This is a genomic window from Marinilactibacillus kalidii (genome assembly GCF_017599325.1).
In the GTDB taxonomy this organism is placed as follows: Bacteria; Bacillota; Bacilli; order Lactobacillales; family Carnobacteriaceae_A; genus Marinilactibacillus; species Marinilactibacillus kalidii.
On the sequence record NZ_JAGFVM010000041.1, the window covers coordinates 1 to 57,671 of the forward strand.

Sequence of the window (57,671 nt, forward strand, 5' to 3'; positions counted from 1 at the left end):
CAGAATCGAACACTGACAGGAACGAAGTTCCCTTACCTCATGGTAGACGTTCTCTACATAAAAGCACGAGTAGAACAGCGCGTCCTCTCTCAAAGCTGCCATATTGCTATAGGGATTACAGAAGAAGGTGATCGCCAGATCATTGGCTTTATGCTTCAAAATGAAGAAAGTCATGAAACCTGGTCGAATTTTTTCGACTATCTGAAAAACAGAGGACTATCAGGAATCAAGCTCGTGATTTCTGATGCGCATAAAGGACTTGTGTCCGCTATTCAAACTTCCTTCACTCACGCTTCATGGCAGAGATGTCAGGTTCATTTTATGCGAAACATTTTAAGTACAGTTCCTAAGAAAGGTTCTAAACCCTTTCGAGAAGCAGTCAAAGCGATCTTCAAATTCTCAGATATTCATTTAGCCCGTAAGGCTAAAAGTGCGTTGATTGAAGAATACGCTGATCAAGTAAAGTATCAAAAGGCCTGTAGAACACTTGATGAAGGTTTCGAAGATGCCTTCCAGTACACTGTTTTAGGCAAAAGCCACAACCGATTGAAGAGCACGAATTTACTCGAACGATTGAATGAGGAAGTCAGACGGAGAGAAAAAGTTATCCGGATTTTCCCCAATACTGCTTCAGCTAATCGCTTAATTGGAGCCGTCCTGATGGACGTGCATGAAAGCTGGATCAGTTCTCCGAGAAAATATATCCAGTTTGAATCAAACTAATCAGACTAAAACAAAGTATCGTACATTTTACACAGAAGTTTGGACTTGACTAATTAATTTCTATAAAATAAAAACTTTATTCCTGTTATGACTATGAAATGTTACTGTAGAAGTTTTTCAAATTTCTCTTCTCTTGTCCAAATATTGTAAGACAGTCGTAATTAAAGAAAGACAGCGTTTGTAAAAATAATCATAATGTCTTGCGTCCTCAATATCTACTTTTGTAGTTTCATGATGTCGAATTCTAAACTCATTTCCCATAATAGTGAGCTCAGAAAACTCTTTATCAAATAGCTTTTTAAAAGGCTCTCTGTTCCCACTTATTTCATCAATAATTTTACTTACCGATTTTTTCTTATCTAACGTTGGGGAATAGTAAGTTTTTAGTCTCTCAAACGCATCCCAAATTTTTTCAACAGCAATTTTTAAATTCTCTTTTTCATAATATCCACTTGCCTCTTGAAGTAATTCTTTGAGTCCTGCTTCTCCGATTAAAGTTAATGTTGCACTCTTTATATGACTCTCTTTGTTAATTTTAATTTTCCCGTTAGTCAACTTTAAAGGAATATCTTTTAAAGTAAACATAGTATTAACCTCATCTGTGAAGATATTATCGGTATATTTATCAAAAAACTCTATAGCATCTATTACACAATATGGTGAAGTAAACAAAATAAAATCTTCGAGGCTATTAGTTTCCACATATTGTCTTTCATTATTAAAGCATTTAGGAGTATAAAATTTTCTTATCTCTTGAAGAACATCTGTACTTACCAATTCTTCATACTGCCAACCCGTTTCGCTAATTTTTCTTTCTAAGTAATCATATATTTCAAAAAGATGATAAATCTGGACTCTTGCTTCTCTTTTAATAGTGAAATTTATTTGATGTTGTTTTATCTCATTTCTATTCCTCTGAGAAAAAGGGATAAATATTGCATTTTCTGGTTGATATAATTTCCAATCGTATATATTACGGTTAGATATTTTTGCTGCAGGATAAAGTTCGTATCCATCCTGTTGTAACAATTTGTTAACTTCGTGAAGAAAATCTCTCCAATATCCTTTTTCATACCTAACTGTTGGATGGAATATTTCACAAATAAATTTTAAGTAGTTTTCATCATTTCCGTTTTTTAATTTGAAGCGTTCGTCTTCAAATACCCATCCATTTGGATAATCGTCATTACTTATGGTGTGCTGCCATATATCATCTTCAGCATTTGAAAACCTAGGATCATAACTCGGCATGTTTTTCAAATCGTATAATCTTTTAAGGAAATCCAATTCATCCATTCGTCCAAAGTAGGGGTAATTAACTTTTTTCGTTTCAAATACGTCATTTATGTCAATACCGTCTTGAAACAAATTAAGAATATCAAACTTTGTAAGCTCACTAATGCGATTCACAGTTTTTAATCAATCTCCTTTAATAAATTTACAAACCTTGTTGACAGTATAGTACCTCGTGCTCTGTTTTTCCTCTGATTTAATTATTTACTTCTTCATTTTCACAAAGATTTTTTAATACGAATCTATTAGTACTACTTTATCACTTCTCTCTTATCTCATCCTTCAATATTTTGAAGTCATCCTTTTGAATTTGGTTAAACGTACTACCAATTTTATCTTTTAGCATATCCATAAATTTACTTGTTGATGTAATGATAGATACCAGTTTTCTTTTATCGATCGTATATTCAGTAATATACTCGTAAGGAAGATCAGCATTTTTAAGTTTTTCTTCCATTTGTTTATTTTTATTGTTCCAATAAATAATGTAATCTAGACGCTTATCAGTATCATAAACTCCAGCTTCGATATCGTAAATATTATTTTCCTTGTAGTACTGTGCATCATCCTTATCTACTACTATAAACAGTAATTTCTCAATAAAATTATAATCTTTCATTGACTCAGTAATTTCGTACATACAATTCAAGGACATCAAGTATTTCCTAGTCACAATTGATACAATGAAATCATGTTCTCTAATTGTTTTCATAAACTCATCTAAATCATCCCTATATTTAGTGATGTTAATATCTCTAGTTATAATTATGTCTTTCTGTTTATTCAATTTATTTTCTACTAGATCCGCAAGATCTTTATCTGCATGAGTGTAAGAAATGAATATCTTATTCCGTTTCATTTCTACTGCGTTTCCATCATCATCAATACAGTAAGGGGTATTACACATTTCTACTAATTCATCTGATTCATCGATTGACATATATGGAAATATTGCTCCGTTATATTCGACTTCACCAACTATATAGTTGATATCTATATTTAAAAATTCTTTTGTCTTTTCAATTTGAAGTGGAAATTTATTTTTTTTCGTATGCAAGTTTACGCCGTCGTCGTATATCCCTAATATTATTTCACCGCCATTTCCATTAGCAAAGGCAGAAATATATTTAGCTGCAGTTTCAGGCGATAAAACCGGATGTATATACATTATGTTTTTTCTATCTTTTTCTCTTATAGCACATATAATTTCGTCTTTCGTTTTCAATTTTTACACCTCAGTATCTATATATTAGATTTTTTTTAAAGGAATCCTTGTTATTCCTGTCGTTTTAAGAAGTTCACCTAAAGTAATAGCTTTACATCCATTCTCTTCCCCATTATCAGTCCACAACTCATAATTACCACTATCCAATATTTCTAGTTCTTCCTCACCATAAAAAATAATTTGATAGTTATCTGTAGGTCTTATGACAACCGTTAACTCTTTTCCATCTTTCTTAGCAGGAAATATTGTCTCTGAATAACTATTACTTTTCCATTCTTGTAAAGTTTCTGGAACAAAATATTTGTTAGATCTTTTTAAATACTTATATACATTTTCTACACTTCTTCGTAATAAACTCTCGAAGTATTCTCTCATTTCTGGTGTAGAGGTAACCACATGTTTTAAAAGAGCCCGAATTTCTTCTGAACTCATATCAGAGCTTTCTAAAATATCTTTTATTTTTTGATGGTTATTTATATATTCGTCTAAATCAATTCCATTACGCTCAACCTTCTCTGCAATCGCCATTCTTCGTAACGTTTCTTTAGTAGAAGAAACTAGCATTCTCTTAGGGAATACTTTTAGAAAATACTCTTCCGATAGACTCTTTTCTTTTAAGAAAAAGTCATTTATTTTGTTAAATATAGCTTGTACTTCTTTGGTTCGTTCTAAATTTTCAGAAGTTTCGTCTACTAGAATTTTGTTTACCTCCTTATCAATTGATTTAGCTGACAATTCAGTATTTTTTCGTTTTGAAGGATTTTCTTTAAAGTAAGTATCAAAAGATTTGATACTTTGATTTAACAATTGCTCTTTTCGCACAGGCATTAGTTCAAATAAAATCTCCTTGAGATCTTCTCTAATATCATCGTCGTAATAAATATTTTTAAAGTGATTAAACTTCGTATGTTGTGTTGGTACAAATACAGATTCAATCACTTCTTCTATACCTTCATCGTCAATCCATAGCGAATAAAATCTATTCAGCCATTCGTATGCTTCTTCTTCATCAATAAAAGGACTAATAAAATCTAAAATAACCTTGTCTTCAAATAAAACATTTAACGATTTCAATTGGAAATTTCCACCAAAAACTTTTTTCCACCCTAAAAATGATTCTTTTGTAGGGCTATTGAAATATCTACCATCGGAAAAAAGTTCCCAGAAAATCATATTATTGTCTTCTTTTCTTGTTATTGGCATAAAGATTTGATTATCTCCAACATCATTTAAATACGATTTTCGCTCGTCATTAACTTTGGACTTATTAATCCTTATAAGAGGACTTCTAGATATGTATTCAAAAATTTGATCGTAGCAATATTTTTGAAGTCCCGAATATTGACGCTTTGGTAACATGCAAATGTTAAATTCATCTCTAGTAAAAGTATTTGTCGAACAAAAGTCTATTAATCTTCTATATAAAGAAATCGCTTCTTCTAGTAAATCTTTATTATTTTGATTGCCCTCTCTTATAGCATCTCGATCTTCTTTTACTCCAAAAAAAGCTGAATTGACTATAATAGGAAAAGCAAAATCTTCAGTTCCGATTAAGGGAAAATCACAAAACAGCTTTGGAATATTATTGGGCAAAGGTTTAAAAAATATTAATTCAGAATTTTTATTGTATTCTACAGGACAAGCAATTTGCACGTTATTGTTACTAAAAGATAATAAACTCTCAATATTACTATTATTGTTATCTATCGTTTTTAGTTGAATAAATGTTAGATTACTATAGTCCGGGTGTTCTTTACTTATTTCTTTTACATACTTCTTACCATTATAATTTACTGATTGAATATTATCATTACATGCTAAAAGATAAGGTATAGTTGCTAATAAATCTTTTCCTCCTTGTTTTACAGCTTCCTTTGAATCTTGACTACTTCCTTGAATGTTGTAAGTAAATTTAGTTTTGTTACATGTCGCTATTTCATTGCTACTTTTATCTAATTCCTCTAATTCATCTAGCATTTGTATTGTTTGTTCTTTTATTCCGTTATAGTCTCTTTCGGTTCTATTAATAGTAAAATTCATATTGGTCGATGTTCCATTTTTACGAATGAAAGTACCTTCTATTTCGACAATTTTAGATATTAAAAAGGTAGACATAAAACCCGTTCCAAATTTTCCAGTCAATTCTTCTCCGGCTTCTTCTTTTGTAGATACTTGAGTAATTAAATCTTGAAGATTATTATAAGTAAATGGCTTACCATCGTGACTAAAAGCAATTCTATTATCGTTAATTTCTAGATTTAAATTGATTTTTTCACCTTTTGGCGTACAATCAGAAGCATTTTGAATTAACTCCCATATCCATCTACGCCTAGTTTTATTATTATCTTCTTCAGAACCTTCAAAAATACCATTAAGTTCTTTTTTTATTTTTGAAGTACTAGAAGCATAAGCAATATCTACTAACCGTTCATTATATTCTTTTACCATAGAATAGTTACCAGTCCTCTCTTATTTTGTAAGCCTTTATAACTAAATTATAAAATTAGCTTATAGAAAAAAACCTCATTTACTTATGGTACGGTTCCCCCCGCATAATTCTAAAGGCGCGGTAGATTTGTTCTGTTAGGATCAGTCTCATGAGTTGGTGCGGGTAGGTCATTTTTCCAAAAGAGATGGTTTCGTCACTCCGGTTGATGACGTCGTCGCTTAAGCCTAATGAGCCACCGATAACGAACACGATGCTGCTGTTACCATGCAGCATCAACTGTTCGATTTCTTTAGCAAAGATCTCTGATGTTCGTTCTCTTGATTTGATGGCTAAAGAATAGACGTAGGCTTGGTTTGGAATTTTTGCGAGAATTCTTTCGCCTTCTTTATCTTTGACTTGTACCATTTCAGCATCGCTCAAGTCTTCTGGTGCCTTTTCATCTGCTACTTCGATAATTTTGAACTTTGAATACGCTCCTAGTCGTTTCGTATATTCTTTAATTCCTTCGATCAGGTATTTTTCTTTTAACTTTCCTACTGAGATAATCGTGATATCCATTGTATTCCCCTTATTCGCTAAATTGACCCATCATTTTTGATAATATTTTTTTTAATTGAAAAAATTCAGCTTCTTCAAGATTAAGATGTTTAATAAAGTTAATAGGAATAGACTGGGCTTTTGCTTCTGCGTCTTTTCCTTTTTCTGTTAAACTAACTTCAACAACTCGTTCATCTACGACTGAGCGTACTCTAGTGATCAGACCATTCTCTTCCATTCGTTTCAGCATAGGCGTCAATGTTCCTGAATCAAGAAACAACCGCTCTCCAAGCGCTTTTACTGAAATTTTTTCTACTTCCCATAGTACAAGTAACACAAGATACTGAGGGTAGGTGATATCTAGTTCTTTAAGCAAAGGACGGTAAATTTTTGTCATTTGTCTCGTTGTTGCATATAAAGAAAAACATAATTGATTCTCCAGCTTTAATAGCTCATTTGCCATGTTCATCACTCCTATATTCAATTATAGCAATTTATAAAGTAAGTTTATATAGTTTGACTTTTAAAATTTAATTGTGTACAATCAAATTGTAAACAAAATTAGAAAAGGATAGGTGATTCAAATGTCAAACGCATTATACACTGCAACATCTACAGCAACTGGTGGACGTCAAGGACACGTAAAATCTTCAGATGGTGTTTTAGATTTAGAGTTAACAATACCTAAAGGTTTAGGCGGACGTGGCGAAGAAGGTAAAACAAACCCTGAACAATTATTTTCAGCAGGATACTCAGCTTGTTTCGATAGCGCACTTCAATTAGTCGCTGGACAAGCTAAGAAAAAAATTACATCTACAGTTATCGCTGACGTTAGTATTGCAAAAGTAGGCGAAGGCTTTGGATTAGCTGTTGATCTAACAGTAGAAATCGAAAACGTAACTCAAGAAGAAGCTGAAGAATTAGTTGAAAAAGCACACCAAGTTTGCCCTTACTCAAGAGCAATCGAAGGTAATGTTGAAGTAACTAAAAAAGCTATCGCTAAATAAATCAAAACTCCCACTATCTTAGAACTCTGCTCGTGTGCAAACACAGCAGGGTTCTTTTTTTTCACTCTTTTACACAGTTATCCACAAAACTTATACACATATACACAGGCTCATTCCCCTTATTTCGCATTACGTGCCAAATTAAGTGCTTTCTTTTTAGCGATTTTGTCTTTCTTATTTCAAAGTTATACACAGAATAGATTTGTCTATGCATGCTTTTTTAACAGCTTAAAAATCCTTTAAAATAAACGTTTGTGTACAAAGTACACATTCCGCTTATATAGTTACGCACACCCTAATCAAAAATTGTGGATAACTATATATTGCTGAATTTCCCTATTCTCCCAACCCTTCTAAAAAAGTTATGCACAATTTAAAGAAGTTACACACATGGTTATGCACATTGTGCAAAAAAAGAGCTTGCAGGATTAGCTGCAAGCTCTTTTCGTTTACGCTTATAATGATTGATCTGAGGCTCTCATATTGATTGTTGTTTTTTCTAATGATCCATCTCTGTAGTATTCTACTTCGACATCATCACCGACTTTTGTGCTGTAAATTTGTTTTCTCAATTCTACGCCACTTGTTACGTCAACACCATTGAATTTAACAACGATATCGTTTTGAGCAAGTCCAGCTGCTTCCGCCGCACTACCGCTGTTTACTTCAGCGATCACGACACCACCAGTCAAATCTTTTGGAACGTTCAATACAGCATCTTGTTGCTGTTGAGAAATCATTGCAAGATCGACCATTCCAATACCTAATATCGGACGAGTGATTTCTCCTGATTTTTCTAATTGGTTGATAATATCAACGGCATCATTACTTGGAATAGCAAAACCCATTCCTTCTACTGTTGATGTAGAGATTTTCATTGAATTGATCCCAATGACTTGTCCTGCAATGTTAACTAGTGGGCCACCTGAGTTCCCTGGATTGATCGCTGCATCTGTTTGAATAGCGGTCATTTCCCAGTCGTATGTTCCATCACCATCTGTGTCTACTGGCACAGCACGATTAACAGCGGATACGATGCCGGAAGTTACAGAAGAAGCGAAATCTGTTCCTAACGGAGAACCAATGGCAACAGCAGGTTCACCTACTTTAAGGTTATCTGAATCACCGAATTCTGCTACAGCATCAATATCATCTGAACTAATCGATAGAACCGCCAAATCTGTCCATACATCGGCTCCAATTACTTCTGCTTGTACACGTGTGCCATCTTTCAAGAGTACGTCTACTGCATCAGAACCATCGATAACATGGTTATTCGTGAATACATAGGCTTTATTGCCATCTACCTTATAGATAGCTCCACTACCTGTTCCAACGGTTTGAAGATCATCTTCTCCAGGTGCTTCATCCGATTTTGTCCCACCGTACCATCCGTACGGGTTTTCTGCAGCTTGCTGCAAGTTGATGACTGAAACAACTGCATCATCGATCGCACTTACAGCGTCTGTAACACCTGAAGATACGTCTACTCTCTGCTCTGAGACCGTGACGTCGCCTTCTTCATTTACATTACCTGTTTGATCTTCAACCGCTGCGTCATCACTTTGACCTTGGTCCATTGCATCGCACCCGACGAGTAATGTGGAAGTCAATCCAATGACCATTAGTGATTTTATATTTATTTTAGACATATTATTCTTCCTCTCTTCAACGTTTCTTGCTTTCCTAATGATTGTACAATTTACTTTTGAATTTTATTTGAATTAATATCGATTAAATCCCTCTATGACAAGCGTATTTTATCATAACTTGTGAAGAATCTATATTTTTTCGACTTTATTGGTACAAATCAAAACAAAAAGTCAGTCCATTGTCGGCTGAAGAACACCGATAGGCACTGACTTTTCGTTTTAGCTATTCTTTAAAATTTCGACTTAAACAAGTCCTTGCGATAGCATTGTTTGAGCAACCCGATCAAATCCGGCGATGTTCGCACCAGCCATTAGATTGTCTTTTTCAGCGTATTTTTCCGCTGTTTCACTACATGATTTATAGATATTTTCCATAATGGATTTCAATTCATTGTCCACACGTTCAAAGGACCATGCTAATCTAGCAGAGTTTTGAGCCATTTCAAGTGCTGAAACGGCTACACCGCCTGCATTCGCTGCTTTTCCTGGACAGTGCAATACACTGTGTTCGTGATAAACATCGATTGCATCTTTGCTTGAAGGCATATTTGCGCCTTCTGCAACGATTTTCACACCCGCTTCTACCATCTTACTCGCTAGATCTGCATCAATTTCATTTTGGGTCGCACAAGGTAGTGCGATATCGTAAGCCTCAGAAAGTGACCAGACTGATTTTCCTTCGACATATGTCGCATTTGGATGTTTGTCCACATATTCTTTGATTCTCGCACGACGAACTTCTTTGATCTCTTGTACTAGTGCTAAATCAATGCCTTCTGGGTCATAAATATAGCCAGACGAATCCGAACAAGTTAAGACTGTTGCACCTAACGCTTGTGCTTTTTGAATTGCATAGATCGATACATTTCCGCTGCCGGAAACCACGACTTTCTTATCTTGGAATGAATCATTTCTGTCTTCAAGCGCATTCTGTACGAAGTAAACGAGACCATATCCTGTGGCTTCTGTTCTGGCTAAACTTCCCCAAGAACTGACCGGTTTTCCTGTTAACACACCAGCAGCAAATCCATTCAATCGTTTGTATTGACCGAACAAGAAGCCGATTTCTCTTCCGCCTACACCGATATCTCCTGCGGGCACATCAATATCTGGTCCAATATGTTTTTGGAATTCTGTCATGAAGCTTTGTGTAAATCGCATCACTTCTGCATCTGTTTTCCCTTTTGGATCAAAATCACTTCCGCCTTTTCCCCCACCGATTGGTAGACCTGTCAGACTATTTTTGAAAATTTGTTCGAATCCTAAGAATCGAACGATACTTTCATTCGTTGTCGGGTGAAAACGTAGTCCACCTTTATATGGTCCGATAGCCGAGTTGTATTGCACTCTAAATGCACGGTTAACTTGCCATTTCCCCTCGTCATCTTGCCAAGGTACACGAAATTGAATCAGTCTCTCGGGTTCCACAATCAAAGAAAGCAGATTTTTTTCTTCGATCTCTGGATGCTCATTTAAATACGGTTCAAGTGTTGGTAGAAACTCATCTATCGCTTGGATAAATTCTTCTTTTCCAGCATGCTTTGCTTTTGTTTCGCTTAATACTTGATCAATGTAGGCTTTTGCAGTCAAATGATTCACGTCCCTTTTAGGTTTTAAAATGCTTTTCATCATTCTATCATAATTATCCGATTATAAGAAGGTTTTCCTTAATCAAATCCTCATAAAAAAGATATGAACCTTTCCCTACTGGAATGGCTCATATCTTTGATTGGTCTAACTATTTATAGCGTAAATAAAGGAGAAGCTTCTGCCGGATCTGTATCGAACAAAGTATATTTATGATTCACACCAGTTCCTTTTTGCATCAATATCTCTTCTACTGTAGAGTACGCAATTTCTTTTAGATTATTTTCTTTGCTCAAATGACCAAGATAAACACGCTCTGTGTTATCCCCAATAATCTCAGCAAGGGCGAGTGCACCATCTTCATTTGAAAGGTGTCCTTTGTCTCCAAGAATTCTCTGTTTCAGAGACCACGGGTAACGACCCATTCTCAACATGCCCAAATCGTGATTACTTTCGAACAGATAGGCGTTCGCATCTCTGATATTTTCACGCATACGATCATTTACATAGCCCGTATCTGTCAACATCACAAATCGTTTATTGTCTTTTTGGAAGGTATAAAATTGTGGATCTACTGCATCATGAGAAACGCCAAAACTGGAAACATCAATGTTACCAATCGTCATTGTTTTATCTAGATCGAATTGATGTTTCTGTTCTAAGTTGATTTTTCCTAATTTTGATTCCATGGCTGTCCAAGTGTTTTTATTTGCGTAAACGTCTAAACCATATTTACGTGCCATGATCCCTACGCCTTTGATGTGATCACTATGTTCATGTGTAACCAAGATAGCATCTAAATCTTCTGGTCGGCGATCGATTTGTTGTAGTAATTCAGTCGCTTTTTTTCCACTGAATCCACAATCAACTAATAGTTTTACTTTATCTGATTCGATATAAGTGATATTGCCTGTACTCCCACTAGCTAATATACTTATGTTCAGTCCAGATACTTCAGATTCTAACATTAAAAAAATCCTCTCCGGTACTTGATCATTGTCTATCTTACAATAAATAACCTACCTAAACAAGAAGCCGCCTAAACAAAGTTAGACGACTTCTTGAAGTGTGCAAGTAGGTTTAATTGTTCTCTGATTCTGTTGGTTCCGTCGGTTCGGCATCATAATCGAGCTTCTCTTGATCCGTTTCTGGGATGATTGATGCATCTGTAGGTTCTGAGACGAGTGTCTTATCTTTCGCGTTCACTCTAAATACCTTGCTCTGACCACTCTCTGTTACAGGAATCAACCACACAGGGCCATACATACTAAGGTCTTCTAAATCCAGTGTTCGATGGTACGTTAGAATAGGTTTTGATACTTTAGCATTTGAACTTAACTGATTATTTTGGAACAAAAATTCTACGGCCTCACGGGCAGAGATGATCTCAATGGGGTCTCCTTGTCTTTGCATTGGTCCAGCATACGTCTGCTGGTAAGAGATAATACTGCCGTCGCTCTGACCGTAAAGGAAGGAGATCTCTGATGTGCCATCACCCACTGGCGTCTTTTCAACCATCTGACTAAAGATAAATCGATTTTCTGATGAATCATATCTTAAAAATGCATACTGATCACCAAACAAGATGGACGGGCTATTCACAAATGCCTCTAATTTTGCGATTTGTTCAGCTGTAACCTCTTCGTTGGGATCACCTTCTAATGTGATCTCTTCTGACAAAATACTCGTATATAACGTTCCCTCATCATTAATGGAACCTGCTTGATTCTCGAGCGTATTCATATTGTTTTCGATCAATGTATTCGTGTTGGCTTGCATGTAATAAACTTCTTGCTTCTCTTCTGAGAGATCTCCTGGAATTTGAATGTCTCTCTTTCGCATTTCCCTGATAATATTGATCGTCTCTGTAGGAGAATCAGCAGACTGTATACCTGCTCGATTGATATAGCTGATGAGTAAATAGACGTTCAGAAAAACAAAGGCCAATAGAAAAATATTTTCGATTTTTTTAAAGTCCATTAAATTCTTCCCCCTGCAGTTCTATATAACGATCAGCGTCATACCATTGACTATCACCAACGAGCTTAACATACCAAGCTGGTTCATAGTTGATCAAGCGAGGCTCTTCCTCATTCTCTTTCCATGTAAGACCAATCTCTAAATCTTCTATTTTTGAGGCTTCTACCCCTATTGCTTTGAGTCTAGAAACAAGTTCCTGACCACTCTCAAGTTTCTTTTCAGTAAATTCATCTGAAGTAATCGGTGTTTGAATAATTCGTAAAGGAACTTGTAGTTTCTTTACACCCGCTTTGACGTAAGTAACGAGCGTCGTCGTTTCATATTGCTCTGGACTAAATACTGGGAGGCCTTCTAGATATCGCTGAAATGTTGCTTCATGCGTTTCAGGATCGTAGGCTTGATATTGAGATTTTTCTGTCCAATTTTCTACTCTGTTTAGTTCTTCAAAACTGCCTGACAGTCGCTCACTTAATGTTATCTCATCAAGATTTGTTCGCTCACTGAAATAGGTCAATACATGTAACTTGTCATTGATCGTAACTTCTTGCGTGTAATCGTAGTATCGCCATTCTTCACTGTTATTGGCAGGATCGCTGAATGGGGTGTCTACAAAGAACATATTCGTATATAGACTATTCGGCAGACTTTCCACAAGATAATTGCGATATGGAACCGTAACGGCTTCTTTTGGTACATAGACAATTTGACCCAAGTCTAAGGCTTCTGCTGGTGTGTAGGCGATCTCTTCTGAATCTCTAAACGCTTCAATCACATCATTCGTGATCGTTACATCTTGGATTCCGTAAACGATCTCCTCATTCATATTGTAAAACAGCACCCAATTTGGTTCGTTCAAATTGAATAGTACGCGACTAAAGGTTCGATCTTCATAATCTGATGGTAGATCTTCGAAACCATTTTCGAAAAGACCGAACGGAATTTGCGCATTAAACACGAATTCTACCCAATCATCTCCCTGCAAAAGCTGTTGGTAATTTGCTTTGGTAAACGGTTCTGGTGATTCTACCCCTCTAAACGTCATATTAGCGTAGCTCGTGTTAATCAGCGCTTCAGCTTCTGCCATTGAAGCGATTTGAGGATCTGAAAAGGCCTCGTGTAAGACAACTTGGTTGGGCGAGAAAACTTCTGATAAAGTCCGATCAATCAATACGGGTGCTTGCGTATTTCCTGAAGAAGAAGAAGTGTTAGATTGCGTTCCAGTCAATATTAAATTGTAGCTTAAAAATAAGCTCAAGATGATCAGAAAAGTCAATAGTGCATGTTTCATATGTGTCCATGTCATGCCCACTCCTCCTCCTCAAACGGGATATAAGGAAGGGACAAGTAAAATGTCGTACCTTTACCTTCCGTGCTTTCTGCCCAGATGCGACCACCATGTTGTTCGACCACTTCTTTGGAGATGGCAAGTCCTAGCCCACTACCGCCCATTGCGCGCGAGCGTGCCCGATCCACACGGTAAAATCTAGAGAAGATTTTGACCAAATCGTTCTTGGGAATGCCCATGCCTTGGTCAGTAATACTGATGATCACAGATTGATCCGTTTGGCGCATGCTCCCAGTGATCACCCCACCATCTGGTGAGTATTTCAGTGCATTATTCATGATATTATCTAATACTTGAATCATACGGTCTGTATCCATTTCAACGAATACAGGCTCCGCTAACAGATTGCGTTCAATACGATAATGCTTTCCTTCATATTCAGTCGAATGGATCAGCATATCGAAGCGATTCAGCACATGATCTAGTAATTCTGTTAAATCTACCAACTCTACTTCTAATTCACTCTTACCCGAATCGATTCTAGATAAGTGTAGCAAATCTTGGATCATTCGGATCATTCGGTCTGTTTCATTTTGTGTGACTTCTAAAAATCTTGGTGCGAGCTCTGGATCTTCCCAGGCACCATCCGCTAAAGCTTCAATATAACTTCTCATACTTGTTAGTGGTGTTCTTAATTCGTGCGATACATTCGATACAAATTGTTTTCGTTCTTCTTCTATCTTTTCTTGCTCTGTGACGTCATGCAATACGCAGACGATTCCGCTGATAAAGCCTGTTTCTCTTTGAATCAGTGAAAAAGAAGCTCGTAAGATCGTCGGTACGCCGTCACTATAAGCATCGATTAAGATATCTTCTTGTTCTTCTAATAAACGTCTGAGTGTCAGCTCTGTTTCCACACCTAAAATTTTCAATAAATTCTTCCCATTGACTTCTTCGCCAGAAACTTCTAGCATCGTTTCTGCCATGTTATTGACAATCACGATCTTCCCTCTACGGTCTGTCGCAATAACACCATCCGTCATATGCGTAAGTACGCTATCCAATCGACGCCGTTCTGAGTCTATGGACTCTTGTGCCTCTGCAACTTCGTCAGAAAGTTCATTGATTAAAAAGGCCAGCTCTCCCAGTTCATCGTCACCATAAACAGTCAGCATGCCGGAGTAATCTCCCTCTGCGATTGCGCGCGTTTGAATCTGCATCTCTTTGATCGGTTTCGTGATGGCTCTAGCAACAAGATTAGCTAAAATCAGTGATAGAATAATAGCTACCGTTGACGAGCCTAAAAATGTGGTTGTAATATCAGACACTTGTCGATAAACAGTCTCGATATTACTTTCCAATATAATCACGCCAAGAAATTCCTCTGGATTTGTACTGGAATAGACCGGTTCAACAATTTTCCATATCCTCGTTTGAGAAGTTTGATCGAGATCTTGCTTCGCAAGTGTTGATTCAGACAGTTGTGCTTGTTCGATATCTGCATCGTTAGAAATTTGACCAATCATATTCTGTTGCGTACTATCACTGATACCTAAAATGACTTTACTCGGACTAACCACTTGGAGTTCAGTGATATTGTTTCCAGAAAATTCCATCAATAAACGATTGATTTCTTCTCTAGAATCGGTTGTTTCGTCCTGATTTTGATCACTTTCCAAAAGTGGCAAAATGGTACTCTTAAGAAAGGCCATCTGTGTCTGACGGTCATTGGTAAAATTTTCAACTAAACGGCGTTCCATAGCCGTAACAAAATTCGCCCCGATAATCTGCAGGGCGAATACAAGTAAAATAACAATGATAAAGACGATCTTTGTATTGATAGACTGATAAAAACGAATCTTTTTTTTCATAATAATCTTATTTCTCCTGTTGTTCAGGATTCCTCAAATAATAACCTACGCCTCGTCTAGTAACGAGGAAATTCGGATGACTTGGATTGTCTTCGATTTTTTCTCTTAAACGTCTGACCGTTACGTCTACTGTTCTAACGTCTCCGAAGTAATCATAACCCCAAACGGTTTCCAGTAGATGTTCTCGTGTCATAACTTGTCCAATATGTCGCGCTAGGTAGTGAAGTAACTCAAATTCACGATGTGTTAGTTCAATCGTGCTCCCGCGTTTAGATACGATGTAAGCATCTGGATGTACCACTAAATCGCCTACTTCAATATCATTACTTTCTGGTACTTCTGGCTCAGCAGTCTGTACAGAGGATTGACGTCTCAAGTTTGCTTTTACACGTGCAACCAGTTCACGGTTAGAGAATGGTTTCGTTACATAATCATCTGCACCGAGTTCTAGTCCCAGTACTTTATCGATTTCCTGATCTTTCGCTGTTACCATAATAATAGGAATATCATGTATTTTCCTTACTTCTCGGCAGACTTCTAGTCCGTCCATTTTCGGTAACATCAGATCTAGAACGATCAAGTCAGGTGTATGCTCTTCTACTTTTGCTACTGCTTCTTCTCCATCATAGGCAGTAACTACTTCAAATCCTTCTTTTTCAAGGTTAAATTTAACGATATCTGAAATTGGCTTTTCATCATCAACGACTAGTATTTTTTTCAAGTGATGCTCCTCCTCAGAAACATGTTAATAGTATCTTCTTGCGAATGCTGTAATCTAATTCAAGTATACAGTACCTTAGAACGTGGTTCAATTTTTCTCAAAAATCCTGTTTCTTCTTATTGTTTTAAGTCGATCTCGAGAGCAACAGTTTCTCCTGCATGCGCCTCTTTTGTCGGATGTAGTGTTTGTTTCAATTCAAAAGCTTCGTCGTCTAAAACAATGACTGAAATGATCGTATTGAACCCTTTTTCTGTAATCAATTGCTCATCGAAGGCTACCAACGCATCACCTGCTTCAATGTAATCATCTTTTTTTAGCTTAGTAGAAAATCCTTCGCCATTTAGCAGTAAGGTATCAATGCCAACATGGATCAGAATTTTCAATCCTTCTTCTGTTTCGATATAGTAAGCATGCTTTGCTTCTGCAACTTCTATCAGCTTTCCATCTATAGGCGCGACGACAAGTTGAGAAGTCGGTTTTACGGCAAACCCTTCACCAATCATTTTCTGAGCAAAGATTTCATCTGGTACCTCTTCTATCGATAATACTTCTCCATCTGAAACTGCACGTAATAATAGCTTGTGCCCTGAATCCGTCATTTCATCCATTTCAATTTCAGAATCCATCGCTCTCTCTTCTGTCATGCTTTTCTCCTTTTTATGGTTACTGTTAGATACGTAACGCTGTATGTTGCTACTATTCTAACAACTAAAGCCGTTTCAAGCAATATCTTTTAGCCATAGCTTCTGTTTGTTGCTACGAGACTGTTCGTGGTATTCTATCTATAGAGATTAGAAATGATAAAAATAGCACAATAACAAAGGAGGAACGAAGATGGCAATCGGATATATTATTGCACTGATCATCTTAGGTGTAGCGTTGATTGCACTTCTAGCAATCGGATTTATGGCTTTCAAAAAGATGAAACCAACATTTAATAACATTAAAGAAACACAGTCGACTGTTAATGATCATATTGATCACTTTACTGTTGAAGCGGATGCCGTTCAAACTAAAGTCAACCAAATCAAAGTTCGTGTTGAAGATTTACAAAAAGTTGCAACAATCAAAATGCAACGATTTGATGAACTCTCTGATCATGCTACTAGTTTGAATAACTCCCTCACTTATTTAAAAGATCACAGTGCAGAGTATTCCAAAGGTATCAGTAAAAATACAGTTGATGAATTGAAAACAGATGGTCCTAGAATCGCCAAGACCTTTAATTTAGCGTTCAAACGTACGGCCCAAAAACAAAAAGCTCGTTACTCAACAAAATAACCCAATTTGAGAGGAGAACCACATTATGCCAAAAATAAGTTTAGCTAAAGCCGTAATGATGAGTGCTGCTTCTGCATTTGCAGCTCTATTATTCGCGCCAAAAACAGGAGATCAATTTCGTAAAGAATTAAAAACAGAGGCAACAAAATTAAAAGATTCTGGTACAGAGAAAACACAGAAACTCGTTGATGATTTCAGAGAATCTTATGCTGAAGCCGATCTTGAATTACAATCTGAACAAGCTGAGCTTGACGCGCGTCAAGCTCAACTCAACGAGACGATTGAAGAAATCGAAAGAGATTTAGCGCAAAGAAACGCAGATATCCATACTAAACCTGACCGTGTAGTCGACCCTGCTACAGCTTCTCATGCTATGTACGACGATGAACGCTTAGGTGACGTAAAAGGTACACCGCTTGAACCTAAAACCGATCAGGCCATCCCTAAAGATGCTGTCGATGAAGCGTTAAAAGATAATCACTTATCAAATAATGATGATTTCAAATTAAACAAAAGCAATTTAGCAGATGAAGAAGAAGCTTCTTCAAAAATCAATCCAAATCATTAATATAAAAAGAGACAGTGCGCTTCCTGGAGAATTTTATCTCCTTAGCGCACTGTCTTTTTTTATGCTTCTTTTTTATGCTTCTTTAGGGATCCATACAGAAATGGATTCCGCATTCACTGGGAAAATAGCAGAGCCGTCTTCACCAATCACGATTTCTTCTTCTCTATTTTCCATGATATCTCTATATGTTTCACCGGCATGTAAATCGCCAACGTTCATCTCTTTAAAACCTTCATCTCCGCTTGAAAGTACGACCGCGCACCCTTGTGGGTGTTCCTCGTCTCCCGTACGCGTAAATCCAAGACATGTCCCGTGATCCAAGTAATTATACTGTTCTCCATAAGCGTAGGCTGTTCTCACATGCAGTAACTTATCGATCACATCACGACAGCCATCGTAGTCAACATCTCCATTATAGCCATAGTAATCACTGTAAAACACACATGGATAACCGTACGTGCTGAGTAAAATAATACCGTATCCTAAAGGTTTGAACCAAGGTTCTACATAAGATTCCAGCGATTGTCCTGGTTGAGAATCATGATTCTCAACAAACGTTACTGCTTGAGAAGCATTCCTTTTGTAAAGTGTCCCATTGAATAACTTGCGCAAATCAAAATCGGTTTTCAATTTTGATGCTTCATGTAAGGCATAGTGGAAACGAACATCCATCATTGAAGTCGTATAATCCAAATCTTCAAGATATTCCTCTAAATCTTCATACTTCTGGTGCCAATATTCAGAAACAAAAAAGAAATCTTCTCCAAATTCAGCACGGACCTCTTCGATCATCTCTCTGATAAAGCGATTATCAATATGTTTGACGGCATCCAATCGAATTCCATCAATACCCGTTTCGTTGATAAACCATTTAACCCATTTTTTCGTTTCTTCAATAACTTCTGGGTGACTATAATCAATATCAGCGAACATTAAGTAATCAAAATTCCCAAATTCAGTGGATACGGACTCATCCGGTGCCCATCCCTTACCTTCACCTTGGATTCGGTAAATACCTTGTTCACCAGAAATCTCATCATCTGATACACCCGAAAAATGATACCAGTGCCATTCAAAATCAGAATAATTCCCTTCTCTACCTGGAAAATTGAAATACGTCCAAGACTCGACATCTCTGGGCTCATCTATTTCCTCATGGCGATTTTCTTGGTTGACAGCAACAGCTTCGAACGTTTCTGTATCATCTGCGCCTGCTTTATGATTTAATACCACGTCAGCGTATACTTGAATACCATTCTCATGTAGCGTATGAATCGCCTCTAAAAGTTCTTCTTTTGTTCCATACTTTGTACGGACCGTACCCTTTTGATCAAACTCGCCAAGGTCGTAAAGATCATATATCCCATACCCTACATCTTCTTGACTCAGTGCTTTAAAACAAGGTGGAATCCATACTGCTGTAATGCCAATGTCTTTTAAATGAGTAGCTTGTTCTTTTAAATTATTCCAATGTGTACCATCGTTTGGTAAGTCCCATTCAAAATATTGCATCATCGTTCCATTATATTCCATGTTCTTCTCCTCCTACAATCAGTGTCAAAGAGTAAACACTGTAACACTCCAATTTTATCTTTATCTCCTGAAAGAAACAAACGGAACGTCTCGGAACCGCTTGTTGACAGCATATTCGAAGTTGATTGTTCTGACTGAACGAGTACTCGTGACAAAATCCATGTGCTCTATTCACAGTCCTGCTAAATATTACCTGAATCCCTTGTATTTTAACGATTCTAGATATACAATCTAGATATTGATTTTTAGTATTAGAAAGGAAAAATGACTATATGAGACGATTGTTGAATCGCTTTTCTTCTTTACCCATCCCATTTAAAATCGTTTTAAGTTTTGCGTTTGTTATTTTTACGGGATCCATTTTACTGGCTATGCCATTCAGTCAACAAGCCGGCTCTCAAGCAACCTATTTTGACCACTTATTTACTGCTGTGTCAATGGTCTGTGTGACCGGGTTATTCACAGAACCCCTAGCCTACACCTACAATCTATTTGGACAGATTATCGGTCTAGTCCTGATCAAACTCGGCGGTCTTGGCTTGATCACCCTTGTTGCAACGATCGTTATGCGTCTGGGACGTCGAGTCAGTATGAAAGATGAAGTAACGCTTCAACAAGCTTTGAATAGAGGAAGTATGGTCAATTTTAGAAACTTCCTACTTTCTGTTGTTCGATACACCTTCATGATAGAAGGCGTGGGTGCTTTCTTTCTTGCCTTTCATTTTATCCCTTTGTTCGGCTGGGCTCGAGGTACCTTTACCTCGATTTTCTTATCGATATCCGCTTTTAATAATGCTGGATTCGATAACCTCGGTACGACAAGTCTGCAAGGATTCGTTGACGCACCAATCATTAATATTGTGATTCCTTTATTGATCATTGTTGGCGGAATCGGCTTTTCTATCTGGTTTGATCTCGCTCAAAATTTCAAAGCATTTATTGCTGTTAGAAGTTGGATCGACTTCAAAGGTCATTATAGAAGACTAAAACTACATACTCGTCTAGTATTGAATTGGACAGTATTTTTAATTATTGCCGCAATGGTTTTGTTCATGTTTTCAGAATGGTCAAACCCAGATACGATCGGCAGTCTGGACTTCTCAGGTAAGCTTCAAGCTACCTTCTTCCAGGCAGTGACCTTACGTACCGCTGGATTTGGAACCGTTAGTTATACAAGCTTGCATCTATTTACGATTATTTTTATGACCGTATTCATGTTTATCGGTGGATCTCCCGGCGGTACAGCAGGTGGTGCAAAAACCTCTACTGTGGCACTTGTTGTCAAACTGTTGTGGGCAGAAATCTCTGGTCAACAAAATGTACATTATCAAAAACGTACGATTGATAGAGAGATCGTTCAACGTGCGCTCGTTATCGTCGTGATGTTTGTTATTTTAAATTTCTTGGGGATGTCGTTGATGTCTATCTTCGATGAAAGTGTCCCGTTACAGTATCTATTTTTTGAAGCTGTTTCTGCCCTCGGTACAGTCGGACTTTCCGCTGACCTGACACCCGAATTATCACGTGCCAGTCAGACGGTCATTATGTTTATGATGTTTATCGGTCGTCTTGGTCCAATCACGATCTTTACAGCGCTAGGACAGTTTGATCGTAAGCAAAAATCAAAAGTCTATGCGACAGGAAATATTATTATTGGTTAAGAGATAGGAGAGAATAACTTTGAATAAAGTTGTTGGGGTATTAGGTCTGGGTGTATTCGGATCTACCATTGCAAAAGAATTAGGCGAGCATTACTTTGATGTTATCGCTGTTGATAGAGATTTAGTCGATGTGAATCGAGTGGAAGAATTTGTTGTTCAAGGCGTTCAAGGTGATATCACCGATTTAGACCTATTAAAAAGTATCGGCTTTGAAAAATGCGATACCGTTGTCGTCGGTACAGGCTCAAACCTAGAAGCCAGCGTATTAGCCGTATTGAACTGTAAAAAGTTAGGCATCAAACAAATTATTGCAAAAGCAAAAAACAAAGTCCACAAAGAGATCCTTTTAGAGGTCGGCGCACATGAAATTATTCGTCCTGAAAAAGAAATGGGCGACCGAGTAGCGCGTAATATCATGAGAAACAAAATCTTAGATGTCATTGAACTTGATGAAGACAATGCGATCATAGAATTCCTAACACCAAAAGAGTGGGTAGGAAAATCACTTGTGCAATTAGATTTACGGAACAAATATAAAATCAATGTTATTGGTATGAAAAATGAAGAAGGTGCGAAGTTACAAGTTAATGTATCACCTGATGAAAAAATCACACCAAATAGTATGCTGGTTGCGATCGGCGAACCACATACCTTCGAACACTTGGATTACACAAACCAACTAAAATAAAGAAAAGACCTCAATCCTTCGTTTATACAGAAGGATTGAGGCTTTTTTTATGACGCTTTTATTAAGATACGGGTGCCCATACATTTTCAAGTATGTTTGTCTGATCGCGATCAGGACCTACTGAGAATGTTGAGATATGAACGCCTGTCAATTCAGAAACACGACGAATGTAATTACGCGCATTTTCTGGTAATTCTTCTAATGTTCTACAAGCAGTAACATCTTCGCTCCAACCTGGAAGCTCTTCGTAAATTGGCGTACATTCAGCAAGTTCTTTTAAGCTTGCTGGATAATGTAGAATTTGCTCACCATTGCGCTCATATGCCGTACAAATCTTAACAGTTTCAAGACCTGATAGTACATCGATACAGTTCAATGATAAGTTTGTAATTCCTGAAACACGTTTCGCATGGCGCATAACAACACTGTCAAACCAACCGATACGACGTGGGCGTCCAGTCGTTGTACCATACTCATTTCCGGCATCACGAATAAATTGTCCTGTGTCATTATTTAGTTCTGTAGGGAATGGTCCATCCCCAACTCTTGATGTATATGCTTTACATACACCAACGACTTTATCGATTTTTGAAGGACCGACACCACTACCAATCGTCACACCACCAGCAACTGGGTTAGAAGAGGTAACGAATGGGTAAGTTCCCTGATCGATATCCAACATCACACCTTGGGCACCTTCAAATAGTACACGCTTGCCAGCATCCAATGCATCATTCAATACAACGGATGTATCACAAACATACTGTTTGAATTGCTGACCGAAAGCATAGTACGGTTCAAAAATTTCATCGAATTCAATTGGTTCAGAATTATAAATTTGAGTAAAGTAACGATTCTTTTCTTCAAGAATTGTTCTTAAACGCTCTTCAAAAATGTCTTTGTCTAATAGATCTGCGATTCTGATTCCGATACGAGAAGCTTTGTCCATATATGCTGGACCGATACCACGAATCGTTGTACCTATCTTCTGGTCTCCTTTAGAATCTTCTTGCAATTGATCCATTTTAATATGGTACGGTAAAATCACGTGTGCACGATCTGAAATGCGAAGATTATCTGTAGATATTCCTCTATCATGCAAGTATTGTAATTCGTTAACCAAAGATTTAGGGTTGATCACAACACCATTACCGATTACGCTGATTTTATCTGTTGCGAAGATACCTGAAGGAATTAAATGTAGTTTGTACGTCACACCATCAAACTTGATTGTGTGGCCTGCATTGTCTCCTCCTTGATAACGCGCAATCACTTCTGCGTTTTCACTTAAAAAATCGGTAATTTTACCTTTACCTTCGTCTCCCCATTGTGTTCCAACAACTACGACCGACGACATTTGTCCACCTCATCTAAAAAAATTTAATTACGCAAAAATAATAAAAGGAGACAGTACCCCATCATTCAAACTGACGCTACACTGATATAAAGATAGAATAATCCTATTCAATCTATCGATGCTGTCTGTCTTCAAATGGAGGTGTCCCCCTAATCTATATTCGCATAAATTGTTATCATCAATAACAGTTCTATTCTACCATATATTCTAGGTACATTAACACCCTATTTAGGATTTGTTCCTTGCTAACATCAGTGTACCCTCAATTAAACTTATTTTACATCGTAATATCAAAATCCAATTCCTCTTCTGATGTCGCTTTGTCTGTCTCGTCATTACGCGGTTTCCGAACAAGTATCTGCAAACCAACCGAACAAATCACACCCACCACGATCGCTAGGATAAATATCGGCAAATTACTAGCCATCGGTAAGCCGAATACACCAGATACCCCTGTCGTTGAGACACCAAAAGCCATCATCATTGCCCCACCAATCGCTGCACCAATCATATTTGGCACAATGACACGAAACGGATTTTGAAAAGCATACGGTAAAGCTGCCTCCGTAATACCAACTAGTCCAGATAAGATTGATGCTGGTGCCATTTGAATTTCTGCTTCACTGAATTTAGATTTAGCGATCAGCGACGCAATACCTACTGAAAGTGCTGGTACCATGATTCCTGGAAATACTGCCGCATTCACTACAAAACCAATCCCACTAGGTTCATTCCATAAGGCAAATACAAATGTAATGGCAATCTTATTCAATGGTCCACCCATATCAAAAGCACACATTGCACTCAAAATTGCGCCTAACAAGAACGCGTACTGTGGTGATTCAGATAAATTGATCAGACTAGCAATAATTAAATCATTCAATGCGCCTACTGTAATAGCGACTGGATAAGCCATGATAAAATAAAGCAACCATCCCGTCAATACAGGGATAAATAGCGTCTTCTTGATGGATTCCAAAAAGTCTGGAAAAGGCAGCTTCCTAAAATACAGTACAACATAACCAGCAATAAAACCAGCCAGTATCGCACCCAAAAAACCACTTGCCGAAGTATTTTCAACTGTTGGATGTGCCGCGATATATCCGCCAATAAATCCTGGCGCTATTGCGGCTTTATCTCCAATGGCATAGGCCATGTAGGCGGCAAAGATAGCGGGAATCATATCAATCATGACCCATGCAAATCCATTCAATGTATTGACTGCTGCAGAATCGGTCTGTATGTATTGACTATACATTTGGGTTACAGCAATTGTCATGCCGGCAAATACGATAAACGGTAGCATATAGGATACACCCGTCATTAACGCTTGTTGAAATTTGCGCATAGTACTTCCTCCGTCTCTACGTATTTAATTTTTCTTCAATTTTTCGAATCAAGCTATCTGCATTTTTAATCACTGTCCCGATTGGCATTTCTACTTTTTTGACATTTTCAAATCGTTCTTTCTTTGCTATCCCTACTTCTACTGCAAGAATCAGGATATCTGCCGCATCAACTTCTGCTTGTGTCAATTCATTTTCTATACCTGTAGCCCCTTGCGTTTCTACTTTGATCTGGTGTCCTTGCTTCTTAGCAGCATCCTCTAGTGCTCTTTTTGCCATAAAGGTATGGGCAACGCCTGTAGCGCATGCTGTAACAGCTAGAATATTCATTTGCATTTCCTCCCTATCTTCCTCTTTCAAATAGACTCTTAATAAATCCACGCATCTCTATAGGCTCTTTTATCGTCTTTAAACGATGCTTTGTATCCTGGTCGATCAAATGGTAGGCAAGCGTTGATAATAGCTCTAAGTGGGTCTGATTCGCTTTGTCGACTGGCACTAAAATTATCAATAGGTGGTCTACTTTTTCATCATCCATTGCCTCCCAGTTAACTGGTTGCTCAAGACGAATAATTGCCAGTACTGGGTGCATAAGCTTAGGTACTTGTCCATGAGGAATCGCGAAACCATCTCCAAAACCTGTTGACCCTACCGCTTCTCTTTCTTTTATTCCACTAACGATCAGAGAAGGAGCGATTGTTTCTTCTAACTGGTCAGAGAGCCACTCTGCGACTTCTTCTAGTACAGCTACTTTCTCTTTATGCTGATTATCAAAGGGTAACGATAAATGGATTGCTAATTCGTCATTCATTTGTGGACTCATTGTTATGTTCACCTTCTTTCGCTAAGTACAGTGTTCTATTTTTAAAGTATACCAGTATCTGATTTTATATTGAAAGGGTTTGCTTTTTCGAACAAAAAAAGCACCCATATGCCTTCTTTGTTAACAGTGTTAACGTCGATTACAGATGGATGCTTTAATGATTTGATGCTATATACCTTGGATTTGGTCTTCTGGATAATACGTCAGAGAAGAGAACTTGTTGTACTCCTTAATAAAAAGCAGCTTGGCTGTGCCACGCGCACCTGAACGGTTCTTCTCCAAGATAATTTCTACGACGTTATCTTCAACAGAATCTTCCTCTTCTTCGTCGTCTTCGTTGCGGTAATAGTCATCACGATACAAGAATGCAACGATATCCGCATCTTGCTCAATCGATCCAGACTCTCTCAAATCACTCAAAATCGGTCGTTTATCTTGTCTCTGCTCCACACCACGTGATAGCTGTGATAAAGCGACGACAGGAACCGATAATTCTTTTGCTAGTTTTTTCAGTTGTCTTGAAATGTCAGATACTTCTTGTTGACGACTTTCTTTTCCGGATCCTTCAATCAATTGTAAATAATCAATCACTACTAAGCCTAAACTACCACGTTCTTGTTTTAGACGGCGGCATTTTGCTCTAATTTCAGCAGTACGGATTCCCGGTGTATCGTCGATATAAATGTTAGCTTTTGACAAGCTTCCCATTGCAACAAAGAGCTTGGTAAATTCTTCTTCGGTTAGTTTACCTGTTCTCAAATTAGATGCATTGATGGTTCCTTCTGCACATAGCATACGGTTAACAAGCTGTTCAGCACCCATCTCTAAACTAAAGATAGCCACTGTTTCATCCGTTTTCGTTCCGATATTTTGAGCAACATTCAAAGCAAAAGCCGTTTTACCTACACCTGGTCTTGCAGCTAAGATGATCAGTTCGTCTTCGTGTAAACCTGCTGTCATCTGGTCCAATGCCTTGTACCCAGTTGAGATTCCAGTGATTTCTTCATCATTTTGGAATAACTCATCAATATTATTGATGGTTTCTCTTAATACTTCTTCAATGTTTACAAATCCGCTTCGACTTCTCTTTTCTGAAACTTCTAGTATCTTTCTTTCCGCATCATCTAAAAGATTCGGAAGATCTCCAGCTTCATCATATCCTCTTGTCGCGATTTCTGTTGCTGTTTGGATCAAACGACGTAAAATAGCGCGCTCCTCTACGATTTTAGAATAATACTCCACGTTAGCTGCGGTCGGCACTGCAGTCGCTATATCTGCTAAATAAGGAGTGCCACCGATATCTTCCAACTGATTTCTTGATTCCAGCATATCAGCAATGGTAACAACATCTATCGCTTCATTTCTTTCACTCAGATCAACCATTGTCTGGAAAATCAATTGATGCCCGCGACGATAAAAATCCGTCGATTCAATATACTCCATTGCCGGTATCAGTGCTTCTGGATTCAATAAAATAGATCCAAGCACTGACTGCTCAGCTTCAATATTTTGTGGTGGTAAACGATCTCCAATTGGTTCCATTGCTAGTATATTCTTCCTTTCGCACCCTATAGGTCACAAATTCATTCTTAATTGTACCGTATCTTTTTATAAAAGTATACGAGGGAACATACGTTTAATCGTTGTTTCATATGAAACAATCTTTCGTAAAAAAAGAGAGAAGCTTTGAAAGCCACTCTCTTTAATCATTAATCTAATGCTGTAACTCTAACCGTTAGTTCAGCTGTAACTTCTTTGTGTAGTTTAACTTCTATATTTTGAGAACCGACAGCTCTCATTGGCATCGGTTGATTCAATTTACGCTTATCAACTTTGATTCCTAATTGTTTTTCCATCTCTTTTGCAATTTGTTTCGTTGTTACAGAGCCAAACAGTCGACCATCTTCTGCTGCTTTCTCTTTCAGTTCAATTGGATTATCTTCTATTTTTTTCTTGTCTTGTTTTGCTGCTTCAAGAATTTCGTTCTCTTCGCGTTTCATCGCATTCTTTTTAGCAGATAACTCTGCTACTGCTGAATTTGTCGCCTCTTTCGCAAGACCTTTTTTCAATAGAAAGTTATTTGCATATCCATCTGAAACATTCTTGATTTCGCCTTTTTTTCCAGTCCCTTTGACATCTTTCAATAAAACTACTTCCATAGTTAAAAACTCCTTTTATTTAAATTAGTCAAGTTCTGTCTTAATCTGTTCGATTAACTCTTCTCGTATTTCTTGTACCGTTTTTCCATCTATTTGAGTAGCAGCGTTAGAAAGGTGACCGCCACCGCCCATTTTTTCCATAATAATCTGTACGTTGATTTTCCCAAGACTTCTTGCGCTGATCCCAACCATATCATCTGACCGTTTAGTGATGACAAAGGCCGCTTCAACACCTGACATGCTTAACATTGTATCTGCTGTTTGAGCAGTTGTTACCGGCGGATAGATTTGGTCATCCTTGCCGTGAGCAATAGCCACACCTTCGTGAACAAATTCAATTGTTTCTATCAATTTACTTCGTTTTAGATAGACTTCAGGATCTTCTTTCAACAGCCTTTGGATCATCGTAGAATTAGCTCCTACTGACTGTAAGTAACTTGCTGCATCAAAGGTTCTCGATCCTGTTCTTAAACTAAAGTTATTAGTATCCACAATAATACCACCAAGCATAGCCGTTGCTTCAATTCTGTTGATTGGCTCACCATCGGAAGAAACATATTCAAATAATTCAGTAATCAACTCAGCAGTTGAAGAAGCATACGGTTCAATGTATACCAACAGTGGATTCTCTGTAAAGTCTTCTCCACGGCGGTGATGGTCAATAACGATATTTTTCTTCGTTTTCTTGAGAAGATTTGGTGCAATAGATAGCATGGGTTTATGATGATCAACTAATATGACTAAATCATTCTCCGTAATAATGTTTTGTGCCTCTGCTGGAGATATAATATTTTGATTTACTTGATTTTGTTTTTCGATTTCATCCATCAGTTTACTGACATCACTGCTTAAGTCATCTTGATCGATGACTACCCAGCATTTTTTCTTCAGCATCATTGAAATGCGCGCAATCCCAAGCGAAGAACCAATAGCATCCATATCTGGATTTTTATGTCCCATTACGAACACTTGGTCGCTTCCTTTGATTAACTCTTGCATTGCTTGGCTAATCATTCTTGAACGTACTCTTGTACGTTTTTCCATCGGATTCGTTTTTCCACCATAATATCTTGGCTCTTGATCGACTTCTTTAACAATCGCCTGATCACCACCACGACCGAGTGCTAAGTCAAGATTACTCTGAGCTAATTCAGCAAGCTTATCAAAGTCATCATCACCATAGGCTATACCAATACTGATTGTAAGTGGTAAATTTCTTTTAGAAGTCCGATCTCGAATATTATCAATGATATTGAACTTCTCATTTTCAATTCTTTCTAACTCACTTCTATTCAACAAGAGGAAGTACTTATCATCAGATGTTTTCTTATAGAAAATACTGTGCTGTTTCCCCCAGTTAGATAGATAAGTAGTCAACAGACTATTGAAGCCAGATACGCCTCTGTCATCTAATCCTTGAACGACTTCATCGTAATTATCCAAGAATAGCCAACCTACAACAGGTCTTGCCTCTTCGTATTTCACTTTCACTTCAGCGTATTCCGTAATATCCATTAAATAAATTGCATGGATATCTTCTTGTACGATAATTTGAAAAATTTTATTATTCCATTCTAATAGGTCAGAGTTTGATTCGTCTGTACTTTGAAGCAATTGATATATTTCTTCATTGACTTCACTAATATGCTTACCGAGTACGCTTTCCTCGTTTGATAGCTGTGTCTGCATATAGGGATTGACCCAATCGACTTCTTCGTTCTTGTTGATCAAGATAATGCCAATCGGCATTTTAATTAATGCTTCTTGTTCACCACGTTTGATTCTATAAGAAAGATTTAAAATATATGAGTTTAATTCTTCTACATACTCTTTGCCAAATCTCCATGTTACTACAACAATGGTAACGGCTAATAGCAGCATCAACATACCTATCCATACATTTGCGATGAAGCTGAGTATAGTTAATACGACAATGGCTAAAGAAGCAAATAGAATCATCATCCGCATAAACGGTCGATCTAGAAATTTGGGAATAGATTCCTCTTCATTGACTCGTTTCATATTGTCTCCTCTGTTTCAATATTTAGACTACTATATCTTACCATTTTTCGCTTTCATATTCTAGACTGTTCGAAATAGCTATTGTCTAAATGTTTCACGTGAAACATCAAAATAAAAAAATCGCAACAGATAATCTGCTACGATTTTAAATATCTATTTAATCTTCTGCAACGAATGGAAGTAATCCCATGATACGTGCACGTTTGATTGCTTTAGTTAATTTACGTTGGTTCTTTGCATAAGTTCCAGTTACACGACGTGGTAAAATTTTACCGCGTTCTGAAATGAAACGTTTTAGCAAATCGATATCTTTATAATCAATATATTCGATATGGTTTGCTGCAAAGAAATCAACTTTCCGGCGCTTCTTGCCGCCTCTGCGTCCTGCCATTTTATACTCCTCCTTCTTTAGTTATGAATCAAAACGGTAAATCGTCATCTGAAATATCGATTGGATCATCGTTTTTCTCAAACGGATCTTCATCGAAGTTTGCAAAATTGTTGTTTCTGTTCTGATTATTTCCAGGAGCTTGACTATTATTCTGTTGAGAATAATTGTTCTGATTTGAATAATTTGCATTATTATTAGAGTATCCTGATCCAGAAGAATCATTGTCATTTTGACTACGTTTCTCTGTTACAGACTTAGGCTCTAACATTTGGAAGTTCTCACACACAACTTCAGTAATATATACTTTACGACCTTCGTTGTTTGTGTAATTACGTGTTTGTATGCGACCCGTTACACCTACTAGAGAACCTTTACGAGTGAAATTAGAAATAATTTCCGCAGTTTTTCTCCAAGCTACGCAGTTGATAAAATCTGTTTCTCTTTCTCCTTGAGCGTTTGTAAAAGTACGTTCAACCGCTATTGAAAAAGAAGCTACAGCAGTACCACTACCTGTATAACGTAATTCAGCATCACGTGTTAATCTTCCAACTAGTACGACATTATTAATCAATGTTTGGGCTCCTTTCTACATCATTACTTTGCAATAACAATATGTTTCACGTGAAACATATTAGTCTTCCAAACGTACGATCATATGACGAAGAATGTCTTCGTTAATACGCGCTAGACGTTCGAATTCGTTAATTGCTGCTGCATCTTCGGAAACAATGTTTACCAAGCGGTACGTACCTTCTCGATATCCTTTGATCTCGTATGCAAAACGACGTTTCGCCCAGTCTTTTGATTCAGTAACTTCAGCACCGTTATCTTTTAAGATTGTATCAAAACGTTCTACTAACGCTTTTTTAGCATCTTCTTCGATATTTGGACGGATAATGTATAAAACTTCATATTTCGCTGATTGACTCATCGTTGACTGTCACCTCCTTATGGACTTTGGCCCTTTCATTTGAAAGAGCAAGGAGAGTATTCTCTAAAGAGTACTCACTCCGAACAATTATAGCATAAGGAAATACCTAAAGCAACAGAACATCAAGATATTTGTTTTAAATTAAATAAAAAGATCGTCTTAGCATTCAGCTTGATCAAGCCAAATACTAGACGATCTTTTTAAACTATTTTGATTCGCTTATTTATTCTTCTGTGTCTTCATTCATTTCGGGTTCTGTTATTTCTTCTGGTACTTCTACATTTTCAGTCAGTAATTCGTTTTCTTCTAGTACTTCTTCTTCTTGAGGTTCAACTTTAGCTAGCGTAGATACTTTACTGCCTTCTTCTAAACGCATGAGTCTAACGCCTTGCGTTGCTCGACCTGTTTGAGAAATATTTGTAGCGTGGAATCGAATAACTACACCAGCATTTGTAATCAGCATAATATCTTCATGACCATCTACTGTTTTCAGACCAATCAATGGTCCATTTTTCTCTGTGACATTCGCTGTTTTAACACCTTTACCACCACGGCCACGGATAGCATACTCTCCAGCAGCTGTTCGTTTACCATACCCGTTTTCAGTAATGATTAACACTTCAGAGTCATCGTTCAAGAGATCCATACCGACAACATCATCGCTATCTCTTAAGTTGATACCTCGAACACCAGCTGCCGCTCTCCCCATACTTCTTACTTTTGTTTCATGGAAGCTAACGGCATAACCATCACGGGTACCAATAATAATATTCTGGTCACCATTCGTCATCGAGACATTGATCAATTCATCTTCTTCTCTCAACACGATTGCTCTCAGCCCACTTGTACGAATATTCATGAATTCACTTAGCGCTGTTCGTTTCACAGTCCCTTTACGTGTTGTAAAGAATAAGTGCTCGTTCTCTTTCGCTTCGCCTCGCATATTGATAATCGCTTGAATCTTCTCGCTATTATCAATACCCAAGAAGTTAATAGCGGGTATCCCTTTAGCCGTACGACCGTATTCAGGAATTTCATATCCTTTAGCTTTATACACTTTTCCGGTATTCGTAAAGAATAACAGCAAATCGTGCGTTGAGCAGGTCAATAAGGTTTCTACGAAGTCATCTGTATTGGTTCCCATACCTTTAACACCTCTGCCGCCTCGGTTCTGTGCTTTAAACTCTGAGATCGCCATGCGTTTCATATAACCATTGTGCGACAAAGTGATCGCGATTTCTTCTTCCTCGATCAAGTCTTCATCTTCAAGACTCAATAACTCTCCAACCAGTAATTCTGTTCTTCGGTCATCTCCATGTTTTTCAGAGATTTCTTCCAACTCAGTTTCAATAATTTCATTGATTCGTTCAGGTTTGGAAAGGATGTCTACTAAGTCATTGATTGTTGAAATCAAGTCTTGGTATTCGCCTTCAATTTTTTCTCGTTCTAATCCAGTCAAACGAACCATTCGCATATCTAAAATCGCTTGAGACTGACGCTCAGAAAGATCAAATCTTTCCATCAATGTTTCCTTAGCGATTTGACCAGTCTGAGAACCTCTGATGATAGAAATAATCTCATCAATATGGTCAAGTGCGATACGTAGTCCTTCTAGAATATGCGCACGTGCCTCTGCTTTACGCTTGTCATATTCTGTTCTTCTGCGAATCACGATACGTTGGTGTTTTAGGTATTCAGTTAAAATTTCGATTAAGCCAAGTGTTTTAGGAATACCATTCACGATCGCTAGCATGTTGAAGCCAAATGAGGTTTGCATAGGCGTCATCTTATAAAGGTTATTCAAAATAACACTCGCTGAGACGTCTCTACGGACCTCTATGACCACGCGCATGCCATCTCTATCTGATTCATCAGTCAGGTCTGTAATGCCCTCTATACGCTTATCTCGTGCTAATTCAGCGATACGTTCAACTAGCTTCGCTTTATTTACCAAATACGGTAATTCATCTACGATAATTCGTTCGCGACCATTTTTAAGTACATCAATATGTGCTTTTGCACGGACTTTGATAGAGCCACGACCAGTTTCATAAGCTTTTCTGATTCCAGATTTACCTAAAACCATTGCCCCCGTTGGGAAATCGGGTCCTGGTAAAACTTCCATCAGTTCAGCCACAGTCGCTTCACTGTTAGCCATCAACATACGGCAAGCTGCGATCACTTCTTTTAAGTTATGTGGTGGAATATTCGTTGCCATACCAACCGCGATACCAGAAGCGCCATTGACTAAAAGGTTTGGAAATCTTGCCGGTAAAACATCTGGTTCTCTTTCTGAACCATCGTAATTATCATGATAATCAATCGTGTCTTTATTGATATCTCTTAGCATTTCCATAGCGATCTTACTCATTTTTGCCTCAGTATAACGCATCGCTGCAGCGCTATCGCCATCGATAGAACCAAAGTTTCCGTGTCCATCGACTAAAGGATTTCGATAACTAAAGTCTTGTGCCATACGAACCATTGATTCGTAAATAGCAGAATCACCGTGGGGGTGATATTTACCCATTACATCTCCCACGATACGAGCAGACTTTTTATAAGCTTTGTCCGGTGTCATACCTAGCTCATTCATTCCGTAAAGAATACGACGGTGAACAGGTTTCAAACCGTCTCGTACATCAGGTAGGGCACGGGAAACAATAACACTCATTGCATAGTCTAGAAATGAGTTTCTCATCTCACTAGCAAGGTTGATTGATTCCATACGTGCTTCTGTATTTTCAGCCAAGTATTTGTTCCTCCTTGTTTTCATCAAGCACGCTGCAGCTCAAATACCCAATCAAAATGGGTATTTTGAGCTGCAACTCTGTTTCTATACATGCTTATTTTTTAAATATCAATATTCTGAACATATTTAGCGTTGTCTTCAATAAACACGCGACGTGGTTCAACTTTCTCACCCATCAGCATATCAAAGACCATATCCGCTTCGATTGCATCTTCAACCGTTACCTTAAGTAAGCGACGATTTTCTGGATTCATGGTTGTATCCCAAAGTTGTTCGGCATCCATCTCTCCAAGACCTTTATAACGTTGAATATCTGGTTTAGGCGTTGGCGGAATCTCTTTCAAGTATTCTTCCAACTGTTTCTCTGTATCCAAGTAAACTTCTTTTTTACCTTGTTTAACTTGGTATAACGGTGGCTGTGCGATATAAACGAAACCAGCTTCGATAACGGGTCTCATATATCTGAATATCAGTGTGAGTAGTAAGGTACGAATATGCGCACCATCGACATCGGCATCCGTCATGATAATCAATTTATGATATCTTGTCTTATCGATTTCAAACTCTTCACCAAAGCCTGTTCCCATTGCCGTAAATAATGAACGAATCTCTTCGTTTGCAAGAATACGGTCAATCGAAGCTTTCTCTACGTTCAAGATCTTACCCCTGATCGGTAGAATCGCTTGGAATAATCTAGAGCGGCCTTGTTTTGCAGAACCGCCGGCTGAATCACCCTCAACGATGAAAATCTCAGATTTCTCTGGATCTTTAGAAGAACAGTCAGCCAATTTTCCTGGAAGATTACTGATCTCTAAACCGTTTTTCTTACGGGTAACTTCTCTTGCCCGCTTAGCTGCAAGACGCGCACGGGCTGCCAATAAAGCTTTTTCGATGATTTGTCTTCCCACTGTCGGATTCTCCATCAAAAAGCGATCGAAATGCTCACTGAACAGACGATCTGTAATCGTACGAACCTCAGAGTTACCTAATTTTGTTTTCGTTTGTCCCTCAAACTGCGGATCCGGGTGTTTGATGCTCAATACGACCGTTAAACCTTCTCGGACATCTTCCCCTGTTAAATTGTCATCATTCTCTTTTAAAATTTTATTGCGACGTGCATAGTCGTTAATGATTCGTGTCAAAGCCGTCTTGAATCCAGACTCGTGCATCCCACCTTCGTAGGTATGAATGTTGTTCGCAAAGCTCATGATGTTCATATGGAAGCCATCGGTATGTTGTAATGCAACCTCCACAACGATTCCTTCTTGTTCACCTTCAAGAAAAATGGGTTCTTCGTACAAATTCGTTTTTGTTTGATTCAAGTAACTAACGTAACTTTGAATCCCACCTTCATACTGATATTCAAGACGAACAGGTTCTTCTTCTCTGCGATCTTCAATCGAGATGTTCAGTCCTTTGTTCAAGAAAGCAAGCTCTCTAACACGGGTTGACAATTTGTGGAAATCATAGACAGTTGTTTCCTTAAAAATCTCCGCATCTGCCTTGAAGACAACTTCTGTTCCTCTTTGATCCGTTGTATCGACTTCTTTCACGTCATACATAACGGCTCCACGCTCATAGCGTTGGTTATATACTTTGCCATTCTTATGGACATTGACCTCAAGATATTCTGACAAAGCATTAACAACAGAAGAACCTACACCGTGTAAACCACCAGATACTTTATATCCGCCACCACCGAATTTACCTCCGGCATGAAGAATCGTAAAGACCGTCTCTACGGCTGGTCGACCTGTTTTTTGCTGGATATCGATGGGAATACCGCGTCCATCATCTGTTACTCTGATGATGTTCTCAGGTTCTATGACGATTTCGATTTTATCTGCATAGCCTGCCATTGCCTCATCGATAGAGTTATCTACGATCTCCCAGACAAGGTGATGCAAACCGGCCTCACCAGTAGATCCAATATACATACCCGGTCTTTTTCTAACAGCTTCCAGTCCTTCTAAGACCTGGATCTGACTTGCATCATACTCTTCTCTTAGTTCTACTACTTCTTTTGGAGTCAATTGTTCATCTGCCAAATTTATTCACTCTCCATTTTAATCTGCCCACTTGATACGTTGAAAATCCGGGGATCGTTCAGTAATTCTTTTTTTACACCATCTAAACTGGTGGTCGTTAAAAAAGTCTGCACTTTATCCTGAATGGATTTCAATAAGTGCGTCTGTCTGTCATCGTCTAATTCACTTAAAACATCATCAAGTAATAAAACAGGGTATTCCCCTGTCATTTCAAACATCAATTCAATTTCCGCAAGCTTGACACTAAGCGCAGTCGTGCGCTGTTGTCCTTGAGATCCATACGTCTGGACATTTTTATCGTTGATGTAAAAGCGAAGATCATCTCTATGGGGTCCACTTACTGTTGTTCCTTGATCCAGCTCTCGTTGCTGGTTTTTCTTGAACTGATCCAATAAGTCATTCATGAGTTGTGTTTTATCTTGTTCGGAGTTAATGGGTATGGAAGAAGCATACTCGATACGCAACTGCTCTTTTCCTTGAGAAATCGACCGGTGGATCGGTTCTGCCCATTCTTGTAGTCTTTTGGTGAATTTGAAACGCTCATTCAAGACCTCTGCCCCTTCTGCGGCCAGCTGGTCTGTCAACACATCTAAATAAGTCTGATCGACCTTATCTTTGAACCGTGCTTGCTTCAAATAATGATTTCGCTGTTTTAGAATTTTTTGATATTCCACTAAGTGATGAAGATAAATCGGACTCATTTGTCCCATTTCCATATCAAGAAATTTTCTACGTACAGAAGGCGATCCTTTTACCAAAGACAAGTCTTCCGGTGCAAACAAAATAACGTTCAGATGACCAATATAGGCACTGAGCTTCTTTTGTTCTAAATGATTCAGTTTTGCTTTCTTCCCTTTTTTAGAAAGGACGATTTCTAAAGGAAAACCGCCTTGCGTCTTTTCAATCCGTCCCGTCACCTTTGCAAATTCCTGATCCCAGCCAATCAACTCTTTGTCATTGGCTGTTCGGTGACTTCTTGCCATAGCAAGTAAGTAGATACTTTCCATCATATTCGTTTTGCCCTGAGCATTTTCACCCAGAAACACATTGATATTCTGGGAAAAAACAGCTTCAGCTTGATCGTAATTGCGATAGCCTCTGAGCTGAAGGTCTTTCAAATACATTAGGCGTCCTCAGTTTTTAAAGATTCCACCACAAAACTACCTACTTCTGGAATATCTACTACCGTACCATTATAAAGTTTCTTACCTCGTCTATTCTCGAGTTCTCCATCAACGTACACTTCAAATTGCTCTAGAAATGGCTTAGCCATCCCGCCACTTGAAATCACATTAGCATGTTTCAAAAATTGTCCTAATGTAATGTACGTCTCTTCTATTTGAATTGGGGTATGCACCATTATCGGCTCCTTAAAATAAAAAATACGTCATGTAAAACACCACGATTTTTTTCATACTATTCTCTATCTATTATACCCCAAAAAAGAGCCCAATACAAACTTTGACGGAAAATAATGGCCTCTGACAGATTTTCGATAGATAAAAAGAAAAATGATATTTTAGATCGAAATACGCTCAGAATGTAAAATAAAGTAATTTTAACCGTTTTGAGGTCGAAAAAAGGATATAAACAAAAAATCCTGCTGAAAATCGGTCAAAAAGCACACGATATCCACAGCAGGATTTTATTTTCTCTTATTTTAGGCTTATTACGACGTGCGAATCGGTGTAATCAATTGGATAAACTCTCGAGTATCATCACTTGGCACCAATACAAACGGTCTAAGCGTAGAAATCAGCTTGATCGTGATTTCCACAGCTCCAAAGGTATTCAATGCAGCTTTAAGATAATCTGGATTGAAAGAAATTTCCATCTCTTCTCCCTCGATCTGTTTGAAAGAAACGTGTTCATTTACACGACCTACTTCAGGCGAGTTACCAGTAATTTCCAATTCATTTTTCTTCACAGCTAACTTGACCACGTTATTTTTTCCTTCGTGAGACAATAATGAAGCACGCTCAACAGCACCTAAGAGTACCTGTGCATCTAAGGTGATTTGTGTAGAAGACGCATCTGGAATCAAACGATCCGTGTCAGGGTAGTTCCCTTCCAACAATCTTGAATAAAAATGCGTATCTTCTGTTTTGAATAAGATTTGATTTTCTGCGATAGCAACAGTAATTTCTTCAAGGGAATCATCTAGCAATCTTGAAAGCTCTTGTAGACTTTTTCCAGGAATAACAATGTTGTAAGAGAAATCTCCTGCTGATTCTAACGGAATCACCCGTTGACTTAGTCGGTGACTATCTGTTGCAACAGCTTTTAGTTTTCCTTCTTTCAAAGAAAGATTGACACCTGTTAATATTGGGCGACTTTCATGTGAAGAGACCGCAATAACTGTTTGTTTAACGATTGTTTTCAACAGTTGAACCGGTAACGTAAAAGCTTGTTCTGTATCAATTTCTGGAAGGTGTGGATAATTTGCAGCGTCTAGTCCGTTGATGATAAAAGAAGACGAGGCAGATGTAATGGACGTTTGTACTCGATCCATTACTTCGATAGAAAATGTTTCATCTGGTAATTTATTGACGATGTCACTGAAGAAACGTGCTGGTTGTAACACGATGCTTCCCTCTTCTTCTATAGTCAGTTCCGCTTTTTCATCATGAACAGATATGATTGTCTCTATAGAGATATCAGAATTACTACCTGTTAACTTAACGCCCTCAGCGTCAGCTACCAGTTTGATACCCGTTAGTATAGGAATGGTCGTTCTTGATGATACAGCTAATTGAACATCTTTTAGTTTTTTTAAGAAAGCTGTCCGTTTGACAGAAAATTTCATAATATCCCTCCGTGCATTCTTCTTATTTTTCAGTATAGCACAAAGTGCTTCTGATCCATTTTTTAAGTTATTCCTCACTGTGGACAGTGTATATATATTTATATAAATAATATAGTAATAGTAGTAGGGCCTGTGTATACTGTGGAAAAGCTAAAAAACCCTTAGAAACAAAAGTTTTCCACTTGTGGATAAACTGTGGGTAACTCTGTGTAGAAAGTATAGGGTTATACACAGGCGAAATTCCAGAACACAAAAAAAATTATTGCAAACTCTTTTTAAGTTGTTCAATTTCATGTTTTAAATCGGCATCTTTTTTGATGGCTTGTTCGATTTTCTCATAAGCATGGATAACAGTTGTATGATCTTTACCACCAAACTCTTTTCCGATTTTCGGTAAGGAGTTATTTGTGAGTTCTCTAGACAGATACATAGCGATTTGTCTGGGGAGTACAATTTGACGGACGCGTTTTTTTCCTTTCAAATCGACTAAAGAAATCTGATAGAACTTGCTGACGGTTTGCTGAATGGTTGCGATAGAAATATCTTGATTTTTATCTTTTTTCACCATACTCTTCAAAGCATCTGCAGCAAGACTTGTTGTAATATCATTTCTCTGAATCGCTGAATAAGCTTGTACGCGGACTAAAGCCCCTTCTAATTCACGAATATTTGAATCGATTTGTCCAGCGATGTAGCTTAAGGTGTCGTTAGGTATTTCCAAACCTTCAGCATTTGCTTTTTTTCTAAGAATGGCGATTCGGGTCTCTAAGTCGGGAGGCGTGATATCTACGGATAATCCCCATGCAAATCTAGAAACAAGTCTTTCCTGAAGTTTTGGTATTTCATTTGGTAATCGATCACTGGTTAAGACAATTTGTTTTCGATCATCGTAAAGCGCATTGAAGGTATGGAAAAATTCTTCTTGCGTTCCTTCTTTATCTGCGAAAAACTGAATATCATCTACTAATAGAAGATCAACATTCCGGTATTGTCTTCTAAATTTCTCTTGTGTTCGATTTTGAATAGAATTGATAAAATCATTTGCAAAATTCTCACTAGATACGTATTTGATCTTAGCATTTGGATTGATCTGTAAGTATTGATGTCCAATTGCGTGCATCAAATGGGTTTTTCCGAGTCCAACACCACCGTAGAAAAATAGCGGGTTGTAGATAGTGCCTGGCTCTTCAGCGACAACAAGTGCAGCTGCGTGTGCCATTTGGTTTCCTTTTCCGATAACAAATGTATCAAAAGAATATTTACTATTTAACGTACTGGAGACCATACTCATTTGGTCAAAGGGTTCTCTTTGTTGCGGTTCTTCATTATTTTCTTCGTGTGTAGCCTGTTCTTCAGACGTGACGAATAATGGAGAAATTTCGCGACCAAAATACTCATATAAGTACTCTACCATTCGGGTAGTCAAATTATTTTGCCAATATTCTTTGTGCAACGTAGATGGAACTTCTACGGTAACGGAATTATCTGTGACTCGGACGAGGTTTGCGCTTTGAATCCATGTATCGAAACTAACTTTGGATAATGATTGCTTAAATTTATCTTGCAAATGTATCCACAATGGATGCGGGTTATTCATTCTGTTCCTCCTCGTCTCAATGAATGTTTTTATATTTTATCATGGATTGAATAAGTTTTCCACAACTGAGTGAAATTGTTGATAAATAATTCAGAGGCTGTTGAAAATAGTTATCCACACGGGAACACGACCTGTTAGTTGTTTCAAATCACACACAGGAAACTAACAAGAATTGTGGAAAACTATTCATGGAAGAACATTGCTAGGACAATGCATACGATACTTATTAACAATTCTATACAGGCTGTGCATAACCTTGTGAACAGCTTATGTTTTTGGGGAGAATTCATGTATAAAGTTGTTAACAGTCTGGAAATGAAAATAGTTATCAACTGACCTGTGGATAAAATTGTGCAGCAAATCAATGGTTTTCAGATCGCTTAGTTGTGACAAAAAACGTAAGCAAACACATAATTTAGCGAAGAGGGCTTGACAAATGATGCCTATTTTCTTAAACTGATATAGTCTGTCTATGTTATGATGCAAAATTTAGATAGCAATTTTGTAACCTTTAAAATAGTAAACAGAGATATAGCAATGATTCAGGAGGTGTATGATCAATGTCACAACAAGGATTAACATATCAACCTAAAAAACGTAAGCGTCAAAAAGTACACGGATTCCGTAAACGCATGAGCACAAAAAACGGACGTAGAGTATTGAAAGCAAGACGTCGTAAAGGAAGAAAAAGAATTTCAGCATAAGAAATAATAGGCGACGATAGCTTCTTATTAAACATAAGAGCACGTCGCCTTTTTTTTGTTGTCTAAAGTTTTTTTAAATGTTTTAAAAAGAACGATTGAATCAAGTAAAAGGCAGGTGGTGGTGCGTCATGAAAAAGGCTTATCGTGTGAAAAAAGAATCAGACTTTCAAAAAGTTTTCCATAAAGGAACATCCGTGGCTAATCGCCAGTTTGTCGTTTATTTTTTAGAAAAACCAGATCAGACTCATTTCAGGGTAGGTATTTCAGTGAGCAAGAAGCTAGGACATGCACCAACAAGAAATGCCGTAAAAAGAAAAATTAGACAGTCACTAACAACGTTAGATCAAGAAGATGTATTAAAGCATGACAAAGATTTTTTGGTGATTGCTAGAAATCCTGCAGCAACAATGTCGACAGAAGAAGTTAAGAAAAGTTTGAAGCATGTTTTGAAATTAGCAAAATTGACCAATCAAGAATAAAATAAGATAGAGCTATCATAAAATAAGGATGTTTAAAACAACGATTTTGTTTTATAATCAACTTAGCACACAAGAATTTGGAAAAGAGGAAAAAGATGTCTACTATCATTAAAAAACGTAAGCGATTGCTCTTGATGATGAGTATGCTTGCATTCGTATTTATTCTAGCTGCTTGTGGAACAAGTGATGTAACAGCTCAAAGTGAGGGCTTCTGGGATGGCGTTATAATTTATAATTTTGCGCAGCTGATTATTTGGGTATCAGGATTATTCAATAACAGTTACGGAATGGGAATTATCATTGTAACGGTATTTATCCGTGCGTTATTAATTCCAATTACACATTTCCAGCAAAAAAATATGCAGCAAATGAACGAAATCAATCCGCAAATGACGGAATTGAGAGAGCGCTACTCATCAAGAGATACAGAAACACAACAAAAACTGAGGGAAGAACAACAAAGACTGTATAAAGATGCCGGTGTTAATCCCTATCTTGGATTCTTACCTCTATTAGTTCAAATGCCTGTCTTTATTGCTTTGTATCAATCAGTGAATAGAACACCGATCTTAGCAACTGGAGACTTTTTATGGGTCAACCTTGGTGCGCCGGATCCTTACTTCATTCTACCGATTCTAGCGGGTGTTTTTACCTTTGCGAACTCGTACTTAATGAGTATGGGAAGACCGCAAGCAGGTGGAAAAGTCATAACGTACATTATGCCGTTATTCATCGTCTTAATAACATTTAGACTTTCTAGTGCATTGGCATTGTACTTTGCTGCTTCCAATGGCTTTGCAGCATTACAAACATTACTGCTACAAAATCCATTCAAGATGCGCAGAGAACGTTTAATGAAAGAAGAACAACAACGAGAAGCAGAACGTGAGCGTAGAAGAGCGATGAAACGTGCACAGAAACTTGGTCGTAACGTAAGAAAATAATCTAAGGTACATGTTTGATATGATTTGATTGAATAAAAAAACCTATCGTTGAACGGAGGGCATTATTCGTGATTGATAAATATACAGCACAGGCACCTACCAAAGAAGCCGCTATTGAAAAAGGTTTAAAAGCTCTAGGACTAAAGAAAGAAGCAGCAGAGATTGAAGTAACAGAACCTGGTAAAAAAGGATTTTTAGGTATTGGTCAAAAAGATGCTGTTGTAGTCGTAAAGAGAAAAAACACGACAAATGATGCTAAAAGTGTATTGGCTTCCTCTTTTTTAAAAGAAGAGATTCTTCCCAAAGATAAGCCAACTGCTGAAAAAGAATTGTTTATTGCAGATGAGCATCCTACAGATCCTATGGAAGAAGAAGCCATCGTTGAACCAGTTGCCGAAAGTTCTGAAGAAGTTAAAGAAAGTCAGGAAACGACAGCAACTGAATCCAACAATGTTGTAGAAACAGAAGAACCGGTAGCTGAAGAAACAAAGCCCACCATTTCTGAAGAAGAACGTCAGAAAATAGAAAAAACAGATGCAGCTGCGATTCAACAGGTAACGGATTATTTAACAGATGTTACCAAAAAAATGGGTATTGAGGATGTTACGATACACGTAGAGAAGCAGGGAAAGAAAGTACAATATAATATCGAAACGGAAGATGCTGGTTTAGTGATCGGTCGTCACGGTAAAGTATTAAATAGCTTACAGACACTTGCTCAAATTCAATTGCACCAACTTGCAGATTCGAAGTTCTTTGCAAAAGTAGATGCAGAAGCTTACCGAGACCGTCGTCAGAAAACAGTCGAGCAATTGGCTAAAAGAACGGCTGATAAAGTGAAACAGACAAATCGTCCAGTAACGCTTGAGCCGATGCCTGCACATGAAAGAAAATTGATTCATCGTTACTTAAACCACCACCAAGGCATTCAAACACATTCTGAAGGAAAAGAACCACACCGTTATTTAGTGGTAGAACCAGAAGAATAGATGTTCTAATTCAGTAAACTTAACCAACCATGTCTAATTAAAAATTAGACATGGTTGGTTTTAATTTACAAAATACGATGTATTCAAAAAAGAAAAGTTTAGTATGAGATAAAAAAAGACTGATTGGAAGGAACGATTATGCTAACAAATAAGCAACTTTCGGATATTGAAGCGCTCCAAAGAGAAGTGGAAATCTATGATGAAATAGCGTTAAAGCTGAATTGGGATATGCTCCGTATGCGAAATACTAACAAAAACGATCTATTCTTTTACAAAGAAAATGATTTAGTAGGCTTTATTGGATTATATGCTTTTGGTTCAACCGTTGAAATAACAGGGATGATTAAGCCTAGTGAGCGACGCAATGGTTATTTTACAACCTTATTTGCAGAAGCGATGAACATTATACGAGAAAATGGCTATAACAAAACTTTACTGAATGCACCCAAAAGTGCTTTATCAGCCAAACAGTTCTTGAAAAAGCAAGGCGCAGTATATAGTTTTACAGAATATCAAATGAAATGGCAACCAACACCTATAGCTTTTACATCAGGGTTTTCACTGAGAGAAGCGACAAGTGAAGATCTAGATTTGCGTGTTCAACTAAATGTGGATGGATTCGGTATTGAAAAAGCAGAGGCTTTAAAGAGGGAAAAGGAATTGGCTGACGAGATGGCTAATGATGCAGACAGTGATGAATGGATGATTGATGTCGATCGTCAACCTATTGGCATGATCCGTGTAACGAGAGAAGGCAATGAAGCATGGATTTATGGATTCTCAATCTTACCTTTATACCAAGGAAAAGGCATTGGACGAAAGGTTTTGCAGTCTATTGTTAAACAAAAAAGTGAAAAAGGTTATACCGTTCATCTGGAGGTTGAAACAGAAAATAATCGTGCATTAAGTTTATACGAATCTGTTGGCTTTGAAGTTGTTCAGGGACAGGATTATTATACATATAATTGATTTATTTATTTTGTTTTCGACATTAGAATCACTGGATTGTATAATAAAGAAAAATTAGAAATGTAGGCTAACGCGATGAATATGGAAGAGGTAACGACACTCGTTAACACCAATCGAGGTAATGGCAAGAAAGAGAATCTGGATCGAATGTTACTATTGATGGAAAAATTGGGTAATCCTCAAAATCAGTTGAAATTTGTTCATATAGCAGGTACAAATGGCAAAGGGACGACAGCTTCTTTTATCGCTTCGATTTTAAAGGAAGCCGGCTTACGTATTGGTTTATTTACATCACCGCATTTGGAAGTTCTAAATGAGCGAATCCAAATAGATCAACAGCATATATCTGACGAAGACTTTATTGCAAGCACTGAAAAAGTAGCACGTTATGTTGACGTCGTTGAAAAAGAACTAGGGGAGAAGCTCTATTCATTTGAGATTTTAACAGCGGTGGCTTTTGTTTATTTCAGCCAACAAGTATGTGATCTGATCGTACTGGAAACCGGTATTGGCGGAAGACTGGACTCGACGAATGTTATCCATACACCAGAAGTAGCAGTCATTACATCCATTGGATTAGACCATATGAATATGCTAGGAGACACGGTTGATAAAATTGCGAAAGAAAAAGCGGGTACTATCAAAGCCAATGGAACAGCCATCGTATATGACTGCGAAGAAGTCATACGATCTGTTTTTGAAGAAAAAGCTAAGCACGAGCAAGCTAAATTGACGATCATCGATCAGGAATCAATTCAAGTCATCGCTACTTCTGTTAAAGAGCAACGGTTTCACTACAAAGACTTGCATGATTTAGTGATTCATATGATTGGAGATCATCAGCTTTCAAACGCTACATTAGCGATTGAAACGGCGTTAACGTTGAGTGAACAGTACGAAGCAATTGACGAAGAAGCCATACGAGGCGGACTGAATAAAGCCTTCTGGGCTGGAAGAATGGAAACATTACAAGAACAGCCACTAGTCTTAGTTGATGGCGCACATAATGAGCAAGGTGTAAAAGCATTGAGCCAAAATATCAGGACATTGTTTCCAGACCAGCAAGTTACGTTTATCGTAGGGATGATGAAAGACAAAGGCTATATGGATATGATCAGCGAAGTGAAAGACTTGGCGAGCAAAATTTTAACAGTTTCGCCAGATCCTTGGAGAGGATTTGACGCGGAGGAAGTCGCTAATCAGTTAGAAAAAACAGGAATCTCAGCACAAGCATTAACATCAGTCGATGCAGTCAAAGCTTATATCGCATCGGCAGGCACAGAAGAAATCATCATTGTTTTTGGTTCTCTTTACTTAGTAGGAGATTTGAGAAAACAATTTAGTCATTAATGAAAAGCCCTTTAGTTTGTAGGTGACCCTGCAGGTTGGAGGGCTTTTTGTTCACTCATCAAAGCGCTTAGTGATAAAATTGGTATAGGCGTGAGGTTGTGAAAGCCTAAAAGTTCAAAGGGGAGAAAGTTTGAGTGAAACGCTTGCATTTTTATATGGTTTAAACTATAGTATGGATGAGGATGACTTGTATATACAAGTTAAAATAAAAATTTAGGAGGAGAATATATGGCAGATTTTAAGACTGATGCTAAAGAGTTGCTGGATGCAATTGGCGGTAAGGAAAATGTTAACGCTGTTACGCATTGCGCGACGCGGATGCGATTCGTATTAGATGATCCATCAGGTGCAGATGTTAAGAGAATTGAGGATATTCCGTCTGTAAAAGGAACTTTTACGCAGGCTGGACAGTTTCAAGTTATTATCGGAAACAGAGTAGCTGATTTCTACAACGAATTTTCAGATGTTTCTGGACTTGAAGGTGTTTCTAAGGACGACGTGAAAAAAGCAAGCACGCAAAACATGAACTGGCTACAACGATTAATGGGTGCCTTAGCTGAAATATTTACCCCGCTTATTCCCGCAATTATTATTGGTGGTTTGATTTTAGGATTTCGTAACATATTAGGCGAGGTTCAAATACAGGCTTTAGGACAATTAGTGATTGATGGTGTTCCTCAAGTCACAGAATCTGGTAGAACGATTTATAACACGATCGCAAATGTTTCACCATTCTGGGCGGGTGTTAACGACTTCCTTTGGCTTCCAGGTGAAGCAATCTTCCACTTCTTGCCCGTGGGTATTGCATGGAGTGTAACAAGAAAAATGGGAACAACTCAAATACTGGGGATTGTTTTAGGACTTACACTCGTTTCGCCACAACTAGCAAATGCGTACGGTGTAGAAGACATTCTTGCTGGAGATATTGGACAATGGGACTTTGGTTTCTTCCAATTAGATAAAATTGGTTACCAAGCGCAAGTTATTCCAGCGATGATGGCCGGTTTCTTACTAGCATATCTAGAAAAATGGTTACGTAAAGTTATTCCAGAAGCGATTTCAATGATTTTTGTTCCACTATTTGCATTGATTCCAACGATATTCATCGCACATGCGGTAATCGGACCAATTGGTTGGACGCTAGGTACATGGTTATCTACAGCGGTAAACTGGGGTCTATCAGGATCATTCAACTGGTTATTTGGATTCATCTTCGGTGGCTTATACGCACCGCTTGTTATCACAGGATTACATCATATGACGAATGCAATCGACTTGCAGCTAGTTGCTGAGTTTGAACAAACAACTTTGTGGCCTATGATTGCACTTTCTAATATTGCTCAAGGTTCAGCCGTCCTAGGTATGATTATTATGCATTGGGGTGACAAGAAAGAAGAACAAGTATCGATACCCGCTACGATTTCAGCTTACTTGGGTGTAACGGAACCAGCTTTATTCGGTATTAATATTAAGTTTGTTTATCCATTTGTTGCTGGTATGATCGGTTCGGCTTTTGCAGGAATGATTTCAGTAAGTATGGGTGTGGCATCATTTAATATTGGTGTCGGCGGTTTACCAGGAATTCTTTCTATTATTCCGCAACATTATTTAGGATTCTTGATTGCGATGGCGGTTGCTATCGTTGTGCCGATCGTATTAACGATTTTCTTCGAGAAAAAAGGTATTTTAACAAAATGGGAAAATACGAACTTACCAGTACCTAAATTAGGACAGTAAGCGAACTTATCGGACCATTGATTAAATACATGGTTAACCGATGTAAAAACGTGTTTTAAGGGATTGGTTCTATAAGACCGATAAATGTCTATATCTTATGTTATAGACCATTAACCGGTACTTTAGGGGCAATCTTTTTTTATTAATCGAAAGGATGAGAAATATGACGAATTTTCACGACAAGGTCATCTACCAGATTTATCCGAAATCATTTAAGGATACAACTGGAAATGGCATCGGAGACTTGAAAGGCATTATTGAAAAGTTACCTTATTTGGATGAGTTGGGTGTAGATATGCTTTGGCTAAACCCTTTCTATCCTTCACCTCAGAATGACAATGGCTATGATGTAGCAGATTATACTGCTATCGATCCAATGTTTGGGACATGGGAAGATTTTGATACGTTGGTGCAAGAAGCAGATAAGCGTGGGATTTCATTGATGCTGGATATGGTGTTGAACCATACATCTACGGAACATGAGTGGTTTCAAAAAGCCTTAGCCGGTGATAAAAAGTATCAAGATTATTATTTGTTGAGAGAAGCACAAGCGGATGGCAGTCTACCAACGAATTGGGAGTCGAAATTCGGCGGAAAAGCATGGTCAAAATTTGGAGATACAGACCTGTATTATCTGCATTTATACGATAAGACGCAAGCAGATTTGGACTGGCGCAATCCAGAAGTTCGTCAGGAACTGTATGATGCAGTGAATTTCTGGTTGGAAAAAGGTGTGAAAGGACTTCGTTTTGATGTCATCAATGTTATTGGTAAGGATGAGCAATTAAGCGATGCAGATGATGGCGTAGGCAAAAAACTTTATACGGATACGCCAATCGTCCATGAATACATTCAAGAACTGAATCGGGAAACGTTTGGGAAGTATGACGATGTGGTTACTGTAGGAGAAATGAGTTCTACGACCGTAAAAAATGGTATTGATTATTCTCATCCTGATCGAGACGAATTGTCGATGATCTTTAGTTTTCATCATTTGAAAGTCGATTATAAAGATGGCGACAAATGGACGAAGGCGCCCTTTGATTTCTTGGAATTGAAAAAACTGCTTGATGAATGGCAACGAGGCATGAATGAAGGTGGTGGCTGGAACGCCGTTTTCTGGAATAACCACGACCAACCACGTGCGAATAGTCGATTTGGTGATGTCGACAATTATCCATTTGAAACAGCGACGATGCTTGCCCAGACGATTCATTTCTTGAGTGGAACGCCATTTGTTTATCAAGGAGAAGAAATAGGGATGACAAACCCTAATTTCAATAAGATTGATGATTATGTAGATATTGAATCACACAATGCCTATCAAGAATTGAAAAATCGTGGGATGTCTGAAGCTGAAGTGATGGAAATTATCCAGGAGAAATCTCGAGATAATGCACGAACACCGATGCAATGGGATGACTCCAAAAATGCTGGCTTTACAGACGGTACACCTTGGTTGAAAATTCCGGAAAACTATAAAGAACGAAATGTAGAAAGTAAACGAGTGAGTCAGTCGATTCGAGATTACTACAAACAGCTCATACAGTTGCGAAAAGAATACAAGCTTATTCAAGAGGGTTCATATGAATCAATCTTGTTAGGTCACCAAAGTATCTATGCGTATATGAGAGAATATGAAGGACAAAAACTTTTGGTACTAAACCATTTCTATGGAGATGAGGCAATCATCGATCTCCCGCAACACTTATTGAAAAAAGAAGCACGCTATCTTTTAGGAAACAAAGGGGAGCGTCAATTGGAAGAGAAATTCATGATGCAACCTTACGAAACAGTTGCTTTTCTATTAGATTAATCTAATCATAAATGAGCGCCGTCAATGAGAGTCAGTTCCTTTACTGTCCTTGACGGCGTTTTTTGCGTACAAAATATCTTAACAATGAGAAGAAATAGTCATTATTTTTAGAATAATCAAACTTTGACTCTCATCTTATGAGGTGCTATGATTTTATATTGTAAGTCTAAAAAACTTTTGAGAGAAGGATAGATATGGAGTTCATACGGTTAATTGGTATATTAATTATTGTTGTAGGATTTATTTTTAAATTCGATACGATCGCAGTGGTTTTGATTGCGGCATTGGTTACAGCATTAGTTTCAGGTATTTCATTTTTTGAGTTTCTTGCCATTATGGGAGAAGCATTTGTTAGCAATCGTTTAGTAACATTATTTTTACTGACACTTCCGATGATCGGGATTGCAGAAAGAGCGGGCCTCCGCCAACAAGCTGTTCGTATTCTGGAAAGAATCAATGGAATCACAGCAGGAAAACTATTTTCAATTTATATGGTTTTCCGAGAAATCGCAGGTGCGTTTTCTATTCGTATGCAAGGACAAACACAATTTGTTCGTCCATTGATTGAGCCAATGTCTCAAGCAGCAGCTAAGACAAAATATGGTGAGATCAGTGAAGAAGATGTAGAGAAAATCAAAGCACGTTCTGCAGCTACTGAAAACTTTGGTAACTTCTTTGCGCAGAATACATTTATCGCCGCTTCAGGTGTGCTGTTAATTACGAAAACGATGGATTCTTTAGGTTATGTTATTTCACCTTTAGACATCGTTGTTGCAACAATTCCAGTAGCGCTTTTTGCACTTGTCATCGTAGTGGTTTCGAATATTCTTTTTGACCGTAAGATGGACCGCAAGTATAAAAGAGTCGATCAAGAGCAAAAGGTAGGTAAATCATAATGGAAGCATTCGTCAATAATTTATTAGAATTCTTTTTTATCCTTGTAGGATTGTTACTAGGCTATGTTGCGTTAAAAGTAGCAACAGACAAAACGCACCCAGCCAAATTTGGTACGGCATTATTTTGGTTATTATTAGGCATTACATTTGCCCTAGGGAATTTTATCCCTTCAGAAATCACCGGTGCGATTTTATTAATTGTTGGCGTATTGACGCTGACAAAACAGGTGAAAATCGGAAATGTTCAAGAAGTAACGGAAGAAGAAGCACAAGCTTCCAGCAAAAAATTAGGTAGTTTAGTATTCGTTCCTGTAGGTGTACTGGCAGTTGTTGCAGTAGGTATCGCACAACTGACGCCTCTTGGTGGACAAGCAGGTATTGGTATTGGTGCGGTCGTTTCTTTGATTGTAGCGATGATCATTACACGCTCATCACCTAAACAAGCGTTAGAAGATGGAAACAGAATGGTTCAACAAGTTGGACCTGTAGGATTCTTACCGCAACTCCTCGCAGCACTAGGTGTGATTTTTACAGAAGCCGGTGTTGGAGACGTTATTGCCAATGGCATTTCTAGCTTTGTACCGCAAGGCAATCCACTGATTGGCGTTATTGCGTATTCAGCTGGTATGGTTATTTTTACAATGATCATGGGAAATGCTTTCGCGGCGTTTACCGTTATTACAGCGGGTATTGGTATTCCATTTGTGATCTCTCAAGGTGGAGATCCGGCAGTAGCTGGCGCACTTGCGATGACAGTTGGATTCTGTGGTACGCTGATGACACCAATGGCAGCGAACTTTAACGCCTTACCAGTTGCTTTACTTGAGATGAAAAACGATAATGGCGTTATTAAAGAACAAATTCCAATGGCCCTTATCATGATCGTGTTCCATGTTATTCTTATGTACTTCTGGGCATTTTAAGTCAATTTGTTTATTTCAAGTTCTTGATTTCTGATAAAATGACAAGGAAAGGTTGAGGTAAATATGAAAATTTTAGTAACTGGATTCGATCCATTCGGCGGAGAAAGTTTAAACCCAGCATGGGAAGCCGTTAAGAAAATTCCTGATACAATTGGTGGCGCTGAAATCAAAAAAGTAATGATTCCAACCGTATTTGGAAAAAGCGCCGAAGTAACAGAGGAAGCTATCAAAGATTTCCAGCCAGACTATGTTTTAAACATTGGACAAGCTGGCGGACGATTCGAATTGACACCAGAGCGTGTGGCCATCAACGTTGATGATGCTCGAATTCCAGATAATGATGAGAATCAGCCAATCGATGTCGCGATTCAAGAAGATGGAGAAGCAGCTTATTTCACGCAGTTACCAGTTAAAGCGATGGTGACAGAGATGAAAAAAGCAGGTATTCCCGCTTCTGTATCCAATTCTGCAGGAACATTTGTCTGTAATCATATCATGTACCAAATTCAGTATATGATTGATAAAAAGTACCCAGAAATCAAAGCTGGATTTATGCATGTGCCGTTTATTCCCTCACAAACAGTGGATAAACCAGGAAAACCAGCAATGAATCTTGATGATATCTCTGCAGGTATCACTAAAGCAATCGAAGCAATCGTTGCATTCGATGGTAAAGCAGATTTAAAAGCAATTGGTGGAACGACACACTAATTAATCGAAGATGAAAAGAGGTCTAACGCAGATGTTAATCTGTGTTAGACCTCTTTTTTTATTCTGTTTGCGGACCGCGTCTTCTAGCGAAGTCGACAAAACGAAACTTATCCAGTCGATGTCGAGATTCAGTATACTGAAATAACCGCGTATCTTCCAAATGAACATCGCTTCGTGTAACGACAATATGGTGATCATCATGTAAGGTCATGAGATGCTTGTCTTCGTAAGTTACGGGCTCAACAGTAAACTCTTTTCGCGCGTAACCAATCTTTAGACCGAGTTTATTTTCGATGTAATGATAAAGAGAGTGCGCCGCCTCTTCATTCGGTAAGTGCTCGATTACAGAGGTCAATAAATAATCTTTATCCAAAATGACCACTTCTTCGTCTACTTTTCGCGTACGAATGACAGCATGAACCGTTGTGTCTTCGGAAACTTTGAGAAAGTTAGCAATATGTTTTGGAATAGTGATAACTTTATTTTCAATCAGAATCGTTTCGCTAGAAATCTTTTGTGAGTCTTGTAGTTCTTTATAACTCGTCAACCCTGAAATTGGAAAATCAAAACGCTTCACATCTAAAACAATCGATCCTTTACCTTGTTTCTTTTGAATATAGCCATTTTCTAAGAGTAAAGTGAGTGCCTTACGGATTGTTTCACGCGAAACATTGTATTTCTTCGTCAAGACGTTTTCACTTGGGAGCAAGTCACCAGACTTGTAAGTCTGATTTAGTATCGCTGCTTCTATATCAATAAAAATTTCGTGAAATTTACTCAAAATGATCCATTCCTTTATTCCATTCTACTTCCGATTCTAACACAGATGGGATACTTTTTTAGAAAAAAAATAACGCATAGTGTATAGTTGAATTCTAAATAGGTTTTAAAAAAACAAACGAACATAGAGGTGCACTTTTGAAAAAAATTTTGATTACGTTATTTATCTTTGTTTGTGCTGGTCTTGGCTTTTGGATTGGTTATTATTCTACTTTAACGGATATTTCACTAGAATGGCTCGCGCTTAGAGCGGCAATGATTATGATTAGTACAGTCGTCTTCGGTTTTATCCATATTATTATTCACGAAATAGGTCATATGATTGCAGGAAAAATAGCGGGTTATCATTTTTTACTCTTTCGAATTTTTAATTTGGCAGTGATAAAAGAGAAAAATCAATACAGATTTGCGAACTATTCAATCATGGGTACTGGTGGACAGTGTTTGATGGTGCCCCCGGAGCGAGTTGATGAACCACCATATAGACTCTATTTGATGGGTGGTGCTTTAGCTAACGGGATAACAGCGCTGTTGGCACTTGGATTAGTCTTATTCTTACCCGATGCCCTTTATCTTTATTTATTTGCTTTTGTAGGCATCGTCAGTGGTGTATTGAATCTAATTCCTTTTGGATTTACAGATGGACAAACGTTGAAACAATTAAAGCATGATCCCAACAAACAACACCAGCTCATCCAGGAACTGCGGTTAACGAGTGACTTTGTAAAAGGCAGAATGTTTTCTGAGATCAAAGAAAATGAATTGATAGAAAATCCCAATGAACCGATGACGGAACAATTTAATGCTTATACGGTTTTATTACAAATTAACAAAGAGCTAGAATCGGAAAACTTCGGTCATGCACTAGAGTTGATTGAACCGTTATGGAAGCAACGCTTAGATATGATCAAACCTTATCAGGTAGAAATTGCAAAAGAATATCTGTTTTGTCATTTAACGATGGAAACAGAAGATACACTCATACAAGATGAAATTATAGGAGATCCACTGTTCAAGCAATATTTAAAAGCAAATCAGTTGGAAAGTTACCGTCTCAAAGCGGCGATGGCATTTTGGATCGATGATGATCTTGATCAAGCCGATCAATGGATTGAAAAGGCAGAACAGTCACTGGACCATGCGCCAACTTATGCAGACAAGGTACTGAATAAGCGATTAGTGGATGTCGTTAGTCAAAAAGTAAGAGAAGAACGAACAAATAGAGCTGAGATGGCAGGCATAGAAGAGGAAATCGTTTAGCATTTCAGCAGGTGAACAAAGCAATCAAACTTGTTCACATTTTACTATTAAAAAATAAGTTATGAGGTTGACTTTTAAAGGTATTCCTTATATCATTTACAGTGTTGAACAAGGAAAATGAAGTGCAAGTTAAATAAAGGTAAAGTAGTGAAAGTGCTTTTCCACCTCAAGTCTATTTAAGTGGGCGTTATTGGGGTGGACCAGGCACTTTTTTTGTGAAGAAAAATAGGAGGTATTTATTACATGGCGATCGAATTTGATACTATTGCAGCAATTTCTACTCCTCCTGGTGAAGGCGGAATTGGGATTGTACGAATCAGCGGAGATGAAGCTGTTGAGATTGCAGACCGCGTTTATCAATTAGGGAATAAAACATTAAAAAACCAACCATCACATACGATGCATTATGGGCATATCGTGAATCCGAAAACCGAAGAACAAATCGATGAAGTAATGGTCTCAGTTATGAAAGCTCCGAAGACGTATACACGTGAAGATGTGATTGAGATCAATACACATGGGGGCGTCCTCGCAGTCAATCGTGTCCTCCAAACCGTTTTACACAATGGTGCGCGATTAGCTGAGCCTGGAGAATTTACGAAGCGGGCATTCTTGAACGGTAGAATCGATTTATCACAAGCGGAAGCAGTAATGGACGTTATCCGTGCAAAGACGGACAGAGCGATGCATATGGCGGTCACACAGCTTGATGGAGACCTATCGCGTCTGATTAGAAATTTAAGACAAGATATTTTGAGCACGCTGGCACAAGTTGAAGTAAATATTGATTATCCCGAGTATGACGATGTCGAAGAAATGACGGCAAGACTACTTGTAGAAAAAGCAGAAAAAGTAAAAGCACAAGTCGAAGCCTTACTGGACACAGCAAGCCAGGGGAAAATCTTGCGTGAAGGATTGGCAACAGCGATTATCGGGCGCCCGAATGTCGGGAAATCGAGCTTACTGAATGTTTTGATCAAAGAAGACAAGGCTATTGTGACAGAAATTGCTGGTACAACGCGTGATGTGGTGGAAGAATACGTAAGTGTTAAAGGCGTACCGCTTAGACTGATCGATACAGCAGGTATTCGTGAAACGGAAGATATTGTTGAACGAATCGGCGTTGAAAGAAGTCGTAAGGCATTAAAAGAAGCAGACTTAGTTTTACTGGTATTCAATCAAAACGAAGCGCTGACGCCAGAAGATAAATTACTCATTGAAGCGACAGATGAACATCACCGAATCGTGATTTTAAACAAAATGGATCTTGAAACGAAATTAGATATGAATGAATTGAATCAACTCGTTGATCCGGCAAGTATTATCCAGACATCTATTGTTACACGTGACGGGATGAATGATCTAGAAGCGAAAATCGCTGATTTATTCTTTTCAGGAAAAACAGGTGAGCGCGATGCAACGTATGTTTCAAACATCCGTCATATTGCTTTGCTGAATGAAACAGTGGATGCCTTTAACGATGTCATAGAAGGGATCGAAACAGGGATGCCCGTTGATCTTGTACAGATCGATATGACAAGAGCTTGGGATCTGCTAGGTGAGATTACAGGAGATAGTGTGCAAGATGAATTGATCACACAACTGTTCAGTCAATTCTGTTTAGGAAAATAATTTGTTGTTTGAACGACCAAAAAGGATTTTATACTAGAGAGGAATCATACGATGCAAACTTATGAAGCTGGAAATTATGATGTGATCGTTGTTGGCGCGGGTCATGCTGGATCTGAAGCTGCACTAGCAGCCGCTAGAATGGGCTCGAAGACATTATTGATAACCATCAATTTAGATATGGTTGCCCATATGCCGTGTAACCCATCAATCGGCGGACCTGCTAAAGGGATCGTAGTGCGTGAAATGGATGCCCTAGGTGGCGAAATGGGGCGCAATATCGATAAAACGTATATTCAAATGCGTATGCTCAACACAGCAAAAGGCCCGGCAGTCCGTGCTTTGCGCGCGCAAGCGGATAAACACTTATACTCGATCGAAATGAAACGAACAATTGAAAGAACAGAGAACTTGGATATGAAACAAGGAATCGTTGACGAACTAGTCGTTGAAGATAACGTCATTCAAGGCGTCATTACCAATACAGGCGCAATTTATCGTTCAAAAGCGGTTATACTGACAGCCGGTACATCTTCTCGTGGTGAAATCGTGATTGGAGAACTTAAATATTCTTCTGGTCCGAACAACACACAACCGTCTATCAAACTATCTGAGAATCTATTGGAACTTGGTTTTGATTTAGATCGTTTCAAAACAGGTACACCACCAAGAATCCATAAAGATTCTATCAACTATGCAGTAACAGAAGAACAACCTGGAGATTTAGAGCCGCACCACTTTAGTTTCGAAACACCCGATGAAAAATACCTTCAAGACCAAACCTCTTGCTGGTTGACCTACACAAGTACGACTTCTCACGATATTATTCGTGAAAATCTTCACCGTGCGCCAATGTTCACGGGTATCGTTGAAGGCGTGGGCGCTCGTTATTGCCCTTCAATTGAAGATAAAGTAGTTCGTTTTTCTGACAAACCACGTCATCAGTTGTTTTTAGAACCAGAAGGTGAAACAACAGATGAAGTTTATGTACAAGGACTTTCTTCTTCTTTACCTGAAGATGTTCAATTAGCTGTTTTACACTCAGTTGAGGGACTTGAAAATGCGAAAATGATGCGTACAGGTTATGCGATTGAGTACGATGTCGTGAAACCTTATCAATTACGGCCTTCACTAGAAACAAAAATGATCAGTGGATTATTTACTGCTGGTCAAATGAACGGAACTTCTGGGTATGAAGAAGCCGGCGGACAAGGCCTAATGGCTGGTATCAATGCAGCGCGTCTCGTTCAAGGAGAAGAACCATTTGTGATGAAACGTAACGAAGGCTATATCGGTGTCATGATCGATGATTTAGTGACTAAAGGAACGAATGAACCATATCGTTTACTGACATCACGTGCAGAATACCGCCTTTTATTACGTCACGATAATGCAGACTTCAGATTAAGTAAAATTGGTCGTGAACTAGGACTGTTATCAGAAGAAAGATATCGATTATTCTTGGAGAAAAAAGACCAAGTCGAACAAGAATTGGCTCGTTTGAAAAAGATTCGTCTAAAACCAACAGATGTTGCAGCGTATCTTGAAGAAAAAGATGAGCCACAATTGAAAGATGGGATTTTAGTCTACGATTTCATTCGTCGTCCGTATGTTAAATACCCAGATATTATTCCATTTGCGCCAACAGAAGAACCGTTATCTAAAGAAGTAATGGAACAAGTGGAAATCTTCATCAAGTATGAAGGCTATATTGAAAAAGCATTCCGCAAAGCGGACAAAGTCAAACGTATGGAAAACAAACGGATTCCAGAAGGCATTGACTATAGCGCAATCAACGGTATCGCAACAGAAGCCATTGAAAAACTAACCAAAATCCAACCAGAAACGATCGCACAAGCAAGCCGTATCAGTGGCGTGAATCCATCAGATATTTCTATCTTGATGGTGTATGTCGAGCAAGGTAGCGTAGCGAAAGTTTAAAAATTATACAGTTAGTGGCACTGATAGAGTGCTATTTTAAAGAAGATTTATCGATAATATTCGATAAATCTTCTTTTTCTATTTTTAGGTACTAAGAAACAAAAAGAGATAGGAAAAATATTTTTTTCTATCTCTTTATTTTAAAAAGTAGGTTACTCCGTTATTTCTTTTTCAATTGTAGCTGTATGTCCGTTTTCGTCTGTAATTTCGAAAAGCAAAGAACCGTTTTCTTGTAACATATTGTCTGATT

At 38.1% G+C, this 57,671-nt stretch carries 52 protein-coding genes (1 of these 52 running past the window's edge); 20 read left to right on the top strand and 32 right to left on the bottom strand.

The window, feature by feature from the left end:
• Positions 1 to 723: IS256 family transposase (locus J5J05_RS09725; protein WP_208560494.1), on the top strand; the 723-nt coding region annotated here is incomplete at its 5' end.
• Positions 724 to 840: 117 nt separating this feature from the next.
• Here the strand turns inward: J5J05_RS09725 and J5J05_RS09730 are convergent.
• The 5 genes from J5J05_RS09730 to J5J05_RS09750 all read right to left on the bottom strand — a co-directional run bounded on the left by J5J05_RS09730 (position 841) and on the right by J5J05_RS09750 (position 6,690).
• Complete coding sequence (locus J5J05_RS09730; RefSeq protein WP_341868520.1) at positions 841 to 2,133, bottom strand: AbiJ-related protein; 1,293 nt, start codon at positions 2,131 to 2,133, stop codon at positions 841 to 843.
• A gap of 142 nt (positions 2,134 to 2,275) precedes the next feature.
• Positions 2,276 to 3,241 carry a TIR domain-containing protein gene (locus tag J5J05_RS09735; RefSeq protein ID WP_208560495.1) on the bottom strand — a complete coding sequence of 322 codons (966 nt, stop codon included), beginning with the start codon at positions 3,239 to 3,241 and terminating at the stop codon, positions 2,276 to 2,278.
• Between the two features lie 24 nt (positions 3,242 to 3,265).
• Positions 3,266 to 5,689 (bottom strand): sacsin N-terminal ATP-binding-like domain-containing protein, encoded by a 2,424-nt coding sequence (locus J5J05_RS09740; protein WP_208560496.1) that lies wholly within the window; start codon positions 5,687 to 5,689, stop codon positions 3,266 to 3,268.
• Between the two features lie 79 nt (positions 5,690 to 5,768).
• Positions 5,769 to 6,248 carry a 23S rRNA (pseudouridine(1915)-N(3))-methyltransferase RlmH gene (rlmH, locus tag J5J05_RS09745; RefSeq protein WP_208560497.1) on the bottom strand — a complete coding sequence of 160 codons (480 nt, stop codon included), beginning with the start codon at positions 6,246 to 6,248 and terminating at the stop codon, positions 5,769 to 5,771.
• 10 nt (positions 6,249 to 6,258) lie between these two features.
• Complete coding sequence (locus J5J05_RS09750) at positions 6,259 to 6,690, bottom strand: MarR family winged helix-turn-helix transcriptional regulator (protein ID WP_208560498.1); 432 nt, start codon at positions 6,688 to 6,690, stop codon at positions 6,259 to 6,261.
• A 121-nt stretch (positions 6,691 to 6,811) separates the two neighbouring features.
• Between J5J05_RS09750 and J5J05_RS09755 the strand changes: the two genes are divergently transcribed.
• Positions 6,812 to 7,234 carry an organic hydroperoxide resistance protein gene (locus J5J05_RS09755; protein WP_208560499.1) on the top strand — a complete coding sequence of 141 codons (423 nt, stop codon included), beginning with the start codon at positions 6,812 to 6,814 and terminating at the stop codon, positions 7,232 to 7,234.
• 455 nt (positions 7,235 to 7,689) lie between these two features.
• Here the strand turns inward: J5J05_RS09755 and J5J05_RS09760 are convergent, their stop codons facing one another.
• The 8 genes from J5J05_RS09760 to J5J05_RS09795 form a co-directional block, all read right to left on the bottom strand.
• The gene (locus J5J05_RS09760; protein ID WP_208560500.1) at positions 7,690 to 8,886 is read right to left on the bottom strand and encodes a S1C family serine protease; all 1,197 of its coding nucleotides are present in this window, start codon (positions 8,884 to 8,886) and stop codon (positions 7,690 to 7,692) included.
• A gap of 243 nt (positions 8,887 to 9,129) precedes the next feature.
• Positions 9,130 to 10,515 carry an NADP-specific glutamate dehydrogenase gene (gene gdhA / locus J5J05_RS09765; RefSeq protein WP_208560542.1) on the bottom strand — a complete coding sequence of 462 codons (1,386 nt, stop codon included), beginning with the start codon at positions 10,513 to 10,515 and terminating at the stop codon, positions 9,130 to 9,132.
• Between the two features lie 113 nt (positions 10,516 to 10,628).
• Positions 10,629 to 11,441, bottom strand: a complete 813-nt coding sequence (locus J5J05_RS09770; RefSeq protein WP_208560501.1) for an MBL fold metallo-hydrolase — start codon at positions 11,439 to 11,441, stop codon at positions 10,629 to 10,631.
• Positions 11,442 to 11,553: 112 nt separating this feature from the next.
• A complete protein-coding gene (locus tag J5J05_RS09775) occupies positions 11,554 to 12,453 on the bottom strand; it encodes a two-component system regulatory protein YycI (protein WP_208560502.1) in 900 nt (299 codons plus the stop codon).
• Positions 12,443 to 13,756, bottom strand: coding sequence for a YycH family regulatory protein (locus J5J05_RS09780; protein WP_208560503.1), 1,314 nt, complete (start codon positions 13,754 to 13,756; stop codon positions 12,443 to 12,445). The genes J5J05_RS09775 and J5J05_RS09780 overlap by 11 nt, the downstream gene beginning before the upstream one ends.
• The gene (gene walK, locus J5J05_RS09785) at positions 13,753 to 15,609 is read right to left on the bottom strand and encodes a cell wall metabolism sensor histidine kinase WalK (protein ID WP_208560504.1); all 1,857 of its coding nucleotides are present in this window, start codon (positions 15,607 to 15,609) and stop codon (positions 13,753 to 13,755) included. The genes J5J05_RS09780 and walK overlap by 4 nt, the downstream gene beginning before the upstream one ends.
• Before the next feature lie 7 nt (positions 15,610 to 15,616).
• Positions 15,617 to 16,330, bottom strand: coding sequence for a response regulator YycF (gene yycF, locus J5J05_RS09790; protein ID WP_208560505.1), 714 nt, complete (start codon positions 16,328 to 16,330; stop codon positions 15,617 to 15,619).
• Positions 16,331 to 16,446: 116 nt separating this feature from the next.
• A complete protein-coding gene (locus J5J05_RS09795; protein ID WP_208560506.1) occupies positions 16,447 to 16,974 on the bottom strand; it encodes a PTS sugar transporter subunit IIA in 528 nt (175 codons plus the stop codon).
• Between the two features lie 190 nt (positions 16,975 to 17,164).
• Between J5J05_RS09795 and J5J05_RS09800 the strand changes: the two genes are divergently transcribed.
• Positions 17,165 to 17,611, top strand: a complete 447-nt coding sequence (locus J5J05_RS09800) for a DUF948 domain-containing protein (protein WP_208560507.1) — start codon at positions 17,165 to 17,167, stop codon at positions 17,609 to 17,611.
• A 25-nt stretch (positions 17,612 to 17,636) separates the two neighbouring features.
• Positions 17,637 to 18,179 carry a YtxH domain-containing protein gene (locus J5J05_RS09805; protein ID WP_208560508.1) on the top strand — a complete coding sequence of 181 codons (543 nt, stop codon included), beginning with the start codon at positions 17,637 to 17,639 and terminating at the stop codon, positions 18,177 to 18,179.
• Positions 18,180 to 18,251: 72 nt separating this feature from the next.
• Here J5J05_RS09805 and J5J05_RS09810 read toward each other — a convergent pair whose 3' ends face one another.
• Positions 18,252 to 19,712, bottom strand: coding sequence for an alpha-amylase (locus J5J05_RS09810; protein ID WP_208560509.1), 1,461 nt, complete (start codon positions 19,710 to 19,712; stop codon positions 18,252 to 18,254).
• 272 nt (positions 19,713 to 19,984) lie between these two features.
• On the opposite strand from J5J05_RS09810, the gene J5J05_RS09815 reads away from it, so the two are divergent.
• Together J5J05_RS09815 and J5J05_RS09820 are read left to right on the top strand one after the other, a co-directional pair.
• Positions 19,985 to 21,373: a TrkH family potassium uptake protein gene (locus J5J05_RS09815; RefSeq protein ID WP_208560510.1), complete on the top strand. Its 1,389-nt coding sequence runs from the start codon at positions 19,985 to 19,987 to the stop codon at positions 21,371 to 21,373.
• A 19-nt stretch (positions 21,374 to 21,392) separates the two neighbouring features.
• On the top strand, positions 21,393 to 22,061 hold the full coding sequence (locus J5J05_RS09820; RefSeq protein WP_208560511.1) for a potassium channel family protein: 669 nt from the start codon (positions 21,393 to 21,395) through the stop codon (positions 22,059 to 22,061).
• A gap of 61 nt (positions 22,062 to 22,122) precedes the next feature.
• Here J5J05_RS09820 and J5J05_RS09825 read toward each other — a convergent pair whose 3' ends face one another.
• The 16 genes from J5J05_RS09825 to dnaA form a co-directional block, all read right to left on the bottom strand.
• The gene (locus J5J05_RS09825) at positions 22,123 to 23,418 is read right to left on the bottom strand and encodes an adenylosuccinate synthase (protein WP_208560512.1); all 1,296 of its coding nucleotides are present in this window, start codon (positions 23,416 to 23,418) and stop codon (positions 22,123 to 22,125) included.
• A 277-nt stretch (positions 23,419 to 23,695) separates the two neighbouring features.
• Complete coding sequence (locus J5J05_RS09830; protein WP_208560513.1) at positions 23,696 to 24,766, bottom strand: PTS fructose transporter subunit IIC; 1,071 nt, start codon at positions 24,764 to 24,766, stop codon at positions 23,696 to 23,698.
• Between the two features lie 16 nt (positions 24,767 to 24,782).
• A complete protein-coding gene (locus tag J5J05_RS09835; protein ID WP_208560514.1) occupies positions 24,783 to 25,094 on the bottom strand; it encodes a PTS fructose transporter subunit IIB in 312 nt (103 codons plus the stop codon).
• Between the two features lie 13 nt (positions 25,095 to 25,107).
• On the bottom strand, positions 25,108 to 25,587 hold the full coding sequence (locus J5J05_RS09840) for a PTS sugar transporter subunit IIA (protein WP_208560515.1): 480 nt from the start codon (positions 25,585 to 25,587) through the stop codon (positions 25,108 to 25,110).
• A gap of 168 nt (positions 25,588 to 25,755) precedes the next feature.
• The gene (gene dnaB, locus J5J05_RS09845; RefSeq protein WP_208560516.1) at positions 25,756 to 27,129 is read right to left on the bottom strand and encodes a replicative DNA helicase; all 1,374 of its coding nucleotides are present in this window, start codon (positions 27,127 to 27,129) and stop codon (positions 25,756 to 25,758) included.
• A gap of 167 nt (positions 27,130 to 27,296) precedes the next feature.
• Entirely contained in the window at positions 27,297 to 27,746 is a 450-nt protein-coding gene (gene rplI, locus J5J05_RS09850; protein WP_208560517.1) for a 50S ribosomal protein L9, read from the bottom strand.
• 24 nt (positions 27,747 to 27,770) lie between these two features.
• The gene (locus J5J05_RS09855) at positions 27,771 to 29,768 is read right to left on the bottom strand and encodes a DHH family phosphoesterase (RefSeq protein ID WP_208560518.1); all 1,998 of its coding nucleotides are present in this window, start codon (positions 29,766 to 29,768) and stop codon (positions 27,771 to 27,773) included.
• A 157-nt stretch (positions 29,769 to 29,925) separates the two neighbouring features.
• Positions 29,926 to 30,159 carry a 30S ribosomal protein S18 gene (gene rpsR / locus J5J05_RS09860; protein WP_072693633.1) on the bottom strand — a complete coding sequence of 78 codons (234 nt, stop codon included), beginning with the start codon at positions 30,157 to 30,159 and terminating at the stop codon, positions 29,926 to 29,928.
• Positions 30,160 to 30,187: 28 nt separating this feature from the next.
• Entirely contained in the window at positions 30,188 to 30,730 is a 543-nt protein-coding gene (gene ssb / locus J5J05_RS09865; RefSeq protein ID WP_208560519.1) for a single-stranded DNA-binding protein, read from the bottom strand.
• 60 nt (positions 30,731 to 30,790) lie between these two features.
• Positions 30,791 to 31,090, bottom strand: coding sequence for a 30S ribosomal protein S6 (gene rpsF / locus J5J05_RS09870; protein ID WP_208560520.1), 300 nt, complete (start codon positions 31,088 to 31,090; stop codon positions 30,791 to 30,793).
• 223 nt (positions 31,091 to 31,313) lie between these two features.
• A complete protein-coding gene (gyrA, locus tag J5J05_RS09875; RefSeq protein ID WP_208560543.1) occupies positions 31,314 to 33,818 on the bottom strand; it encodes a DNA gyrase subunit A in 2,505 nt (834 codons plus the stop codon).
• Between the two features lie 125 nt (positions 33,819 to 33,943).
• A complete protein-coding gene (gene gyrB / locus J5J05_RS09880) occupies positions 33,944 to 35,875 on the bottom strand; it encodes a DNA topoisomerase (ATP-hydrolyzing) subunit B (protein ID WP_425270358.1) in 1,932 nt (643 codons plus the stop codon).
• A 17-nt stretch (positions 35,876 to 35,892) separates the two neighbouring features.
• A complete protein-coding gene (recF, locus tag J5J05_RS09885; protein ID WP_208560522.1) occupies positions 35,893 to 37,014 on the bottom strand; it encodes a DNA replication/repair protein RecF in 1,122 nt (373 codons plus the stop codon).
• Positions 37,014 to 37,250, bottom strand: a complete 237-nt coding sequence (yaaA, locus tag J5J05_RS09890) for a S4 domain-containing protein YaaA (protein WP_244244707.1) — start codon at positions 37,248 to 37,250, stop codon at positions 37,014 to 37,016. The genes recF and yaaA overlap by 1 nt, the downstream gene beginning before the upstream one ends.
• A 309-nt stretch (positions 37,251 to 37,559) precedes the next feature.
• The gene (dnaN, locus tag J5J05_RS09895; protein WP_208560523.1) at positions 37,560 to 38,696 is read right to left on the bottom strand and encodes a DNA polymerase III subunit beta; all 1,137 of its coding nucleotides are present in this window, start codon (positions 38,694 to 38,696) and stop codon (positions 37,560 to 37,562) included.
• 259 nt (positions 38,697 to 38,955) lie between these two features.
• Positions 38,956 to 40,293 carry a chromosomal replication initiator protein DnaA gene (gene dnaA / locus J5J05_RS09900; protein ID WP_208560524.1) on the bottom strand — a complete coding sequence of 446 codons (1,338 nt, stop codon included), beginning with the start codon at positions 40,291 to 40,293 and terminating at the stop codon, positions 38,956 to 38,958.
• Positions 40,294 to 40,853: 560 nt separating this feature from the next.
• Between dnaA and rpmH the strand changes: the two genes are divergently transcribed.
• From rpmH to pcp, 11 genes are all read left to right on the top strand, one after another.
• Positions 40,854 to 40,997, top strand: a complete 144-nt coding sequence (gene rpmH / locus J5J05_RS09905) for a 50S ribosomal protein L34 (protein WP_072693642.1) — start codon at positions 40,854 to 40,856, stop codon at positions 40,995 to 40,997.
• Between the two features lie 128 nt (positions 40,998 to 41,125).
• Complete coding sequence (gene rnpA / locus J5J05_RS09910) at positions 41,126 to 41,476, top strand: ribonuclease P protein component (protein WP_208560525.1); 351 nt, start codon at positions 41,126 to 41,128, stop codon at positions 41,474 to 41,476.
• A gap of 95 nt (positions 41,477 to 41,571) precedes the next feature.
• Positions 41,572 to 42,420: a membrane protein insertase YidC gene (gene yidC / locus J5J05_RS09915; RefSeq protein ID WP_244244708.1), complete on the top strand. Its 849-nt coding sequence runs from the start codon at positions 41,572 to 41,574 to the stop codon at positions 42,418 to 42,420.
• 68 nt (positions 42,421 to 42,488) lie between these two features.
• Complete coding sequence (jag, locus tag J5J05_RS12880) at positions 42,489 to 43,409, top strand: RNA-binding cell elongation regulator Jag/EloR (protein ID WP_208560526.1); 921 nt, start codon at positions 42,489 to 42,491, stop codon at positions 43,407 to 43,409.
• A 138-nt stretch (positions 43,410 to 43,547) separates the two neighbouring features.
• The gene (locus J5J05_RS09925; protein ID WP_208560527.1) at positions 43,548 to 44,378 is read left to right on the top strand and encodes a GNAT family N-acetyltransferase; all 831 of its coding nucleotides are present in this window, start codon (positions 43,548 to 43,550) and stop codon (positions 44,376 to 44,378) included.
• A 75-nt stretch (positions 44,379 to 44,453) separates the two neighbouring features.
• On the top strand, positions 44,454 to 45,728 hold the full coding sequence (locus tag J5J05_RS09930) for a bifunctional folylpolyglutamate synthase/dihydrofolate synthase (RefSeq protein ID WP_208560528.1): 1,275 nt from the start codon (positions 44,454 to 44,456) through the stop codon (positions 45,726 to 45,728).
• Between the two features lie 228 nt (positions 45,729 to 45,956).
• The gene (gene treP / locus J5J05_RS09935) at positions 45,957 to 47,465 is read left to right on the top strand and encodes a PTS system trehalose-specific EIIBC component (protein ID WP_208560529.1); all 1,509 of its coding nucleotides are present in this window, start codon (positions 45,957 to 45,959) and stop codon (positions 47,463 to 47,465) included.
• A 163-nt stretch (positions 47,466 to 47,628) separates the two neighbouring features.
• Positions 47,629 to 49,281 (top strand): alpha,alpha-phosphotrehalase, encoded by a 1,653-nt coding sequence (gene treC, locus J5J05_RS09940; RefSeq protein ID WP_208560530.1) that lies wholly within the window; start codon positions 47,629 to 47,631, stop codon positions 49,279 to 49,281.
• A 194-nt stretch (positions 49,282 to 49,475) separates the two neighbouring features.
• Positions 49,476 to 50,177 carry a DUF969 domain-containing protein gene (locus tag J5J05_RS09945; RefSeq protein WP_208560531.1) on the top strand — a complete coding sequence of 234 codons (702 nt, stop codon included), beginning with the start codon at positions 49,476 to 49,478 and terminating at the stop codon, positions 50,175 to 50,177.
• Entirely contained in the window at positions 50,177 to 51,100 is a 924-nt protein-coding gene (locus J5J05_RS09950; protein WP_208560532.1) for a DUF979 domain-containing protein, read from the top strand. Before J5J05_RS09945 ends, J5J05_RS09950 begins: the two co-directional genes overlap by 1 nt.
• A 63-nt stretch (positions 51,101 to 51,163) precedes the next feature.
• The gene (gene pcp / locus J5J05_RS09955; RefSeq protein ID WP_208560533.1) at positions 51,164 to 51,811 is read left to right on the top strand and encodes a pyroglutamyl-peptidase I; all 648 of its coding nucleotides are present in this window, start codon (positions 51,164 to 51,166) and stop codon (positions 51,809 to 51,811) included.
• A gap of 58 nt (positions 51,812 to 51,869) precedes the next feature.
• Here pcp and treR read toward each other — a convergent pair whose 3' ends face one another.
• Positions 51,870 to 52,592: a trehalose operon repressor gene (gene treR / locus J5J05_RS09960; RefSeq protein ID WP_208560534.1), complete on the bottom strand. Its 723-nt coding sequence runs from the start codon at positions 52,590 to 52,592 to the stop codon at positions 51,870 to 51,872.
• Positions 52,593 to 52,729: 137 nt separating this feature from the next.
• On the opposite strand from treR, the gene J5J05_RS09965 reads away from it, so the two are divergent.
• The 3 genes from J5J05_RS09965 to mnmG all read left to right on the top strand — a co-directional run bounded on the left by J5J05_RS09965 (position 52,730) and on the right by mnmG (position 57,421).
• The gene (locus J5J05_RS09965) at positions 52,730 to 53,851 is read left to right on the top strand and encodes an urease accessory UreF family protein (RefSeq protein ID WP_208560535.1); all 1,122 of its coding nucleotides are present in this window, start codon (positions 52,730 to 52,732) and stop codon (positions 53,849 to 53,851) included.
• A 243-nt stretch (positions 53,852 to 54,094) separates the two neighbouring features.
• Positions 54,095 to 55,483: a tRNA uridine-5-carboxymethylaminomethyl(34) synthesis GTPase MnmE gene (gene mnmE / locus J5J05_RS09970; RefSeq protein ID WP_208560536.1), complete on the top strand. Its 1,389-nt coding sequence runs from the start codon at positions 54,095 to 54,097 to the stop codon at positions 55,481 to 55,483.
• Between the two features lie 51 nt (positions 55,484 to 55,534).
• A complete protein-coding gene (gene mnmG / locus J5J05_RS09975) occupies positions 55,535 to 57,421 on the top strand; it encodes a tRNA uridine-5-carboxymethylaminomethyl(34) synthesis enzyme MnmG (RefSeq protein ID WP_208560537.1) in 1,887 nt (628 codons plus the stop codon).
• A 152-nt stretch (positions 57,422 to 57,573) separates the two neighbouring features.
• Here the strand turns inward: mnmG and J5J05_RS09980 are convergent, their stop codons facing one another.
• A protein-coding gene (locus J5J05_RS09980; protein WP_208560538.1) for a hypothetical protein crosses the window boundary here: on the bottom strand, positions 57,574 to 57,671 show its end. Its footprint extends 1,048 nt past the window's final position; only the last 98 of its 1,146 coding nucleotides appear in the window; its start codon lies off the right edge, out of view; the stop codon is at positions 57,574 to 57,576.

What these genes read in the sequence shown, in the direction of transcription:
- gdhA (WP_208560542.1), bottom strand. Translation starts at nt 10,515, where the DNA reads ATGAAAAGCATTTTAAAACCTAAAAGGGACGTGAATCATTTGACTGCA.
- treP (WP_208560529.1), top strand. Translation starts at nt 45,957, where the DNA reads ATGGCAGATTTTAAGACTGATGCTAAAGAGTTGCTGGATGCAATTGGC.
- J5J05_RS09840 (WP_208560515.1), bottom strand. Translation starts at nt 25,587, where the DNA reads ATGAGTCCACAAATGAATGACGAATTAGCAATCCATTTATCGTTACCC.
- J5J05_RS09755 (WP_208560499.1), top strand. Translation starts at nt 6,812, where the DNA reads ATGTCAAACGCATTATACACTGCAACATCTACAGCAACTGGTGGACGT.
- rpsF (WP_208560520.1), bottom strand. Translation starts at nt 31,090, where the DNA reads ATGAGTCAATCAGCGAAATATGAAGTTTTATACATTATCCGTCCAAAT.
- J5J05_RS09925 (WP_208560527.1), top strand. Translation starts at nt 43,548, where the DNA reads ATGCTAACAAATAAGCAACTTTCGGATATTGAAGCGCTCCAAAGAGAA.
- recF (WP_208560522.1), bottom strand. Translation starts at nt 37,014, where the DNA reads ATGTATTTGAAAGACCTTCAGCTCAGAGGCTATCGCAATTACGATCAA.
- rlmH (WP_208560497.1), bottom strand. Translation starts at nt 6,248, where the DNA reads ATGGATATCACGATTATCTCAGTAGGAAAGTTAAAAGAAAAATACCTG.
- walK (WP_208560504.1), bottom strand. Translation starts at nt 15,609, where the DNA reads ATGAAAAAAAAGATTCGTTTTTATCAGTCTATCAATACAAAGATCGTC.
- J5J05_RS09830 (WP_208560513.1), bottom strand. Translation starts at nt 24,766, where the DNA reads ATGCGCAAATTTCAACAAGCGTTAATGACGGGTGTATCCTATATGCTA.
- gyrA (WP_208560543.1), bottom strand. Translation starts at nt 33,818, where the DNA reads ATGGAATCAATCAACCTTGCTAGTGAGATGAGAAACTCATTTCTAGAC.
- yidC (WP_244244708.1), top strand. Translation starts at nt 41,572, where the DNA reads ATGTCTACTATCATTAAAAAACGTAAGCGATTGCTCTTGATGATGAGT.
- J5J05_RS09770 (WP_208560501.1), bottom strand. Translation starts at nt 11,441, where the DNA reads ATGTTAGAATCTGAAGTATCTGGACTGAACATAAGTATATTAGCTAGT.
- J5J05_RS09810 (WP_208560509.1), bottom strand. Translation starts at nt 19,712, where the DNA reads ATGGAATATAATGGAACGATGATGCAATATTTTGAATGGGACTTACCA.
- yaaA (WP_244244707.1), bottom strand. Translation starts at nt 37,250, where the DNA reads ATGGTGCATACCCCAATTCAAATAGAAGAGACGTACATTACATTAGGA.
- J5J05_RS09775 (WP_208560502.1), bottom strand. Translation starts at nt 12,453, where the DNA reads ATGGACTTTAAAAAAATCGAAAATATTTTTCTATTGGCCTTTGTTTTT.
- treC (WP_208560530.1), top strand. Translation starts at nt 47,629, where the DNA reads ATGACGAATTTTCACGACAAGGTCATCTACCAGATTTATCCGAAATCA.
- J5J05_RS09945 (WP_208560531.1), top strand. Translation starts at nt 49,476, where the DNA reads ATGGAGTTCATACGGTTAATTGGTATATTAATTATTGTTGTAGGATTT.
- dnaN (WP_208560523.1), bottom strand. Translation starts at nt 38,696, where the DNA reads ATGAAATTTTCTGTCAAACGGACAGCTTTCTTAAAAAAACTAAAAGAT.
- mnmE (WP_208560536.1), top strand. Translation starts at nt 54,095, where the DNA reads ATGGCGATCGAATTTGATACTATTGCAGCAATTTCTACTCCTCCTGGT.
- rpsR (WP_072693633.1), bottom strand. Translation starts at nt 30,159, where the DNA reads ATGGCAGGACGCAGAGGCGGCAAGAAGCGCCGGAAAGTTGATTTCTTT.
- rpmH (WP_072693642.1), top strand. Translation starts at nt 40,854, where the DNA reads ATGTCACAACAAGGATTAACATATCAACCTAAAAAACGTAAGCGTCAA.
- rplI (WP_208560517.1), bottom strand. Translation starts at nt 27,746, where the DNA reads ATGGAAGTAGTTTTATTGAAAGATGTCAAAGGGACTGGAAAAAAAGGC.
- dnaB (WP_208560516.1), bottom strand. Translation starts at nt 27,129, where the DNA reads ATGGAACCAATTGGAGATCGTTTACCACCACAAAATATTGAAGCTGAG.
- dnaA (WP_208560524.1), bottom strand. Translation starts at nt 40,293, where the DNA reads ATGAATAACCCGCATCCATTGTGGATACATTTGCAAGATAAATTTAAG.
- pcp (WP_208560533.1), top strand. Translation starts at nt 51,164, where the DNA reads ATGAAAATTTTAGTAACTGGATTCGATCCATTCGGCGGAGAAAGTTTA.
- J5J05_RS09800 (WP_208560507.1), top strand. Translation starts at nt 17,165, where the DNA reads ATGGCAATCGGATATATTATTGCACTGATCATCTTAGGTGTAGCGTTG.
- rnpA (WP_208560525.1), top strand. Translation starts at nt 41,126, where the DNA reads ATGAAAAAGGCTTATCGTGTGAAAAAAGAATCAGACTTTCAAAAAGTT.
- J5J05_RS09815 (WP_208560510.1), top strand. Translation starts at nt 19,985, where the DNA reads ATGAGACGATTGTTGAATCGCTTTTCTTCTTTACCCATCCCATTTAAA.
- J5J05_RS09835 (WP_208560514.1), bottom strand. Translation starts at nt 25,094, where the DNA reads ATGAATATTCTAGCTGTTACAGCATGCGCTACAGGCGTTGCCCATACC.
- J5J05_RS09855 (WP_208560518.1), bottom strand. Translation starts at nt 29,768, where the DNA reads ATGAAACGAGTCAATGAAGAGGAATCTATTCCCAAATTTCTAGATCGA.
- J5J05_RS09805 (WP_208560508.1), top strand. Translation starts at nt 17,637, where the DNA reads ATGCCAAAAATAAGTTTAGCTAAAGCCGTAATGATGAGTGCTGCTTCT.
- J5J05_RS09740 (WP_208560496.1), bottom strand. Translation starts at nt 5,689, where the DNA reads ATGGTAAAAGAATATAATGAACGGTTAGTAGATATTGCTTATGCTTCT.
- J5J05_RS09780 (WP_208560503.1), bottom strand. Translation starts at nt 13,756, where the DNA reads ATGACATGGACACATATGAAACATGCACTATTGACTTTTCTGATCATC.
- J5J05_RS09795 (WP_208560506.1), bottom strand. Translation starts at nt 16,974, where the DNA reads ATGACAGAAGAGAGAGCGATGGATTCTGAAATTGAAATGGATGAAATG.
- J5J05_RS09760 (WP_208560500.1), bottom strand. Translation starts at nt 8,886, where the DNA reads ATGTCTAAAATAAATATAAAATCACTAATGGTCATTGGATTGACTTCC.
- J5J05_RS09750 (WP_208560498.1), bottom strand. Translation starts at nt 6,690, where the DNA reads ATGGCAAATGAGCTATTAAAGCTGGAGAATCAATTATGTTTTTCTTTA.
- mnmG (WP_208560537.1), top strand. Translation starts at nt 55,535, where the DNA reads ATGCAAACTTATGAAGCTGGAAATTATGATGTGATCGTTGTTGGCGCG.
- J5J05_RS09825 (WP_208560512.1), bottom strand. Translation starts at nt 23,418, where the DNA reads ATGTCGTCGGTCGTAGTTGTTGGAACACAATGGGGAGACGAAGGTAAA.
- J5J05_RS09950 (WP_208560532.1), top strand. Translation starts at nt 50,177, where the DNA reads ATGGAAGCATTCGTCAATAATTTATTAGAATTCTTTTTTATCCTTGTA.
- J5J05_RS09930 (WP_208560528.1), top strand. Translation starts at nt 44,454, where the DNA reads ATGAATATGGAAGAGGTAACGACACTCGTTAACACCAATCGAGGTAAT.